Below are 57,671 nucleotides of genomic sequence, written 5' to 3'. Positions count from 1 at the left end.
GCGCGCCAAGCAGGCGGGGCGCTCGATCGCCTATGGCGAGGGCGAGGACGACCGCACGCTGCGCGCGGTGCAGACGGTGATCGACGAGGGGATCGGGCGGCCGGTGCTGATCGGGCGGCGCGAGGTGATCGCCGAGAAGATCCAGTCGAGCGGGTTGCGGATGGCGATCGGCACCGACGTCGAAGTGCTCGATCCGGGTACCGATCGCGAAGTGTTCGATCCGTTGCTGGCCGGGTACAACGCGCTGGTCGGGCGTCGCGGATCGCCGCCCGACAGCGCGGAGCGGGCGCTGCGGACTCGGCCGAGCGTGGCGGCGGCGATGCTGCTGCGCGAGGGTCGTGTCGATGCGGCCCTGTGTGGCGGCATCGGCGACTGGTGGACGCAGATGACCTACGTCATGCCGCTGATCCCGCGGATGCCGGGCGTTTCGCGGCTGTATGCGATGTCGGCGGTGATCCTGCGGACCGGCAGTCTTTTCTTCTGCGATACGCACGTGACGGTCGATCCGACCGCCGAGCAGATCGCCGAGATGACCTTGCTCGCGGCCGAAGCGGTGCGCGCGTTCGCGATCGAGCCGAAGGCGGCGTTGCTGTCGCATTCGAGCTTTGGCGCGTCGCGGTCGCCCTCGGCGCAGAAGATGCGCGCGGGGCATGCGTTGCTGAAGGCGGCGGCGCCGGAGTTCGAGTTCGACGGCGAGATGCACGGCGATGCGGCGCTGTCGGAGGCGTTACGGCGGCGGTTGGTCGCGGACAGTCCTTTGACCGGTTCGGCGAATTTGCTGGTGATGCCGAACATCGATGCGGCGAACATCGCGGTCTCGTTGCTGTCGGCGTCGACCGAGTCGTTGCCGTTGGGGCCGATGCTACTGGGGCTCGCCAAGCCGTTACAGATGATGGTGCCTAGCGTGACCGCGCGGGGGATCGTTAACTTGAGCGCGGTGGCCGTGGGCCATGCGGCGACGGTTAGCGAGACGGCGTAAGATCACCCGGCGGGGCCAGCATCAGGGTCGGCCCTATTCCAAGTTCAGTCATCCCCGCGCAGGCGGGGATCCATACGGGCTGGCGTTGCTGGTGACAGGCAACGTCCGAGTTTATGGGTCCCCGCCTCCGCGGGGATGACGACGAGCGTAACGGAATGCGCTCGCACAAGAGCTGCACGAGTTCGCCGTTCATCGATGTAAGAAAATGGTCGGAGCGACAGGATTCGAACCTGCGACCCCCACACCCCCAGTGTGGTGCGCTACCAGGCTGCGCTACGCTCCGACCGAACGGACCGCATAGCAGCCCGAGCCGCGCGCTCTACGCAGGGTCGGCGTGCGATGCAAGTCGCAACGCCGCCTGCCCGCAAGAATTGCCTCAGTCGCCCATGAGCGTGCGCCAGAAGCTGCCGTCATACGCCTTCACGCTGACCTGCTCGATGGTGTACGCGCGAAGGGCGCGACCGAAGGCCTTCTGGTGTTCGGCCTGGCCGTGCGCGGCGATCGCCTCGGGGCTCGCCCAGCGTTCGGAGATCCGGATCAGGTCGGGATCGACCAGGTCGAGCGCGAGATTGTAGAACTCGCAGCCGTCTTCCGCGGCGCAGGCGGCCATGTGCGCGATCAGCGTGTCCGCGATCTTCGCGCCTTCGCCGGTGGCCAGCTTGATATGTCCCATCACCAGAATCATCGCATCTCTCCTGTTTCGCGCCGGTTTCGTCGCAACTTCATCGTAGTCTCTACACGAACCGTCCGCGCCTGCGTCAGTTGCACGGGACACCAAGCGATGATAGCGGGCGGACCAATGCGACCGGCCGCGCGGCGCGCGAACCGAGCCACCCTTCACAGATACGGAACTCCATGTTCATCTCACCAGCATACGCCCAGGCCGCAGACGGCGCCGCCACGACGGCGGGAGGCGGGATCGCCTCGTTCCTGAGCCTCGCGCCGCTCTTCCTCGTGTTCGTCGTGTTCTATTTCCTGATGATCCGTCCGCAGCAAAAGCGGATGAAGGCGCTGCAGGCGTCGGTCGCCGCGGTGAAGAAGAACGACAGCGTCGTGACCTCGGGCGGGATCCTGGGCAAGGTGACCAAGGTCGAGGATAACGTCGTCGAGGTCGAGATCGCGCCGAACGTGCGCGTGCGCGTCGTCAAGGCGACGCTGACCGACATCACCAGCCCGAACACGAAGCCGGCGAACGACTGATGCTCGACTTCCCGCGCTGGAAAATCGGGTCGATCATCGGGTTGCTGGCGGCATTGTGCCTGCTGGCGATCCCGAGCTTCCTCCCCGAGAGCACCACGAGCCAATGGGGGCGGATCCCGCATCCGCACATCAACCTCGGGCTCGATCTCGCCGGCGGCAGCTATCTGCTGCTCGAGGCGGACACCGCCGACCTCGCCGCGACGCGGATCGAGGCGATGCGCGACAGCGTCGCGGGGACGATGCGCAACGGGACGCCGCGGATCGAGATCGGCGACATTTCGACGCGCGGCGGGCAGCTGAGCTTCCTGCTGCGTGATCCGAGCCAGGTCGATGCGGCGCGCGAGCGACTGCTGGCGATCACCGGCGGTGGCGCCGGGATGAGCGGCCAGCGCGAGTGGGACATCAACGTCGTCGACACGAGCCGGTTCGTGCTCAAGCCGACCCAGGCCGGCCTGACCCAGGCGATCGACACGGCGATGAAGGATGCGACCGAAGTCGTCCGTCGCCGTATCGACGCGCTCGGCACCAAGGAGCCGACGATCGTTCGCCAGGGCGCAACGCGGATCGTCGTCCAGGTGCCGGGGCTCAAGAACCCGCAGGCGCTGAAGGAGCTGATCGGCAAGACCGCCAAGCTCGAGTTCAAGCTGGTCGACGAGACCGCGAACCCGGCCGACCTGGTCAAGGGAATCGCCCCGGTCGGCAGCCAGGTACTGCCATATCCAGGCAATCCGCGCGGCGTGCCGTTCATCGCGGTCAAGCGATCGGTGATCATCTCGGGCGACCAGCTCGCCGATGCGCGCCAGGAGTTCGAGCCGCAGACCAACGCGCCGCAGGTGGCGATCACGTTCGACGCGGTCGGTGGCCGTCGCTTCGCCAAGGTGACAACCGAGAACACCAACAAGCCGTTCGCGATCATCCTCGACAATTCGGTGATCTCCGCGCCGAACATCAACGAGCCGATCCTCGGCGGTCGTGCGTCGATCTCGGGCAACTTCACCGTCGAGTCGGCAAACGCGCTGGCGATCTCGCTGCGGTCGGGCAAGCTGCCGGTCAATCTGAAGACGATCGCCGAGAGCACCGTCAGCCCCGATCTCGGCAAGGACTCGATCCGCGCCGGCGTGCTGGCGTCGATCGTCGCCGCGCTGCTCGTGATCGTGTTCATGTTCGTCACCTACGGACGGTTCGGCCTGTATGCGAACCTCGCGGTCGTCATCAATATCCTCGTGATCGTCGCGGTCATGGCGATGCTGAACGCGACGTTGACGCTGCCCGGTATCGCCGGTTTCGTGTTGACGATCGGGACCGCGGTGGATGCCAACGTGCTGATCAACGAGCGTATCCGCGAGGAGCGGCGACGCGGGCGTAGCGTCGTCCAGTCGGTCGAGCTCGGCTACAAGGAGGCGAGCCGGACGATCTTCGAGGCCAACGTGACGCACGCCATCACCGGCGTGATCATGCTGCTGCTCGGCTCGGGTCCGGTGAAGGGCTTCGCGGTCGTGCTGCTGATCGGGATCTGCACGTCGGTGTTCACCGCCGTCACGTTCACGCGGATGATGGTCGCGCTGTGGCTGCGGAAGAACCGCCCCACCACGATCAATATTTGAGGCGGGAGACAACAATGCGCCTGCTGAAACTCGTTCCCGACAACACGAACCTGAAGTTCGTCTCGCTCCGCAAATGGGCGTTCGGGCTGACCCTGATCCTCTCACTTCTCGCGGTAGGCCTTGTCGCATTCCGCGGCCTGAACATGGGCGTCGATTTCGTCGGCGGCGTCCTGATCGAACAGAACTTCGCGACGCCGCCTTCTATCGAGGCAGTCCGAACCGAGGTCGACCGGCTCGGCGTCGGCGAGGCATCGATCCAGTCGTTCAGTGATCCCAAGACGCTGTCGATCCGACTGCCATTGCCGGAAAGCGGTGACGAAGGCGCAACCAACCGACTGGTGAAGAAGGTTTCGGACGACATCGTCGCGAAATTCCCAGGCTCGACGTTCTCGAAATACGACACGATCTCGGGCAAGGTCTCCGACGAACTGATCACCAAGGGCTTGCTCGCGGTCGGCCTTTCGATCCTGGGCATTGCGCTTTTCGCAGTGGTGCGGTTCGAATGGCAGTTCGGCGTCTCGACCATCGTTGCGATCGTCCACGATCTGTTGATGACGCTCGGCTTTTTCGCGCTGATGCGGGATTATTTCGAGGTCGACCTGAACATCGTCGCCGCGGTGCTGACGATCATCTCGTACTCGATCAACGACAAGATCGTGATCGACGACCGTATCCGCGAGAATATGCGCCGGTATCGAAAGATGGACATGCGCGAGATCATCGACCTGTCGGTGAACGAGACGCTGCCGCGGACCGTGATGACCTCGGTGACGATCCTGCTCGCGCTGGTCGCGATGCTGGTGCTCGGCGGCCATGTGCTGCGCGGGTTCACCGCGGCGATGATCCTGGGTATCGTGGTCGGGACGTATTCGTCGATCTACGTGTCGTCGTCCCTGCTGATCACGCTGGGTCTGCGTGCCGATCCTGCTCCGCGCAAGGGCGGCGTGCAGGACGGCGCCGAGCGGGTTGGTCCCAAGGTCGAGCGTTGATCACGTCATGAGGATGGACCGCGAGAAGACCGATGGGCCGATGATCTCGGCGATCGGTCGGGCCGGGTTCAAGGTCGATGACGGGTATTATACCGCGCTGCTGATCAGTCCTGAGCGTGCGGATGGCTGGGAGCCGCCGGCGTTCGAGGCGCTTGGCGAGGCAGACGTGGCGGCGTTGCTGGCGCTTGATCCGCCGCCGGAGTTCCTGTTGCTGGGGACGGGTTCCGCGCTTCGTCAGCCGCCGCTTGCGTTCAAGAAGGCGGTCGAGGCTCGTGGGTTCGGGATCGAGGCTATGGACAGCCGTGCTGCCGCTCGGGCTTGGGCTGTGCTGCGCGGCGAGGGTCGCTGGATCGTGGCGGCGCTGTACCCTCTCGAGGGGTGATCTGAGACTGCTGATCCTCCCCCGCTAGGGGGAGGTGTCGCCGGAGGTGACGGAGGGAGGGGGAGGAAAGGTGAAACCGCCGTTCCGTGCCCTCCCCCTCCGTCACCTTCGGTGCCACCTCCCCCTGGCGGGGGAGGATTCTAGATCCGGCGATTCGCGGCCAGCGTTGCGAGGTGCTCGTAGAGAGCGGCGGTGTTGGTTTCCCAGGTGAAGCTGGCGACCGTGGCGCGCGTCGCTTGGGGCAACGGCGGATCGGCTAACAGGCCGCCGATCGCGGCGGCGAAGGCGAGCGGGTCGCCGATCGTGACGCGGCCTGCTTCTGGCGATGTCACCACGTCATGCGCGCCGCCGGCGTCGGTGATGACGATCGGCGTGCCGCAGGCGAGCGATTCGACCCAGGCGTTGGCGAGACCTTCGGACTCGGAGGCAAGCGCGCTGACATCGGCAGCGGCAATCAGCTTCGGGATTTCGGCGTGCGGCACGGCGCCCAGCAGGCGAACGCGGTTGGCTATGCCGAGTCGCGCGATCTGCGCTTCCAGTGTCGATCGCGCGGGGCCCTGCCCTGCGATCAGGAGCGTGACGCCGGGGAGTGCGGCGACCGCGTCGATGACGATGTCGTGGCCCTTGCGCGGGATCAGGGCGCCGACCGAGACGACCAGCGGGCCCGTGACGCCGAGCGCTGCCTTGGCGGCGGCGCGGTCGACGGGATGGAAGCGGTCCTGGTCGACGCCCGTGTGGTGGACGCGGATGCGGTCGGCGGGCAGTCCCATCGCAACCATGTCGGCCTTCATCGCGGCGCTGACCGCGAGCATGCCCGTGGCGTTGCGGCCCGCGGCGCGGACCTGCGCGGCGGTGGCGGGTGCGTTGCCCCAGATGTGGATGTCGGACCCGCGCGCCTTGATCGAGACGGGAACGCCGTAACGCTTGCCTAGCGCGACCGCGGCGGGACCGTCGGGGAAGAAGAACGACGCGTCGATGACGTCGAACGCGAACTTTTCGCGGATCGCGTCGAGGACGGGGATGAGCGCGCGCTGCAACGCTGCGGCGTGGTGACGGCCCTGAAGGAAGGGCCGGACGGTGAAGCGCGGGCGGTGGAGGTCGATGCCCTTCCAGCGTTCGTGTGTCGGGAGCGTGGCGAGGGCCGCGTAGTGACCGAGGCGGCGGAGCGGGCCCGGGGGAAGGCCTATCGGTGCTACCGCTTGCAGCGAGACGTCGGGGTGGGCGGCGAGACCGAGCGTCTGGCGTTCGACGAAGACGCCGAAATTGGGGCGGGTCGCATCCGGGAACAGGGTGGAGAGGGTTAGGATGCGGAGCATGGTCTGGGGGTTACAGGGGGCGGGTTAATGTGGGGTGAGTTTGGGGGCTCGATGTCGTGGAACGCGAACTTGCTCACAAGACGCCACCCCGGCGGAGGCCGGGACCCAATTGGGGGACGTTGATAACGAAGGACAGCCCGCCGTTATTGCCACCTTTCCAATTGGGCCCCGGCCTTCGCCGGGGTGGTGGTGGTTGGGGTGGCGTTTGCCTTCAATCACTATGTTTCCCCGCGAAGGCGGGGACCCAGACTGGGCTCGCGCCTTCGCGGGAGGACAAGGAGGCGGGAGGTGAAGGTGTTGCTCAGATTCGCTTGGCTAGCGGATACGCGAACAGCACGTCGGCATCCGCGCTCGTCGAGACCGTCTCGCTGCCGGTCATCGTCGCGCATTCGCCGGCCTTGAACGCGACGCCGGCGACATCGCCCGAGCCGGTGATCGGGATCACCCAGCCGGTCGTGCCCTCTGGCAGGTTGACGACGTGGTCGCCGCCCTTCCAGCGCTCGAGCACGAACTTGGGGCCCTCGACCATGATCGTGCGGCCGGTCTCGACTTCGATCGGCGGCGCGACGGGGACGTAGGGCGTGGGGTCGGCGACCTCGATGCCGTCCTTGAGGTGCAGCTCGCGGTCGCTGCCGTAATCGTAGAGGCGGTAGGTGGTCTCGGAGTTCTGCTGGACCTCGATCACCGTCAGGCCGCCACCGATCGCGTGGATCGTGTCCGACGCGCAATACATGAAGTCGCCCGGCTTGACCGGCTTCCAGTCGAGCTTGTCCTCGATCGTGCCGTCGATCGCCGACTGGCGGAGCTCGTCCTTCGAGATCGGCTGTTTCGTGCCGACCGCGATCGTCGAGGTCGGCTCGGCGGCGAGGACCGTCCAGCACTCGTCCTTGCCGCGCGGCAGGCCGCGAGCGTGCGCCTGTTCGTCGTTGGGATGGACCTGGACCGAGAGCTTCTCGCTGGTGAACAGATATTTGATCAGCAGGTCGGGCGTGGTGTTGCCCGGCTCCTGGAACCAGACTTCGCCGATCGGCGGCGTACCGGGTGCGGCATCCTCGAAACCGGGCCAGAGCGTGTCGCGACCCCAGGGCTTCTCGACGCGGTGGGTATGCAGCAGGGTGGCGGGCATGGGATATCCTCGACTGGAATGACGGGTCGGCAACGCACGACTATTGCCGTGTGATCCGGCTCACGGAAACCCCCCATGGTCGGCAACCGCGGAGCCGGTATTAAGGCGCCGAACGGGGGTGGCGAAAGGGATTGTTCGCGAAGCCCCGCATACGCTAAGGACAACGCCGATGCGTATCCCCCAGTCCCTTCCGAGCATGTCGCGTGCCTTTGCTGTCACGCTCATCGCAGCGCTTGCGCTCCCCATGGCCGGTTGTGCGGGTCGTTCCGCCAAGGGCGACCTTCCTTACGTCGCGCGCGACGTGGGAACGCTGTACTCGACCGCCAAGGCGCGGCTCGACCAGGGGCGCTACAAGGAGGCGGCGCAGCTGTTCGACGAGGTCGAGCGCCAGCATCCCTATTCGATCTGGGCGCGCCGTGCGCAGATCATGTCGGCGTTCAGCTATTACCTCGCCAAGGACTACACCGCGTCGATCAGCTCGGCGCAGCGTTTCCTCGCAGTGCATCCGGGTAACCGCGACGCGCCCTATGCCTATTACCTGATCGCGCTCGGCTATTACGAGCAGATCACCGACGTCACGCGCGATCAGAAGATCACGCGCCAGGCGCTCGATTCGCTCGGCGAGCTGATGCGCCGCTATCCGAACACGCGTTACGCATCGGATGCGCGGCTGAAGATCGATCTGGTCAACGACCATCTCGCCGGCAAGGAGATGGAGATCGGGCGGTTCTACGAGACGCGCGGCCAGTGGCTCGCGGCGAACGGCCGGTTCCGCACCGTGATCGACAAGTTCCAGCAGACCACGCACACGCCCGAGGCGCTGATGCGGCTGACCGAGACGTATCTGCAGCTCGGCGTGCCGATCGAGGCCGAGAAGGCCGCTGCGGTGCTGGGTCGCAACTATCCGGGCACCGACTGGTATGATCACGCCTACAAGCTGATGCAGGACCATCCGGTGAAGCCGATCGCACCGCTGGCACCGGGCGAGCCGGTCGTGCCGACGGGAACCGCAGGCACGCCGGGTACCGGGGCGCTGGAGCTTCCCAAGGCGAACGGCAACACCGGTGGTACGGGCGCGGGCAGCGTTTCCAGCCCCGCACCCGTCGGTCCGGGCAGCGCGACGCGGACCGGCCCCGGCAACTGATCACGGAATCCGCCATGAGAACATGGGCGTGAGAACAATGGGGGATCAACTTCGCGTGCGGATCGTCTAAGACGCGCGGGATGCTGACCGATCTTTCCATTCGCGACGTGGTGCTCATCGAGGCGCTGGATCTGGGATTCGGCGAAGGGCTAGGCGTGCTGACCGGCGAGACCGGCGCGGGCAAGTCGATCCTGCTCGACGCACTGGGGCTGGCGCTGGGTGGCCGCGGCGACAGCGGGCTGGTGCGGCATGGCGCTGCTCAGGCTGTTGTGACCGCGACGTTCGATGCCCCTGCCCCCGAGTCGCCACTCGCGATGTTGTTCGACGAGAACGGGCTGGAGATCGAGCAGGGCGAACCGCTGATCGTGAAGCGGATCGTCAAGGCGGACGGTGGCAGTCGTGGCTTCGTCAACGACCAGCCGGCGTCGGCGGGGCTGCTGCGCGAGATGGCGCCGCATCTGGTCGAGATCCACGGACAGCATGACGAGCGCGGGTTGCTGAATGCGCGCGGGCATCGGGCGCTGCTCGACATCTTCGGGCGGACCGAGCCCGGCGCGACGGCAAAGGCGTATGCGGGGTTTCGCGCGGCTGAGGCTGAGTTGGCGGCGGCGCGGGCGGATATCGAGACGGCGGCGCGGGATCGCGAGTGGCTTGAGCATACGGTTGCCGAACTGACCGCGCTGGCGCCTGTCGCGGGCGAGGAAGAGACGCTGGCGGATACGCGGCGGTCGATGCAGCGCGCGGAGAAGATCGCGGACGACCTCGCCGCGATCGACGATTTCCTCGAGGGCAAGGACGGCGGGATGGCGAAGCTTCGCCAGGCCGCGCGCGTGCTCGAGCGGATCGCGGAGGACCATGTTGCGCTCGGCAATGCGCTGGCGGCAGTCGATCGCGCGGTGATCGAGGCTTCGGTGGCGGAGGAGAGCCTGCGCGATGCGCGGGCCGAGATGGCGTATGATCCGCGCGCGCTGGAGGATGACGAGGCGCGGTTGTTCGAGCTTCGGGCGATGGCGCGCAAGCACCGCGTGCAGCCGGACGATCTGGCGGCGCTGGCGGACGAGATGCGCGCGCGTCTGGAGCGCCTCGATGCGGGCGAAGGCGGGATCGCGAAGATCGAGGCACGCGTGGCGTCGGCTCGGAAGGCTTTCGATGCGGCTTCGGATGCTTTGACGAAACGGCGGCTGGCGGCAGCGAAGCGGCTTGATGTGGCGGTTGCGGGCGAGTTGGCGCCGTTGAAGCTGGATGCGGCGCGGTTCCAGACGGTGGTGGCGCCGCTGGGTGAAGAGGGCTGGTCGGCGGCGGGCAAGGACCGGGTCGAGTTCGAGATCTCGACCAATCCCGGTGCGCCGTTCGCCGCGCTGACCAAGATCGCGTCGGGCGGCGAGTTGTCGCGCTTCATCCTCGCGCTGAAGGTGGCGCTGGCCGAGGAAGGCGGCGCGTCGACGATGGTTTTCGACGAGATCGACCGCGGCGTCGGCGGGGCGGTGGCGAGCGCGATCGGCGAACGACTCGCGCGGCTGGCGCTCAGCACGCAGCTGCTGGTGGTAACGCACAGCCCGCAGGTTGCGGCGCGCGGAGCGAAGCATCTGCTGATCGCGAAAAGCAGCGACGGCACGGTCACGCGGACCGGCGTGCGGGCCTTGTCCGAGGACGAGCGGCGGGAGGAGATCGCGCGGATGCTGTCGGGCGCGCAGATTACGGATGAAGCGCGGGCTCAGGCGGAGCGGTTGCTCGAGCGGGCCTGAGGTCGGGACGTTTTGCCTTCTGCTCCCCCCTCCCTAAAAGGGAGGGGTTGGGGGTGGGTCGGTTTCCGCATGATGGAACGTTGGCGGCACAATCGGGCCTACCCACCCCCAGCCCCTCCCTTTCAGGGAGGGGAGCCGACCGTTCCCGGGGGCCGAGTCGCCCGCATTTTCACACGCGTTCGTTTAGCTCTCCCGTCGATCATGGCATTGCCTGCCGCGGGTGCCCCAAGTGGATCTTCAGCACCGGAACGACGATGTAATCGCCGCCGACCTTCCGCAGGCCGTGGAGCGCCCGGCTGCCGAAATCGCCGTCTTCGTGAATCACTGCACGGACCGGCGCCTGTTCGGCATGGATCATGTCGTCGAGCCCGGCGGCACTGGCGTCAGAGCGCGGCCATAGCGATTGCTGGACGCGGTCGTCCGCGGACGAATCGTCGTTCCAGTCGTAGCCAATCGCCGCGGCCGGCTTAGGGGAGACGTGAGTCTGCTGGGCGGCGGCGGGGGCGGCAAAGACGATGGCGATGATCGTAACTGCTGTTTTCAATGCACCCCCGCTTTCATCCCGGCGAAGGCCGGGGTCCAGTTGGGAAAGTTTAGTTGGTGAACACGGTGCTCCCTTACGACGACCTTGCCAACTGGCCCCCGGCCTTCGCCGGGGTGATGGGCGAATTCAGGACGCGCCGGTTCCGCCGTTCGCGCCGAAGAAGCTGCCGGTGGTGTAGCTGTCGCTCGGGTCCGCCAGTGCAACGTAGAGACCCGCCAGTTCGGCCGGCTGACCGGCGCGACCGAGTGGCGTATCCTGGCCGAATTCGCCCATCTTGCCCGGCAATTGCCCGCCTGCGACCTGCAACGGCGTCCAGATCGGGCCCGGCCCTACCGCGTTGACGCGAATGCCCTGCTTGGCGAGTTGCTTCGCCAGCGCCTTGGTGAAGATCAGGATCGCGCCCTTGGTCGAGGCATAGTCGAGCAACTCCTTCTCCGGGCTGACCGAGTTGACCGACGCGGTGTTGATGATCGACGCGCCGGGCTTCATCAGCGGGATCGCCGCCTTGCAGAGGTGGAACATCGCGTAGACGTTGGTCTTCATGGTGCGATCGAACTGCTCGAAGCTGATCTCGGCGATCGAGTCCTTCGACTGCTGATAGGCTGCATTGTTGACGAGGATGTCGAGCCCGCCAAGTTCACGATTGGCGCGCGCGATCAGGTCGTTGCAGAATTTCGCATCGGTCAGGTCGCCGGGAATCAGCACGACCTTGCGCCCCTCGGCGCGGAGCAGCTTGGCGACGTCCTGCGCGTCGGGTTCCTCGGTCGGGTAATAGTTGATCGCGACGTCGGCGCCTTCGCGCGAGAATGCGATCACCGCCGCGCGGCCGATCCCCGAATCGCCGCCGGTGATCAGCGCCTTCCGCCCCGCGAGACGCCCCGAACCGCGATAGCTCGACTCGCCGCAATCGGGGACGGGGCGCATGTTGCGCTGGAGCGCGGGCCATTTCTGGCGCTGTTCGGGAAACGGCGTCGAGACGAAGCGCGTCTGCGGATCGGCCAGCGGCGTCTGCCCCTGCGCGAAGGCAGGCGCGGCGGCGGCGGCGAGGCCAGTGACGGCGGCGCCCTTGAACAGGTCTCGGCGGCTGGTGTCTGTCATGATGGCGCATCCTTGGGAAAAATTCTCTTGGGATGTCAGCGCGCAAGTCGAGCGAATGTTCACGCCATGTTGATCGAGGTCTTGTAGAAAGGTGGCACCCTCCCCTAACCCGGCGCGATGCCCGACCTTCCCGCGACCGAGACCGAAGCCGCCGCCGAGCTGGAGACGCTCGCCGCGCAGATCGCGTATCATAACGCGCGCTATCACACCGACGACGCGCCCGAGATCAGCGATGCCGAGTATGATGCGCTGGTGCGGCGCAATGCCGTGATCGAAGCAGCGTTTCCGGCTACGGTACGGAGCGATTCGCCGAGCCGGACGGTGGGTGCGGCGCCTGCTGGGCACCTTGCGAAGGTCGCGCATGCCAAGGCGATGATGAGCCTCGACAACGCGTTTGCGGACGAGGAAGTCGAGGAGTTCGTCGCGCGCGTGCGCCGGTTCCTGAAACTGGCGGACGACGCGCCCGTGGCGCTGACCGCGGAGCCGAAGATCGACGGGCTGTCGTGTTCGCTGCGGTATGAGGAGGGGCGGCTCGTGCAGGCACTCACGCGTGGCGACGGGCAGGTCGGCGAGGACGTGACGGCGAACGTCCGCACCATCGGCGACATCCCCCAACAGTTGAAGGGTAAAGCGCCCGCGATCTTCGAGGTTCGCGGAGAGGTGTATATGGCGAAGGACGACTTCGCCGCCTTGAACGCGCGCCTGCTCGCCGAAGCGGAGGAGACCGGCAAGGACGCGCGGCAGTTCGCCAATCCGCGCAACGCCGCCGCCGGGTCGCTGCGCCAGAAGGACGCGAGCGTCACCGCAAGCCGCACGCTCCGGTTCCTCACGCATGGCTGGGGCGAGGCGAGCGTCGTACCGGGCGAAACGCAGGCCGAAGTCGTCGACACGTTGCGCGGCTGGGGCTTCCCGATCGCCGACGGGTTCGCGCGGGTCGAGGGAACGGCCGCGGCGCTCGACGTATATCGAAAGATCGAAGCCGAGCGCGCCGACCTGCCGTTCGACATCGACGGCGTGGTCTACAAGGTCGACCGGCTCGACTGGCAGGCGCGACTCGGCCAGGTCGCGAAGGCACCACGCTGGGCAATCGCGCACAAATTCCCCGCCGAGCGTGCGCAGACACTGCTGGAACGGATCGACATCCAAGTCGGGCGGACCGGCGCGATGACCCCGGTCGCGCGGCTCTCGCCAGTGACCGTCGGTGGCGTGGTCGTGACCAACGCGACGCTGCACAATGCCGACGAGATCGAGCGCCTCGGCGTGCGGCCGGGCGACCGTGTCCTCGTCCAGCGCGCCGGCGACGTGATCCCGCAGATCGTCGAGAACCTGACGCCGGACGCCGAGCGCGGGGCGTATGTCTTTCCGCACACCTGCCCCGAATGCGGATCGGCCGCCGAGCGCGAGGAGGGCGAGGTCGTCTATCGCTGCACCGGCGGGCTGATCTGCCCGGCGCAGCGAGTCGAGCGGCTGATCCACTTCGCCTCGCGCCACGCATTCGACATCGGCGGCCTCGGCCAGACGCTGATCGAGGCATTCTTCCGCGACGGCCTGATCGAATCGCCCGCCGACATCTTCCGCCTGACCGAGGAGCAGCTCGCCGCCCGGAAGAAGGACGGGCGCGTCTGGGCGGCGAAGGTGATCGCGGCGATCGAGACCAAGCGGACGATCCCGCTCGACCGCTTCCTGTTCTCGCTCGGCATCCGCCACGTCGGCGAGATTACCGCGCGGGACCTCGCCCGACGCTATGTGTCCGCGCGCGCGCTTGGGTCCGTGTTGCGGCATGCGGTGTTCCTGCGCGGCCAGATCGAACCAGTCATCGGCGAACCCGAGCGCAAGTTCGTGCTCCGTCGCGACAAGCTGCTGGTCGGTGCGATCGAGACGGCCGGGATCGGCCCCGAGGTCGCCAGCGCGCTCGTCGGCTTCTGCGCCGAGCCGCACAACCGCCGAGTCGTGTTCGACCTGTTGCGTGAAGTGAAGCCCGCGGACGTCGTCCACGAAACCCGCGAGTCGCCCGTGACGGGCCAGATCCTGGTCTTCACCGGCAGCCTCGAAACGCTGAGCCGCGACGAGGCCAAGGCGCAGGCCGAAGCACTCGGCGCCCGCGTGGCCGCGTCGGTGTCGAGCAAGACCGGCCTCGTCATTGCCGGCCCCGGCGCAGGATCGAAGCTAAAGAAAGCCACCGACCTCGGCATCCGTGTGATCACCGAAGCCGAATGGGCCGAGATCGTCGCCGCCAGCTGAGGCGCGGACCACACTCCCCACAATGGTTCCGGCTACCCCGAAAGGGTTCGATTGCGTGGCTTTTTTGCAACGCACCATGACCGAGTGTGTCTGTGACACTTCCCGACTCGCCAATGTCACAGAACCGAAATATCCGGCGTGCAGGGGCGCGGCAGGCCGAACGAAAAGTCGCGGATCTCGAGCAGAAGCTCAAAGGGGAACTTCAATGCGTAACAACCTATTCCTGGGTGCGGCAGCGATTGCGCTGATCGCCCCGATGACTGCGTCCGCGCAGGAAACCACCTCCTCGATCCGCGGCACTGTAACCGCGAATGGCGCGCCGGTTAACGGCGCGACTGTCGAGATCACCAGCCCCTCGACCGGTTCGCGCTCGACCGCGACCACCGACACATCGGGCACGTTCAACGTCAACGGCCTCCGTCCCGGCGGCCCCTACACCGTTGCCGTCGCAGCAGCCGGCTATGGCAGCAAGCAGGTCACCGACGTCAACATCACCGTCGCGCAGGCGTTCGATCTGCCGATCGATCTGGCCACCGACGCTGCTGGTGGCGCCGACGAGATCGTCGTGACCGCCGCCAGCCTGCCCAACGCACGCTCTATCTCGCAGGGGCCGACGACCGTCCTCAACGCGCGCCAGATCGCCAACATCGCTTCGGTCAATCGCGACATCCGCGATCTCGAGCGTCGCGATCCGTTCGCCCGCCTCGACGACAGCCCCTCGGGCGGCCGTTCGGTGTCGTTCGCCGGCCAGAACGCGCGCTATAACCGCTTCACCGTCGACGGCGTGTCAGTCAGCGACAATTTCGGCCTGAACAGCGATGGCCTGCCCAGCCGCCGTTCGCCGATCCCGCTCGACGCGATCGGCCAGTTCCAGGCACAGGTCGCACCATATGACGTGCGCCAGGGCAACTTCCAGGGCGGCGCGATCAACATCGTGCTGAAGTCGGGCACCAACGACTTCCACGGCACCGGCTTCTACTCGCAGTCGCGCGACGAGTTCGTCGGCAAGCGCACCAAGGACCTGCGCGTCAGCGTTCCCAACTTCAAGACCGAGAACTACGGCGCCGAGCTGTCGGGCCCGATCATCAAGGACAAGCTGTTCTTCATGGTCGCCGGCGAGCGCCTTCGCGGTGGTCGTCCGATCGCCGAGGGTCCGACCGACAACAACGCCGGCACCAGCATCCTGGGCATCAGCCAGGCGCAGGTCGACCAGATCAGCGCGATCGCGAAGTCAGTCTACAATTACGACACCGGCGGCGTGCTGCGTAACCTCGGCGACAAGGACGACCGCGTCGTCGCCAAGATCGACGCGAACATCACCGACAAGCAGCGTCTGTCGTTAACCTACACCTACGCCAACGACGCCATCAACCTGCTGCAGAACACCTTCCCGACGGCACCGACCGGTCTGGGCCTGGCGTCGAACGCCTATATCCAGGGCAACCGCCTGCACACCGGCGTCGCGCAGCTGAACTCGGAATGGTCGGACAGCTTCTCGACCGAAGTCCGCGGCTTCTACAAGAACTACACGCGTATCCAGGATCCGTTGCTCGGCCGTGGTTTCGCGCAGTTCCGTGTTTGCACCAACCCGACGAGCACGGCCGCGACAGCGGGGCTGACTGTCTCGCCGACCGCCTGCGAGAACAACGCCGGCACCGTGTCGTTCGGTCCTGACAGCTCGCGCCAGACCAACGAACTGCGCACCGAGACATGGGGCGGCCTGGTCCAGGCGCGCCTGACCATGAACGACCATGACGTTCGCGTTTTCACGGAGGTATCGAGCGTATCGATCTTCAACTCGTTCCTGCAGAACAGCGCGGGCAGCTATTATTTCGACTCGATCGCGGACCTTCAGAACCGTAATGCAGGCTCGTTTGCGTACGGCAACGCGATCGTGGGCAATAACGGTCTGGCCGCACTCGATCCCAATGCCGCCGCAGCACAGTTCGGCTACCAAAGCTACACGTTCGGCGTGATGGACTCGTGGAAGGTTACGCCGACGCTGAACGTCAGCTTCGGCGCACGCTACGACCTGTATGCGATGGACGACAATCCGCCTCTTAGCGCCGCGTTCGCAGCGCGCTATGCCAATGGCGCGATCGTCAACGGCCAGCGCATCAACATCAACAACAACAGCGCGAACATCTCCGGTTTCAACCTGTTCCAGCCGCGCGCCGGCTTCGACTGGAAGCCATCGCAGCGTATCAGCATCCGCGGTGGCGGCGGCGTCTTCGGCGGCGGCACCCCCGACGTCTATGTGTCGAACAGCTTCTCGAACACCGGCGTGCTGACCAACTCGTTCAACGTCAGCCGCACGGCGACCGGGTTCAACGGCTTCCCGGCCGGCACCCCGGCTGCCACGCAGGCAGCCACCGCCTCGGCCCTTCTGACCGGCGTTACCGGTACGTCGGTTCCAGCCGCGGCTAACACGTTCCTGACGGGTGGTTCGGTTCCGGCCAACTCGACGGTCAATGCACTCGACCCGAACTTCAAGATCCCGTCGCAGTGGCGCGCCACGCTGACGGGCGAGTATAGTGCAAACCTCGGCCCGCTTGGCGACAACTGGGTGTTCGGTGCCGATCTGCTGTACTCGAAGGTTCGCAACCAGGTGTATTTCACCGACATCCGTTCGGTGCCGATCGCCGGTTCGCTCACCCCAGACGGCCGCCAGCGCTACCAGAACCTGATCGATGGCGGTGCGACGAGCACCAACACCAACACCGACATCCTGCTGACCAACACGAACAAGGGCCGCGCCTACATCGCGGTCGCGCGTCTCGACAAGGCATGGGATTCGGGGCTGAGCATCAATGGCAGCTTCACGTACCAGGACGTCAAGGACGCAGCGCCGGCCACGTCGTCGACCGCGGGTTCGAACTATTCGAACGGTGCGTTCGTCGATCCCAACAACGTTGCCTATGGCATCTCGAACGACCAGGTTAAGTACTTCTTCAAGTACGGCGTGAACTACGACCACGCCTTCTTCGGGGACTACAAGACCACGTTCGCGCTGTTCGGCGAATCGCGGATCGGTCATCCGTTCAGTTACACGTTCCAGGATTTCGGCAACAACGGCAGCGGCCGCGCGTCGGTATTCGGTACCACGGGCGTCAGCTCGAACTCGACCACAGGCGGCAACCGTTACCTGATGTACGTGCCGACACTGGACGATGCGAAGGTTTCGTACAGCAGCGCCGCAGTCCGCGATGCGGTCAACGCGTTCATCGACTCGTCGGGTCTCGGCAAGTATCGTGGCAAGACTGCGCCGCGCAACGGCTTCAACTCGAAGTGGTTCACGCGTCTCGACCTTCATGTCGCGCAGGAAATTCCGACCTTCGTCGGCGGCTCGCGCGTCACGCTGTTCGCGGACATCGAGAACTTCACGAACTTCCTCAACAAGAACTGGGGCCAGCAGCGCGAGTACGTCTTCCCGTACAACACGCCGGTTGTCCGCGTGCAGTGCTTGCAGACCGCGGTGCCGACCGGTATCGCGCCAGGTGCGGCCAATCCTGCCGGTGGCACCTATGGCGCCGTGGCGACCAATGCCGGACAGGCTTGCGCACAGTATCGCTACTCGCCAGTCGGCGGCAGCGCGAACTTCACGCCGCAGCCTGACCAGGTGTACGTGAACCAGTCGCTCTACTCGATCCGTATCGGTGCGCGCTTCACGTTCTAAAGCGCGTCCGACCTGATCGGTCGAATTGGCCGCCGCTTCCTTCGGGATGCGGCGGCCTTTTTCGCTTTGCGGCCTAGCGCCCGACCAGACCGTTCGGCTTTTGCGTGTGCCTTGCGCGGCGTGTAAGACGGTGGGCCAATGGCTAATTCTTCCGTCCCGCCCCCCGGCTCTTCCGCCTTGAACTCCACCCGGCGCCTGCCCTTCACCGCGCGACCGTTCTTCGAGAACAAGGCGCGGGCGTTCTGGATCCTGCAGGCGGTCGGGTGGAGCGGATACCTGCTGCTGCGCGGGGTGGTGTCGATCTCGAACGGGCTGTCGCTCGACGGGGTGATCCCGGTGATCGTCGAGGCCATCGTCGGATATTGCATCACGCTGCTGCTCTCGACGATGTACGGCCAGTATCGCCGGATGAACCGGCTGGTCGGCATCTTCCTGACGATCGCGACGCTGGCGGCGGCGACGTTCCTGTATGCGGTGCTCGACGCGTTCACCTTCTCGTTCATCGCGACCGCGACGCCGGGGGTGACGCTCACGCGGCTGCTGGGATCGGTGTATGTCACCTTCACGGTGCTGTTCGGGTGGTCGGCGCTGTATTTCGGGATCAACTTCTACCTGATCGTCGAGCAGCAGATCGACCAGATGGAGCATCTCGAGAACCAGGCGTCGTCGGCGCAGCTGGCGATGCTGCGCTATCAGCTCAACCCGCACTTCCTGTTCAACACGCTGAACTCGATCTCGACGCTGGTGCTGCTCAAGCAGACCGAGCGGGCGAATGCTATGCTCAGCCGGCTGTCGTCGTTCCTGCGCTATACACTGGCGAACGAGCCGACCGCGCACGTCACCGTCGCGCAGGAGGTCGACCAGCTGAAGCTGTATCTGGAGATCGAGAAGATGCGCTTCGAGGATCGGATGCGGCCGAAGTTCGACATCGATCCGCGTGCCGAACGCGCCCGGCTGCCGTCGCTGCTGCTGCAACCTTTGGTCGAAAACGCGATCAAATATGCCGTCACCCCGCAGGAGGAAGGCGCCGAAATCTGCGTCGAAGTGCGGCTCGCCGGGGAACGCGTGCAGATCGCCGTATCCGATACCGGTCCGGGCTTGATCGAGGGCCGGATCGGTTCAAGCCAATCCACAGGCGTGGGGCTCGCTAATATTAGAGACAGGTTGGCTCAGGCATATGGGCCCGACCACCGTTTCGAAACCCGCTCCACGCCCGCTGGCGGCTTCTCGGTCGAGATCGAGATTCCGTATCAGCTTGAAGACGTGAACAGAGAGGCCGCATGACCATCCGTACCATTCTCGTCGACGACGAGCCGCTGGCGATCCAGGGGCTGGAACTCCGACTCCAGGCCCATGAAGACGTCGAGATCATCGAAAAATGCTCGAACGGCCGCGAGGCCATCCGCGCGATCAAGACGCACAAGCCCGACTTGGTCTTTCTCGATATACAGATGCCGGGCTTCGACGGGTTCTCCGTCGTGCAGGGGCTGATGGAGGTCGAGCCGCCGCTGTTCGTGTTCGTCACCGCGTATTCGGACCATGCGTTGCGTGCGTTCGAGGCTCAAGCGGTCGATTACCTGATGAAGCCGGTCGAGGAATCGCGGCTGGCCGATACGATCGAGCGGGTTCGGCAGCGTTTGAGCGAGAAGCGCGGCGTCGAGGAGGTCGATCGGTTGCGCGAAGTGTTGGCCGACGTGGCGCCGGATGCGGCCGCGGACATGCCGGATGGGGACGCCGTGTCGGCGAACCGGTTCGAGAAGCTCATCAACATCAAGGATCGCGGGCAGATTTTCCGCGTCGATGTCGATACGATCGAGCGGATCGATGCGGCGGGCGATTACATGTGCATTTATACCGGCGATAATACGCTGATCTTGCGCGAGACTATGAAGGATCTGGAGAAGCGGTTGGATCCGCGGCGGTTCCAGCGGGTGCATCGGTCGACGATCGTGAATCTGGATCTGGTGAAGCAGGTTAAGCCGCATACTAACGGGGAATGTTTCCTGGTGTTGAATTCGGGGGCGAGCGTGAAGGTTTCGCGGTCGTATCGTGATGTGGTGGCGCGGTTCGTTCACTGAGGCGAGGCTGGGGGCGTGACCTTGCCCTTCACGTCCAGTCATCCTGCCCCCCCGTCATCCTGACGAAAGTCAGGATCCAGAGCCATTGAGGGCATCGCCCGTTACTCTGGATCCTGACTTTCGTCAGGATGACGGACGCCGGGGGTGTGGTCGGGGCGAGCTTTCGGGAGCGCGCCGTTCCACGTCCGTCCTTGCCGATCGAGGTCCCGACTTTCGTCGGGATGACGGGGATGCGCTCTCTTAGCGAGCGCACCTCATTAACCAGTCCCTAAACCCCGCGGCCTAGAGCGGGGGGATGAAGACGTCGGGTTACGGCCTTTATCCGCATGTGCTGATCAGCCTGCCCGCTCTGGTGATGGCGACGTCGTGCGTGCCGGCGGATCGGCCGGCGGCGATTGCTCGGGTCCAGCCGGAGCGTAATTCACGAGCATTGCTGAGTCGGATGGCGTTGCATGTGCCGGACGACATATCGGCGAAGATCGCGACGGCAGCGCCGGATGCATCGTTTGCCGCTGCGGCGCCGTTCGTGGCTCCGCCGTTTTTGACTTCGAACTCCGTTGATGATGCTAGCCGCGCCGCCGACTGCCTGACGGCGGCGGTGTATTACGAGGCGCGGTCGCAGTCGGAGGATGGTCAGCGGGCGGTGGCGCAGGTGGTGTTGAACCGGGTGCGCGACCGGGCTTTTCCGAACAGCGTGTGCGGGGTCGTGTACCAGGGGGCCGAGCGGCGGACCGGGTGCCAGTTCAGCTTTACCTGCGATGGCTCGATGAACCGTGCACGGGAGCCGGGGGCTTGGGACCGCGCGCGGGCGGTTGCGACGGCGGCGCTTGGGGGCAGTGTTTATGTGCCAGTCGGGGCGGCGACGTCGTTTCATACGACCAGCATCCTGCCTTGGTGGGCGTCGAGCTTGGCGCGGATCACGACGGTTGGGGCGCATGTGTTTTATCGCTGGCAGGGGGCGTTGGAGCGGGCGCTGACGTTTCGTCAGGCTTATGCTGGAGTCGAGCCTGGGGTTCGTGGCGGCGGCTTTTCCGATGGTGGTGTGACGGCGGTCGCGGCGCAGCTTGCTGGCGTTTCGGTGCATTATGGCAATCGGGACGACGTTGCGGACTCGAGTACGGAGCCGGCCGATGCGCTGCACGGGGTGACGGTGCACCGGGGGGTGTCGCGTTCTGGCTCGACGATAGCGGGTGCGGCGATCGTGCCTACGCGGCTGGTTTCTGGGGTGCGGGTTCATGTTGGCGGGCGAGCGGCTGCGATGATCGGCAGTGGTACCGGAGACGACGCGGTCGTGTCGGACGAAACCTAACCACCCCAACGGCACCACCCCGGCGAAGGCCGGGGTCCAATTGGGAAACGTTGCTAACGGCGGATGACGCTCCGATACGACGACCTTTCCAATTGGGCCCCGGCCTTCGCCGGGGTGGGAGTAATGCGGGATAGTTTTGGTGGCGTGAATCGCCTCTTCTTGTTCCCCCGCGGAGGCGGGGGCCCAGGGTCTCGGGCGGTGGCGTTTGTGATCCTGGGCCCCCGCCTTCGCGGGGGAACAGCTTGTTTCAATGGATCGCTCACCGCTCGATCGCCGCCCCGAACCCCTCCCCTCGCAAAACCATGCTGCATCTGCTAACGGCACGCGCATGCTGAACCTGAACAATATCACGGTGCGCCTGGGCGGACGCGTTATCCTCGATGGCGCCACCGCCGCGTTGCCGCCGGGCTCGCGCGTCGGGCTGATCGGGCGCAACGGCGCGGGCAAGTCGACGATGGTGCGCGTGATTGCAGGGCAGTTGGAGCCCGACGACGGTTCCGCCGACATGCCGAAGGGCGCGCGCATCGGCTACCTCGCGCAGGAAGCGCCGCACGGCGTGAAGACCCCGTTCGAGACCGTGCTCGAAGCCGATCTGGAGCGTGCTGCGCTGATGATCGAGAGCGAGACGAGCGAGGATCCCGACCGGCTCGGCGACGTGTACGAGCGGCTGATCGCGATCGACGCCTATACCGCGCCCGCGCGCGCCGCGCAGATCCTGCTCGGGCTCGGCTTCGACGAGGACATGCAGGCGCGCACGCTCGACAGTTTCTCGGGCGGCTGGAAGATGCGCGTGGCGCTCGCCGCGCTGCTGTTCTCGCAGCCGGACCTGCTGCTGCTCGACGAGCCTTCGAACCATCTCGATCTCGAGGCGGTGATGTGGCTGGAGGACTTCCTCAAGGGCTACAAGGCGACGATCGTGGTGGTCAGCCACGAGCGCGATTTCCTCAACAACGTGGTCGATCACATCCTGCATCTGCAGGGCGGCAAGATCACGCTGTATCCGGGCGGCTATGACGCGTTCGAGCGCCAGCGTGCCGAGCGCCTCGCGCAGATCGAGGCGGCGCGCGCCAACCAGGCGGTGCAGCGCGAGAAGCTGCAGGAATATATCGCTAAGAACTCCGCGCGTGCCTCGACCGCGAAGCAGGCGCAGTCGCGGCAGAAGATGCTGTCGAAGATGCAGCCGATCGCCGAGAGCTACAACGATCCGACGCTGTCGTTCGGCTTCCCCAACCCGACCGAATTGCGCCCGCCTTTGATCACGCTCGATATGGCGACCGTGGGCTATGCCGACGTGCCGATCCTGAAGCGGCTCAACATGCGGCTCGATCCCGACGACCGGGTCGCGCTGCTCGGGCGCAACGGCAACGGCAAGACCACGCTCGCGCGGCTGCTGGCGGCGCAGTTGACGCCGATGGACGGCGAGATGTCGTCGTCGGGCAAGATGAAGGTCGGGTATTTTACGCAGTATCAGGTCGAGGAACTCGATCCGACCGATTCGCCGATCGAGCATATGTCGCATCTGATGAAGGGCGCGACGCCGGCTGCCGTCCGCGCGCAGTTGGGGCGGTTCGGGTTCTCGGGCGACAAGGCGACGACCCGGGTCGGCAAGCTGTCGGGTGGCGAGCGGGCGCGTCTGGCGCTGGCGCTGATCACGCGCGATGCGCCGCATCTGCTGATCCTCGATGAGCCTACCAACCATTTGGACGTCGATGCGCGCGAGGCTCTGGTGCAGGCGCTCAACGCTTATACCGGCGCCGTGGTGCTGGTCAGCCATGACCGGCATATGCTCGAGCTGACCGCCGATCGCCTGGTGCTGGTCGACGACGGCACCGCGAAGGAATTCGACGGCAGCCTCGACGATTACATCGCGTTCGTCCTGAAGGGCGATGGCGGCAAGGGCGATGCGGCGTCGAAGGCGGACAAGAAGGCCGGCAAGAAGGCTGCGGCCGAGGCGAAGAGCAACGATGCGGCGCTTCGGAAGGCTCTGCGCGAGATCGAGGAGCAGACCGCGAAGTTCACCAAGGAGCGCAATGCCCTGGACCGCGCGATGGTCGATCCGGCAAACGCGGAGCCTCGGTTCTCGCGGATGTCGATGGGGGATTTGAGCAAGCGTCGCGCCGAGGTGCATGCGAAGCTCGAGGCTAGCGAGGCGAAGTGGATCGAGGCTAGCGAGGCGCTGGAGGGCGTGGAGGCCTAGGCTTCTCCTTACGCCCCCCCCTGGAAGGGAGGGGTTGGGGTGGGTCGGCCTGTTGGCGGGCTCGGGTGGATCCCAAGCAGCCTACCCACCCCCGGCCCCTCCCTTTCAGGGAGGGGGGAAGATTGGCTTAGCCCTCGTCGGTGTCCGCGCCTGCTGCCGGACGCTCGAACCAGGCCTCGACCGGGCCGACCAGCTTCAGCGTCAGTGCGTTGCCGTTGCGGTCGACCTTCTTGCCGAGCGCGACTCGGATCCAGCCTTCCGAGATGCAATATTCCTCGACGTCGTGGCGCACCTTGTCCTTGAAGCGGATGCCGATGCCGCGTTCGAGCAGGTCCTGTTGGAAGAACGGGCTGCGCTGGTTGATCGACAGGCGATCGGGGGGCGTGTCGCCGGTTGCGGCCGGGGTGGCGGCGGCTTCGGTCTCGGGGGTGTTTGGCGTGTCGGTCATGGTCGCGCGTCTAGCGGCAAGCACCGGGGACGCGCCAGAAAAAAGGCACCGGACGCAAAAGAGGCGCCGGGATTGCTCCCGACGCCTCCGTGCGACCTCATGATCGGATCAGCTGCAGACCTGCACCGATACCCGGTCGCCGTAATAGGGGTCGACGCGCCACTCGTTCCAGCACCGCGGGCGGTAATCCTCACGGTAGTAGGTCCGCACCGGCGGGTTGTAATAGGCCACTGGCGGCTGCGCGTAATAGCCGCCGTTGTAATACCCGCGGTCATAGTACCGATTGCGGTTGTTGCTGCTGGCAATCGCCGCACCGACACCCAGGCCGAGGATGCCGCCAAGCACTGCTGCGCCAGCCGCATTGCCGCCGCCACGATGGCCGTGCCAGCCGCCGCCGTAGCCGCGCCCATAGCCGCCGCGTCCCCAACGCTGCGCGTCGGCCGGTGCTGCTGCCGTCAGAGCCGTTGCGGCGAGTGCGACGCCGAGGCCTGCTTTCTTGAAAAATCCGTTCATCTCTTCCGAACTCCGTTACTAGTTACGCCCGGTCCGCTTGGGACAAACGCATAAGTGTCCGACCGTGTTTCAGGCTTTAGGTGATTCGGCCTGAACTGTGTCGGAACGGGTTGTTAACCCACGGTATAGCTGGCGGAGGTGGTCCCGTGCGGGGACACGGCTGGCGCTGCGCTTGCTGGGCAATGTTTACGAATATCGGATAGGGTGCGGCGATGCGCAGGATGATGACGACGCGAGCGATCGCCTTTGCCGTGCTCGGCGGGAGTGCGGTGCTGATCGGTGGGCTGGCCTTGTCGGGGTCTCCGGTGAAGGTACGGGCGGTCGAGGCGCCTGCGCGGGTGACCAAGGCTCCCGTTGCTATGCCGGTTGCTAAGGTGGCGCCGAAGCCCGTTGCCGTCGCTGCGGAGGATCCGGCCGACGCATATGTCGTGAAGCGGGTGCTGAACGTTCCCGAGCCTTTGCGACATGGCGCGTATTATTGGGATACGGCGGGCGTGCCGGAGGGGCCGATCGTCATCACCGTCGACCTGGTTGCGCAGACCTTGTCGATCTTCCGCAGCGGGTACGAGATCGGGACGGCGGCCGTGATCTATGGGGCGGACGAGAAGCCGACGCCGCTCGGCGTGTTCAAGATCACGCAGAAGGACGCGCATCATGTTTCGAACCTGTACGGGGCGCCGATGCCGTACATGATGCGGCTGACCAATGATGGGGTTTCGATCCATGGTAGCGCGTTGATGGATGGGAAGTACGCTACGCATGGGTGCGTCGGGGTGCCGACTGCGTTTGCGAAGTTGATTTTCCAGCAGGTTAAGCTTGGCGATCGGGTGATCGTTACGAGTGGGGAGATGTTGGCGCGGGGCGGGCGGATCACTGCTGCTTGAGGGCGGGCGAGCGACTGGCAATTGCCGCGGATCGTCCCCTCCGTCATCCTGACGAAAGTCAGGATCCAGAGTAACGGCTGACGACCTTCGTGGCTCTGGATCCTGACTTTCGTCAGGATGACGGTAGCGAGTATGATCGCGACCGCGTCGACTGCTGCTTTGTGCAGCCCCTACCCCCCCACCACCAACGTCCGTCATCCCCGCGTAAGCGGGGATCCATATCCTCTGACGTCTGCAATTGACTCGCTAGGCTAGCCAGTATGGGTTCCCGCCTCCGCGGGAATGACGGCGTGTGGCTGAGTGATCGGATCGGGCCAAGCAAACGAAAAAGGCCGGAGGTTTCCCCCCGGCCCTTCTGCATTTCCTGCCCAGCGCGACACGGCAAAGCCGCGTCGTCGGACCTCGCCTGAGCGAGGCCGGCCGAGCTTGTAAGCTTGGCCGGCTTCGCCGTGCCAGGCTTACGCGCTCTGCTTAGCGCGGCTAGCGCGCTTGCGCTCGTTCGCATCCAGGAAGCGCTTGCGCAGGCGGATCGACTTTGGCGTGACTTCGACCATCTCGTCGTCGTCGATGTACGCGATCGCCTGCTCCAGCGTCGCGCGCTTCGGCGGGGACAGGCGGACCTGGTCGTCCTTGCCGCCCGACGCGCGGAAGTTGGTCAGCGCCTTGGTCTTCATCGGGTTGACCTCGAGGTCATCCGGCTTCGCGTTCTCGCCGACGATCATGCCCTCATAGAGCGCCTCGCCGTGGCCCACGAACAGGATGCCGCGCTCTTCGAGCGGACCCAGTGCGTAGTTGTTCGCCTCGCCCGAACCGTTCGAGATCAGCACGCCGTTCTTGCGGCCCTCGATCGCGCCCTTGTGCGGACCATACTTCTCGAACAGCCGGTTCATGATGCCCGTGCCGCGCGTGTCGGACAGGAATTCGCCATGATAGCCGATCATCCCGCGCGACGGCGCCGAGAAGGTGATGCGGGTCTTGCCGCCGGTCGACGGACGCATGTCGGTCAGCTCGGCCTTACGCGTGTTCATCTTCTCGACGACGGTGCCCGAATGCTCCTCGTCGACGTCGATGATGACGGTCTCGTACGGCTCGGTCTTCTTGCCGTTCTCGTCCTCGCCGAACAGCACGCGCGGACGCGAGATGCCCAGTTCGAAGCCTTCGCGGCGCATCGTCTCGATCAGCACGCCCAGCTGAAGCTCACCGCGGCCGGCGACTTCGAAGCTGTCCTTGTCGGCCGCCTCGGTCACCTTGACGGCAACGTTCGACTCGGCTTCGCGGAACAGGCGCTCGCGGATCATGCGCGACGTCACCTTGCTGCCCTCACGGCCCGCCATCGGCGAATCGTTCACGGCAAAACGCATCGACAGCGTGGGGGGATCGATCGGCTGCGCGTGCAGCGGCTCGGTCACCGTGATGTCGGCGATCGTGTCGGCAACCGTAGCGACCGAGAGACCTGCCAGCGAGATGATGTCGCCGGCCTTGGCTTCGTCGACGGGAACGCGCTCAAGACCACGGAACGACATGATCTTGGACGCACGACCGGTCTCGATGATCTTGCCATCGTTATCGAGCGCGTGGATCGCCTGGTTGGTCTTCACGGTACCCGAATTGACGCGACCCGTGAGGACGCGGCCGAGGAACGGATCGCGGTCGAGCAGCGTGACGAGGAAGGTGAACGGCACGCCGGCGACTTCCACGGCGGGCGGCGGCACGTGCTTCACGATCGTCTCGAACATCGGGATCAGCGTGCCTTCGCGCGCGTCCATGTCGGTCGAGGCATAGCCGTTGCGACCCGATGCGTAGAGCACGGGGAAGTCAAGCTGGTCGTCGTTCGCGTCGAGCGACACGAACAGATCGAACACTTCGTCGAGCACTTCCTGGATGCGCGCGTCGTTGCGATCGACCTTGTTGACGACGACGATCGGCTTCAGGCCGAGTGCCAGCGCCTTGCCGGTGACGAACTTGGTCTGCGGCATCGCGCCTTCCGACGAATCGACCAGCAGGACGACCCCGTCGACCATCGACAGGATGCGCTCGACTTCGCCGCCGAAATCGGCGTGGCCGGGCGTGTCGACGATGTTGATGCGGATGCTCTCGGACTCACCGGGAGGGGTCCAGTCGACCGAGGTCGGCTTGGCGAGAATGGTGATGCCACGCTCTTTTTCGAGGTCGTTCGAATCCATTGCGCGCTCTTCGACGCGCTGGTTGTCGCGGAAGGTGCCGGACTGGCGGAAGAGCTGGTCGACCAGCGTCGTCTTGCCGTGATCGACGTGCGCAATGATCGCCACGTTGCGGAGGCTCATGAATGTATTCTCTTGATCGAGGAACGGGGTTGGCGCGCGCCATAGCGTAATTGTTGCGCCGCGGGAAGACGCAGCGGCATTTCGTCGCCTTTAGAGGGAACCTCCGCGGCGCTTGTATGTTCCGGCGGCGAGAATAGCACGAGGATCGCGGACCGCCAGCATTGCCCTTAGCGCGGCGTGTTTGTCGGGTGCGGCGGCGTAGTAACGCTGCCAGATCCGCAGCCCCATCCAATAGCCGAGTTCGGGCGGCCAGCCGGCGGGCGGCGTGGAGTAGTTGCCGATCCAGCGCGCATACGCCTTGGCTTCGGGCGAGCCTTCCTCGGGGTCGTCCTTGTCGGTGAGCGTGCGGGTGAGCGCGATGTCGGCCTGCATCTGGCGCCAGAGTTCGGCCTCGCGCGGCGTGGCCCAGGCGGCGCGCGTGGCGTCGGGCTCCTCGCCGGTGACGAGTTGCGCGATGAAGTCCGCCGCGCCCTCGACGAGGATCGCGGTGAGCAGGGAATCGCGGGCGAGCGTCATGCCGGCGTCCTGCTGGAACGAATGCACCGTCTCGTGCGCGAAGAAATGGCGGAGCGTCTGGCGGAGTTTCTCGGGCGTGGGTGACATGCGGCAGAGGACTTCGAGGCCGAGTACCTGGGCGCCCGGCTTCGCGGTGCCGCCCGAAGTGTTCGCGCCGAAGACTATATAGACTTGCGGGAGCTTCACGTCGGGGAGCGCGCCGTGGAGGCCGAGATAGATCGCGCGGAGATCGGCGGTGGCGGCCTTGGCGGCGGGGAGGCAGGTCTTGATCGCCTGCGCGTAGCGGGTGGGGTTGGCGGCGATGGCGCGCGCGAGATTGTCCGCGTCGACGATCCGGCCGGGGGTGAAGACGCCGATCCCGAAACTGCCCTTGTCGAGATACTCGCGTTTCAGTTGCGCGGCGGTGGGCTTGCCCTTGGTTTTGGCGAAGAGGGTCGCGAAGCGGTCGGCGTCTTCGGTGTGGATCGTGGCGGTGAGCGGGTCGGCTGGCGGGGGACGATTCGTGGCGGCCGCGGGGAGGAGCGCGAGCGCGAGGATCAACGGACGGAGCATGGTATGCAGCGTATCGTGTGTTTGCGCTGCCGCCAGTCTCATTCGGCGGGAGATGCCCCATCAGCCCAACGCGTTCCCCCGCGAAGGCGGGGGTCCAGGGTCACGAGCAGTAACGTCCCTGGCTCCTGGGCCCCCGCGTTCACGAGGGAACAAGAAGAAGCGCTCCGCCCTCCATTCTCTCCACCCCGGCGAAGGCCGGGGCCCAATTGGAAAGGTGGCGATAATGGAGCGTCGCCATCCGTTAGCAGCGTCCCCCAATTGGGCCCCGGCCTTCGCCGGGGTGGGGCTTGAACTTAGGTGGCGATCATCGCCGAAGGGAATGGCTCAGAATCCCTCCAGCACGATCTTCCCCTTGGCCGTGTGGCTCTCGATCCGCTCATGCGCCTTCCGCAAATTCGCAGCGTCGATTCGCCCGAAATTCTCCGCCAGCGTCGTCCGGATCGTCCCCGCATCCACCAGCCGCGCGACCTCGTCGAGCAACACCCCCTGCTCGCCCATGTCCGCGGTCTGGAACAGCGAGCGCGTGTACATCAGCTCCCAGTGCACCGAGATCGACTTCTGCTTGAGCGGCACGATGTCGAGCGTCTTCGGATCGTCGATCAGCGCCAGCCGACCCTGCGGCGCCAGCAGCTCGCCGATCTCGGCGATGTGCTCGTCGGTATGCGTCGTCGAGAAGACGAACCCCGGCGCCCCCAGCCCGAGCGCCTCGATCTGCGCGGCGAGCGGCTTGCGGTGGTCGATCACGTGATGCGCGCCGAGCCCCTCGATCCAGCCGCGCGTCTCGTCGCGCGAGGCGGTGGCGATCACGGTCAGGTCGGTGAGCTGCCGCGCGAGCTGGATCGTGATCGAGCCGACCCCGCCTGCCCCGCCGATGATCAGGATCGCGTTCGCCGCGCCGGGGACGGGCTTGCGCACGTCGAGGCGGTCGAACAGCGTCTCCCACGCGGTGACCGAGGTCAGCGGCAGCGCCGCCGCCTGCGCCCAGTCGAGCGACGCCGGCTTGTGGCCGACGATGCGCTCGTCGACGAGGTGATATTCGGAATTGGTACCGGGCCGGTCGATCGCGCCTGCGTAGAACACCTCGTCGCCGACCGCGAACCCGGTCACGTCCGGACCGACTGCGACGACGATGCCCGATGCGTCCCAGCCCAGCACCTGAGGCTTGCCGTCCGGATCTTCGCGACGCTGGCGGATCTTGGTGTCGACCGGGTTGACCGAAACCGCCTTCACCTCGACCAGCAGGTCGCGGCCAACAGCCTCGGGCTTGGGGAGGTCGAGGTCGACGAGCGACTGCGGATCGTCGATCGGGAGCGACTTGGTATAGCCGATGGCGCGCATGCTGGAACTCCTGTGATGTCGCGACCAAGCTGTCCACGCGACCTGCCGGTTTCAAGGAGAGCTGTTGGCAAGCCTGAGTGTATTATCTATATACGCCACTTGAACGCGGGGCGGGTTGCAGCCACGATGCCCCACCGAACGGAGAGACAAGCATGGCGACGACCCCGAACACGCTGACGGAAGAGCCGGGCCTGGTGCTGACCCCGCCCGATCCGGTGCCCACGGTTGCGGCTGCGAAGGCGTCCGGCCTCGTCCCCGTCGATGCCGGCGTGAAGTCGCAGCTGGAGGAGCGCGTGTCGGGCTTCGTCACCGATCTCGTCGCGCAGGACGTCAATTCGCCCGAATTCGGCAAGCGCGTCGATGCGATCACCGCGATGGGCGCCAAGGAAATCCGCGACGCCGCCGGCCAGTCGAACCGCTTCCTCGATCGCCCGGTCAAGGCGATGGATCAGGAGACCGGCGTCGGCAAGGATCTCGCCGAGCTGCGCCGCGTCGTCGAGGATCTCGATCCCGGCAAGAAGGGCAACCTGACCGCGCCGCAGAAGCTGTTCGGGATCATCCCGTTCGGTGGCAAGATGCGCAATTATTTCGACGGCTATAAGTCGTCGCAGACTCACATCGCGCAGATCCTGAAGAGCCTCGGTTCGGGCAAGGACGAGCTGTTGATGGACAATGCCGCGATCGATACCGAGCGCGCGAACCTGTGGGCGGCGATGGGTCGGCTCGAGCAGATGATCCATCTGTCGAAGACGATGGACGCCAAGCTGGAGGACGTCGCCAACGATCTCGATCACAGCGACCCCGCCAAGGCGAAGGCGATCCGCGAGACCGCGTTGTTCTATACGCGCCAGCGCACGCAGGACCTGCTGACTCAGATGGCGGTGACCGTACAGGGCTATCTCGCGCTCGATCTGGTCAAGAAGAACAATGTCGAGCTGGTGAAGGGCGTCGATCGCGCGTCGACCACGACCGTGTCCGCGCTGCGCACCGCGGTGACGGTGGCGCAGGCGCTGACCAACCAGAAGCTCGTGCTGGAGCAGATCACCGCGCTAAACACGACGACCGCGAACATCATCGATTCGACCGGCAAGCTGCTCAAATCGCAGACCGCGCAGATTCACGAACAGGCCGCGTCGGCGACGATCCCGCTGGAGACGCTGCAACGCGCGTTCCAGAATATCTACGACACGATGGACGCGATCGACGTGTTCAAGCTGAAGGCGCTCGATTCGATGAAGGTCACCGTCGGCGCGCTGTCGAACGAGGTCGATAAATCCCGTGGCTATATCGCGCGGGCTGAAGGCGCGACGCAGGGGCAGTTGGGCGGACCTTCCGCCAGCCCGTTCAAGCTGGAGGCGATGTAACCCTCGTGAGCGAAGTCGACGACGCCATCGCCAGTGCCCGCGCCTCATGGTCGCGCATTTCCGACGACCGGACGGGCACCGTCATCGCACGCTCGCCATCGCGAGGGCGGACTAGGCAAACACAGGCGATCGGCAAGCGGCTGACCCGGATCGCGGTCGCGGACGTGTCGATCCTGATCGCGGCGATGGTGATCGGCTGGATCGTTCCGCTCGGGATCGGCGGCGCGATGCTCGTGATGGCGCTGCTGGTCGCGGCCACCGTCCTGTTCGCGGTCTGGCCGGCGGAACGCGCGCCCACGCCCGAGCGACTCGCGGCGGTCGACATCCGTGCCCTCCCCGCACAGACGGAACGCTGGCTCGAAGCGCAACGCCCCGCCCTCCCCGCGCCGGCGATAACCTTGGTCGACCGGATCGGTCTGCGCCTCGAAACGCTGACCCCGCAGCTCGCGACGCTCGACGCGAACACGCAGGAAGCGGTCGATGTGCGCAAACTGATCGGCGAGCAATTGCCGGCGTTCGTCAAGGATTACGAGAAGGTCCCGGCGTCGCTCCGCACGACGCCGCGCAACGGTCGCTCGCCCGACGCCGAGCTGGTCGACGGGCTGAAGCTGATCGAACAGGAGATCGGCGAGATGACCGCCCGCCTCGCGCAAAGCGACCTCGACAATTTGTCGACCCGCGGTCGCTTCCTGGAGATGAAGTACAAGGATTGAGCAGCTGAAACGCACCCGGCTTAGCGTCTGCCGCCGCAAGGCGCGCTTCGTCTCCGAAGCTGACGCGCTCGTGGTGGCGGGAGCCGGGCGCGTGCCGATCAGGGCGTATCGGTGCGACCGCTGCCTGCAATTTCACCTGACCAGCCGCACGAAGGGCAAGCGCGTGCTCGGGTAGCTGGCAATTCGCGGATCGAGCGGTGTTTCAATGATAAGCGCTCGTCTGGCTTGCAGCGACCTCGACAATCTCGCGACGCGCGCGTTTCGGAAATAAGATCGAATACAAGAAAGACGGGGTGCAGTAGCGCAAGCGCGTGCCATGAACTGCAATCAGACCCGATGAATTTAGACTTTGATCGTTGATCCGAATCATGCACGATGTCGCCGGATAGATCCGGAGGCTGGACCATGATCGGGTTGCTTTTCGTGCTGGCGATGCAGGCCGCTACACCCGACATCATCGTGTCGGGCAAACGTCTGGACGAAGCATACCAGGCCTGCGTCGAGCAAGGTTGCCCGCCGCTTCGCGATGCGCAGGTCTCGATCGCGTTTGCCGAACAGCAATTCCGCCAAGGCGCCTATCAGCGGGCTAGGCGGACACTCGCTGCCGCAGTCGCACGCAACAAGCAGAATGCCGCGATCGCGCCAAAGCCGGTCGCGGCGCTATATGAAGCCTATGCGACGGTGTCGCTGCACGACGGCGAAATGGATGTCTTCAAGAAAGCAGTAGGTGGCCAAGTTCGCACGCTGCGCGAAAATTTACCGCGCGACGATCCCGCGGTGACTGCCGCCGCGTTCGCCACCGGCGACATGTGGCTGGCACTGCGCGACGGACGCACTGCGGAGCGTTCCTATCGCGCGGTCGAACGGCAGGCGCTTGCCGACGGCAACGCGACGTTGGCGATGCTGGCGACATTGCGTCGCGCCGAACTGGCCAACGCGCGGAACGATCCCGCCGGGGCCGCCCGCCTTCTGGCCGAAGCCGAGGCGAGACCCGCCGCGACCGACCCCGCGCTTCGATCGGTGTCGCAGGTGGTCCGCTTGCGACTGGCAGCGCAACGTGCCGATGATGGTCAAGTCGACCGGTTGGTGCGGGAGATCGGCCACGACACGACGACCCGACCGGTGCTGATCTGGGGCCCTCCCTATGAACCGACGGCAGAGGCGGCGGCACGGGACGCAGCCGCCAAATTCGACCTCAGGAACCCGGTGCCGGCCAGCTCGTCCGATGTCGGCTCGATCCAGTGGGTCGATATCGGGTTCTGGATCAAGCCCGATGGCAAGACCGACGATGCCGAGATCCTGCGCGGATCGCGGTCGACGGGGTGGGCGGGGTATCTGGTCAAGCAGGTATCCGCGCGCCGCTATACGGGTACGGACGGAGCGGCGGGCGCGCGCGGCGTCTACAGGGTCGAGCGGTTCTCGCTGCGCGGCACGTATCAAACGCCTACCGGCAGTCTGATCAATAGACGTGGTGGCCCCGGCGAACTGGAGGTGCTCGACCTGACGCTGCCGGATACGAAGATAACGGCAAGTCGCTGACCGGCACTAGCCGTTGATCGCGCGGGCCCGGTCCGCCAGGCGCGCGACCGCGGCTGGGTGTATCCCCGGCGTCGAGACGAGCACCCCAAATGCCTGCGGGCGCGGCTTGTTGAAGATCAGCGGCGCACCGAGTGCATCGGTCACCACCGCCCCCGCTTCGCTTGCGACAAGGATAGCCGCGGCGATGTCCCATTCGTTGCCCCAGCGGAGGGTGGCGACGAGGTCGGCTTCGTCGGCGGCGACCATCGCTATGCGTAGGGCGATCGAGTTGGGTTTGTGGACCATGACGAGGTCTCGGTCGGCTTTGGGGAGGGCGTCGACGGGGGTTCGGCTACCGGGGAAGTCGGTTCGGTTGCCGGCTTTCAGCGGGATGCCGTTGCGGGTGGCGCCCTGCCCCGCCACTGCATGCCAGCGTTCGTCGCGGGAGGGGGCTTCGAGGATGCCGATCACCGGCTTGCCGCGGTCGACCAAGGCGACCGAGACGCACCAGCCGGGACGTGCGCGGATATAGTCGCGCGTTCCGTCGATCGGGTCGACCACCCAAAGCAGGTCGTGCGCGAGGCGGTCGGCGTTGTCGGCGGTTTCCTCGGACAACCAGCCGGCTTCGGGGAGCAGGGTCGACAGCCTCGCCTTGAGCATGCGGTCGATCGCGATGTCGAGCTCGCAGACCGGGCTGCCGGGGGTCTTTTCCCAGCGTTGAAAGTCGGTGTCGAAGCGGTCGAGCGCCATCGCGCCGGCCTCTGCGGCGATACTCGCTACCGCGTCCGCCATAGCGCGCAGCCATGCCGGCGAGCGCTCGGGCCCGCGCCGCCGGTCAGCCACTCGCCACCGTCATCCCCTCCACGCGGAGGGTCGGCACATTGACGCCGTAGCGGAATTCGAGGTCGTTGGCGGGGGTCATGGCGAGAAACATGTCCTTGACGTTGCCCGCGATCGTGAATTCGGCGACCGGCGTGGTGATCTGGCCGTTCTCGATTCTGAAGCCCGCCGCGCCACGGCTGTAATCGCCGGTCACGCCGTTCGCGCCGCCGCCCATCAGTTCGGTGACATAGACGCCCGACTCTATGTCGGCGATCAACGTTTCGAGCGGTACGTGGCCCGGTTCCATGAACACGTTGCTGGTCGATACGCCGGGCCCGCCGCCGACACCGCGCGCGGCATGACCGGTGGGTTCGAGGCCGAGCTGGCGCGCCGAAGCTGAATCGAGCAACCAGCGTTCGAGCATGCCGTCCACGATGATGTCGCTCGGCGAGACGGGCAGGCCTTCGCCGTCGAATGGGCGCGAGCGCAGGCCGTGCGGGCGGTGCGGATCGTCGCGGATGGTGATGCCGTGCGCGAACACCTGGCTGCCGAGCGAGTCGAGCAGGAAGCTCGTTTTTCGCGTGATCGCCTGGCCGGAGATCGCGCCGAGCATGTGGCCAACCAGTGACCCGCCGACGCGGCGATCGTAGACGATCGTGGTGGGCCCGCTGACGAGACGGCCGGGGTTGAGGCGCGCGACGGCTTGTTCGCCGGCGCGGCGGCCGATCGCTTCGGGCGATTCGAGATGCGCGCGGAGGCGGGCGCTGCTGTGCGCGTAATCGCGCTGCATGCCGCCGCCTTCGCCTGCGAGCACGCTGGCCGACACGCCGTAGCCGGTCGCGGCATAGGCGCCGGCGAACCCGTGGCTGGTGGCCAAGGCCCAGACGCTGCGCGAGGCGCTGGCGCCGCCGCCTTCGCTGTTCGAGACGCCGGGGACGGCGCGGGCGGCGTCTTCGGCTTCGAGGGCTGCGTCGCGGAGTTGCTCGGGGCTGGCTTCGCCGCCGTCGTCGAGGCCGAGCATCGGGGTGACGCCGTGGAGGAGGCGGTCGGCGGGGGCGAGACCTGCCCAAGGGTCCTCGGGGGCTTCGCGCGCCATCGCGACCGCGCGGTCGACCAGCGCATCCATCGCGGCGGTCGACAGGTCGGAGGTGGAGACGCTGGCGGAACGCTGGCCGACGAACACGCGCAGGCCAAGATCCTCGCTTTCGGACCGGCCGATATCCTCGAGCTTGCCGAGGCGGATCGACACGTCGAGCGCGGCATCGGCGGCGAAGACCGCGTCGGCGGCGTCGGCGCCCGCCGCCCTCGCGCGCTGGACGATGTCGTGGGCGCGGTCGCGGGCTTGGTCTGGGGTCAGCATATCAGCGAGTTAGGGATGCAGGCTCGTGCCGACAACCACGCAGGCGAGGAACATCAGCAGTCCGGCAAAACGGTTCGCGCGGAACCGGGCGAGTGCGGCGGTACCCGCGCCCTCGTGCGTGTTCGGTTTGAGGGTACCGACCTGCCACGCGAGGTGGAGCGCGACGGGGACGAGCGCGGCGATCGCCAGCGGGTCGGGGCGGACTTGCCAGAACGCTGCGCCCCATAAAGCGAGGGCGGTGACGTAGAAGATCCCGACGCCGGCCTTTACGTGGGTGCCCATGCGGAGCGCGGAGGAGCGGATGCCGATCATCGCGTCGTCCTCGCGGTCCTGCAGCGCGTAGATCGTGTCGTAGCCGATCACCCATGCGATCGAGCCGGCGTAGAGCAGCCACATCGGTCTATCGAGCGCCCCCGCGATATCGCTCCAGCCGACCAGCAGTGCCCAGGAGAAGACGATGCCGAGCCATGCCTGCGGCCACCAGGTGATGCGCTTCATGAACGGGTAGGCGGCGACGGGGGCGAGGCTGGCGAGCGCGACGATCGCGGCGAAGAAGGTGAGTTGCAGGAGGATCGCAAAGCCGATCAGGCACAGCGCGACGAGCCAGACCCAGGCGAGCTTGATCGAGACGAGTCCGCTGGGGATCGGCCGGGCGCGGGTGCGCGCGACCTGCGCGTCGAGGTCGCGGTCGACGATGTCGTTGAACACGCAGCCGGCGCCGCGCATCGCGATGCTGCCGAGGAGGAGCCAGAGGATCAGGTCCCATCGCTGGACCGCGCCACCGGCGAGCGCGACGCCCCAGGCGCCTGGCCAGAACAGCAGCCACCAGCCGATCGGGCGGTCGAATCGCGCTAGCAGCGCGAGGCCGCGGAGGGTTGGCGGGAGGCGGCCGACCAACCCTCGGTGTTCGCTGTCGGGGACGATTTCAGCGTGGCTCGGCTTGGTCTGCATGATGGGGGCGTAGGAAGACGGGGTTTGGCGCGCAAGCCTTTGCCGGGTACCGGTGGGGCGTGACGCGTTGTGAGCCCCCTGTATGATCGGCCTTTCGGTCGCGGTCGGCCGCTTCGTCGAGGCGTTGTTCTGGGGGATCTTTCGCGTTGCCGGGGCCGTTGCGGGGGTGTTGATCCTTGGGGTTGTGATTCTGGTTGTGGCTTGGGTGATCGCGCGAAAAATGTGGGCGCGGCGGAAACGCTGAACTGAGTTTTTGTGTGGGCCGGAAGGGCTAATCTTCTCCCCTCCCTGGAAGGGAGGGGTCGGGGGTGGGTCGGCTGCTTGGCGGACGTGCCGGCAATTCCGAGCCAACCCACCCCCAGCCCCTCCCTTCCAGGGAGGGGGGCGAGAAGTGCCATCCTCCCCGGCACGGGGAGGGGGACCGTTCGCCATCGGCGAAGGGTGGAGGGGGATCGCCGCGAGCGTATTGCTGGCGGAATGCGCAACACGCGCCGCAACCCTGGTGGAAGACGCTGAACGCTAGCGTGACGCCTGTGGAAGCCCCCCTCCACCAGCTTCGCTGGTCCCCCTCCCCGTGCCGGGGAGGATTTGCTAGGACGCCCCCATGCCTGCAACCCCAGCCTGGCCGCCGCAGTCCACGCCGCGCCTCTTCATCGATACGCCGCTCGCGGCCGGTCCGCTCCAGGTCGATGGGCCGGCGGCGCATTACCTCGTCGGCGTGATGCGGATGAAGATCGGCGATCCCGTGAAGCTGTTCGACGATCGGACCGGAGAGTGGCTCGGGGTGGCGTCGAGCGTCGGCAAGCGCGATCTGGTGCTCGACGTGACCGAGTTGCTGCGGCCGCGCGAGGATGTGCCCGATCTGTGGCTGTGCGCCGCGCCGCTCAAGAAGGGTCGGGTCGACTGGATGGCGGAGAAGGCGTGCGAGCTTGGCGTTGCGCGGCTGGTCCCGGTCGTCACCCGGCGGACGATCGTCGACAAGCCCAATACCGAGCGCTTGCGTACGCAGATGATCGAGGCAGCCGAACAATGCGGGCGCACCGCGCTGCCCGAGGTCGCCGAACCGGTGAAGCTCGCCGCATTGCTCCGCGACTGGCCGGAGGATCGCGCGCTGTTCTTTGCCGACGAGACCGGCGGCGTGCCAGCGCTGGAGGCGATGCGGTCGCGGCCCGGTCCGGCGGCGATCCTAATCGGGCCCGAGGGCGGCTTCGATGCCGATGAACGCGAGGCGATTCGCGCGCATCCGAACGCGGTCGGCATCGGGCTGGGGCCGCGGATTCTTCGTGCCGAAACCGCGGCGGGGGCGGCCGTTGCCTTGTGGATGGCGGCGGCGGGAGATTGGCGCGGCGAATGATCGATACGACATTGCTACCGATTGGTCCGGATACCCTCTAGCACCCTCGTTCATCGACGCGTAAGGCGCGGCGATGACGACGATTCCCGCTCCGAAAAAGACCAGCCCGACGATCGAGTCGCGCGACCAGTTGATCGCCAGTTTCGCAGGCGGCGAAAAGCCGAAGGATGCGTGGCGGATCGGTACCGAGCACGAGAAATTCGTCTATGCGAACGGCGATCACCACGCGCCGTCCTACGACGAGCCGAGCGGCATCCGCGCGTTGCTCGGCGAGCTGGAGCAATATGGGTGGAAGCCGGTCATGGAGGGCGGAAACGCGATCGCCATGTCGGGGCCCGACGGCAGCATCAGCCTTGAACCCGCAGGCCAGTTCGAACTTTCCGGCGCGCCGCTCGACAGTTTGCACGAGACCTGCGCCGAGACCGGCCGCCATCTGGAACAGGTGAAGGCGGCGGGTGAAAAGCTCGGCATCGGCTTCCTTGGACTCGGCATGTGGCCGGACAAGACGCGCGCCGAACTACCTACGATGCCCAAGGGGCGCTATGCGATCATGTTGCGGCACATGCCGCGCGTCGGCGGCATGGGGCTCGACATGATGCTGCGGACCTGCACGATCCAGGTGAATTTGGACTACGCGTCCGAGGCAGACATGGTGAAGAAATTCCGCGTCGGTCTCGCGCTCCAGCCGCTGGCTACCGCGCTATTCGCGAACTCGCCGTTCACCGAAGGCAAGCCCAACGGCATGCTGTCGTATCGCAGCCATATCTGGTCCGACACCGATCCGCACCGCACCGGCATGCTGCCGTTCGTGTTCGAGGATGGCTTCGGGTATGAGCGCTACGCCGAGTATGCGCTCGATGTGCCGATGTACTTCGTCTACCGCGAGGGCAAGTATATCGACGCCGCCGGGCTGTCGTTCCGCGACTTCCTGAAGGGCGAATTGTCGGTGCTGCCGGGCGAGAAGCCGACGCTCGACGACTGGACCGATCATCTGTCGACCGCGTTCCCCGAGGTGCGACTGAAGACCTTCCTCGAGATGCGCGGTGCCGATGGCGGGCCTTGGAACCGGATCTGTGCGCTGCCGGCGCTGTGGGTTGGGTTGCTGTACGATCAGGGTGCGCTCGATGCGGCGTGGGACCTGGTCAAGGACTGGACGATCGACGAGCGCCAGGCGTTGCGCGATGCGGTGCCGAAGCTCGCGCTGAATGCGCCGATCGCGGGCGGCGGCAAGCTGCGTGATATCGCGGGTGAAGTGCTCGACATCGCCGGTGCGGGGTTGTCGGCGCGCGCGCGGTTCAACCGGGCGGGCGACAACGAGACCGGCTTCCTCGATCCGCTGCGCGAGATCGTGCGGAGCGGCAAGGTGCCCGCCGAAGTGCTGTTGGAGCGCTATAACGGTGCCTGGAATGGCGACGTCTCGAAGGTCTACGACGAGGCCAGCTTCTGACTGCTCCCCTCCCGTTTACGGGAGGGGCCGGGGGGAGGGCTTGGCTGCGGACGTTGCGCTAGATGCCCAGGTCAGCCCCTCCCCTAACCCCTCCCGCAAGCGGGAGGGGAATTAGCCGCGCAGCTTCGCGAACAACCGCGGTACCAGGCCGTTGCGCGTCATCCAGTCGAAATACACGCGATAGTCCGGGTCGAGCTTCAGATGCCGCTCCTCGGTCTTCGCGCGCCAGTAATACACGCCGCTGACCGCCGCCATCAGCAGCGTCGCACGTGCAGCGTCGACCATGCTGCCGAGCGTCAGCACCGGGATCGTCGAGATCCACCAGAAAAGGTTCTTCGACAGATACGCCGGATGCCGCGACACGGCATAGGGACCATGCGTCAGGATCCCCCGGTTGGTGAGGTTCGAGAAGCGAAAGCCGAACGCCATCGTCGCCCAGGCGTAGATCGCGGTCAGCCCGACCAGCACCGCGCCGATCAGCGCCAGCAGGACCGGGTGCCCCTGAAACCAGTAGGCCCAGTCCGACGTGCCCGGATGATAATCGAGCGGGCCGCCCGTCGTCATCAGGATGAACGGCGGATAGCACATGAGCGCCGGCATCCAGGCCGCGGCGAACGGATTTGCGCTGCGAATGTGCGAATCGAGCGGGCGGAACGTGAGCAGATAGCCGACCGTCGCGAATGCCACGTCGATCAGGAACATCAACGTCACCAGCCAGCCCGACAGCGCGACCGGATCACGCAGCACCGACGCGACGTCGCCGCGGACGAAGTTACCGAAGCCCGGCGGGACGATCGCGAGCATGAAGGCGAGGAAGAACGTCTTCACCCCCCAGGCGCGCAGATGGCCGTAGATCGCCTCGCGGTCGACACCCGCCTGCCCGGTCAGCCACGCGCCGAGATGCCATGCGCCATCACGCGGCTCGACGAGATAGCGGTCTATCCAAAGGACATACGGGATCGACGCGACGAACAGGATCGGTGCGGCATTGGTGAAGCACCACATCGCGAACGCGAAATTGCCTTCCCAGTAAAACCGCCCGGCGCCGTAGATTACCGCTATCCCCGCCCACGTCGCCCACAGCCCGGCGAGCTTCGTCAGGCTCAGGTCCAGCGTTTCGCGCCAGAGCTTGGCGGCCGACCAGTCGATCCCGGTACTGGGATTGCGATGAACCTTGTCGACCAGCAACGACCAGACGATCATCGACAGCCCGCAGGCGGCGACGTTGACGAGCGCCGAATATGGCCCGTCCATGCCGTAGTGTCGCGCGAACCCGATCCAGACAAGCACGCCGACGAGTCCCGACAACCCTGCGCCGTGACTGACCGCCGACTGCGGGCGAGGGTCGGTCTCGGCCGTATCGGCAAGCTGAGCGTCGTGATCCATGGTGGTGATCCGTAGCGCGGATTGGTAAGCAAGCCATGAAGCATGTTTGGCCGCCCAGTCAGAAGCTAGGTCATCCCCGTCGATTTGGGATGATCGGCAATGGCAGCATCGGATCCGAAATCAGAGAACGGAGCGCTCGGGGTGGGCCGGATGAGAGGAAAACTCGCTCGGTGATGGAATATGACGGGGCATCTGAGCTCGGCGGTTGCCTGTAGACCACGAGCGCGAATGTTCTATTTCGGGACCTGGATGACCGCGAATTTAATCGCGGGCGTCCCGTCGGGCGTTACGTTGCGATCAAGGAGATCGCGATGTTTCAGAGACTTATCGGACGTGCCAAATGCATGATCGGCATACATCGTCGGTCTCGCAGACACACCGTCTTCAAGGGTCGCGGCGCGGATACGAGCATCTGCCGCTACTGCAGGAAATCGATGCGGAGTACGCCGGCGGGCTGGGTCGTCGAACACTCGAACTGAGACGATCGTCTGAATGCGAGGCGGGGCCACAGGCTATGTGGTACTCGTCGCGCTACCGCCCGCGAGGTGGTGCGATGAACGAACTAAAGCCCGGTCCGACAGCGCGTCGTCGTCAGTGACGCCACAATTCGTAGATGTTGAGGATGACCTCGAACGCGATCAGCCCGATTACGGCAAGCTCGAGCCGCAACGAGCGCTTGTCCTGCACCAGGTCGAGCAGCCATTCGGCAGCGTCGCCGATGACCTCGAGCTTGCGTTCCATGGCGCGTGCGCGGTCGCCCAGTTCGAACTCGGCTTCGAGACGCCCGTAAAGCCGGTCGAGTTCGGGATGATCCCAGAGCAGGTCCGGCTTCTCGGAGATCTGCGCCCGGCCGACGACGCGGTGCTGCGCCGCGAGAACGTCACCGATGCTCTGCATGACGCGTCGGATCGGCATCACCGCACGACCGTGGATGCGCAGTTCGTTGATGAGCGGCTCCACGCGATCGAACGCTTCGGCAATACGGCCTTCATCCCGCGCAAGGACGACGCTTCGGGCGACGACGGTGGCCGTCAGCAACAAGCGTTCCCGTGACGCCTCCCTCAATCGTATGTGTCCGTCTGCACTGACCGTTTCCTCGCGGTCCGCGGAAATCTCGATCCACGCGGTTTCGGTTTCGGGCGTGGCCAAGGGATCGATGATGTGCTCGGACAGGGTTTCGATGAACCGACGCTCGGTTTCGACCGCCGCCCCGATCAGCACCAGGACACCGTAGCGAAAGACGAACGCGGCCCCGACCCCCGACAGGTTGAGGGTCTCGGGCTCCGCGAAGTCCTGCAAATTGCGGGTATCGATACGCGTACCCAGCAGAAGCGCTCTCACGTCGCCCCTGGCGGGTTCGCCAGGCAGGGGTGCACCCAGCACCTCCCTGATGCCGACGCTTATCGTTCGCAGCGATCCGCCCTCAACCATGTCGCGTCACAACCATGGGACCGGCCTTATCAGTTTCAGACACATCGGCTCACGGCCGATTTACCGGCTGCCGAGCTACACCGAAGCGTCACACGATTGTTGCCAGGCATGCAATCGATGAAAAGGACCGAGGCGACGCCAGTCCATTGCCTGTGTCGGCCGAGCCGTGCCAACACCATGCGATGTATCGCGCTTCACCCCTGGCGGTTTTGCCGCTGTTGCTGGCTGCCGCCCCCGCCTGGGCACAGCAACAGGATACGCAGGCGTGGGAGCAGCTCAACGTGGTCGTTCCCATCGCACCAAAATTGCGCGTGACGCTGGAAGAGATTGCGCGGACCAGCGACCGCCAGGACGGGATCTACACCACCGAATTCGGTGCGCTCCTCGGCTGGCAGTTGGCCAAGGGCGTAGAGCTCGGATTCGGATACCGCCATGTCGGCTTTCACAGTCGCAACCTCGCGCCGGACGAGGACCGGCTCCGCCAGCAGATCGTGGTCACCAGCGGGCGCTTCGCCGGGCGATTGCGACTCGACGAACGGTTCAACCCCGACGGCAGCGAGATCGGCTTCCGGATCCGGCCGTTGCTGCGGTACAATTTGCCGCTCGGACCCAAGCGTTTGGCCTTGTTCGTCAGCCACGAGAGCTTTTTCCTGCCGAACAGTACGACCTGGGGCCAGCGCGCCGGGTATGAGCGGATGCGCAACATCGTCGGGCTGGCCTTCCCGATCGGCAAGGCGGTGACGGCCGATGTCGGCTATCTCAACCAGTATCGGTTCGCGCGCGGTGGTGCACGCGCCCAGATGGACAATGCGCTGAACCTGCAGCTTACCTTGAACCTGGGGACACTTGGCGTGGCGGGCCTTCACGACTGAGGTCCTCGCGCTGGAATGCGGATCCCGAACTCGGATTGCCGCAAGCCCTGCTTCCGAACGTTCGCCCCAGTGTATCGGGACACCACTTGCGCGCGGTCCGCTTAGACGCAACGATAGGTCATGTCGTTTCTACTCTCGCTCCTGCTTCTCCAGGCCGCCGCCACCCAGACGCCGCCGCTTACGCCCGCGGTCAAAACCGCCCCGTCCACGTCGAAATGGCCGGCACGCGACGCGCAGTTCACGGTCCGCCGCTTTCGCTTCCGCTCGGGCGAGACCCTGCCGGAACTGCGCCTCAACTATACGATGCTGGGGCAGCCGCACCGGAATGCCCGGGGTGAAATCGACAACGCGGTGATGGTCCTGCACGGTACGGGTGGCACCGGCCGCCAGTTCCTCAGCCCGCAGTTCGCCGACGAACTCTACGGCCCGGGTCAGCCACTGGACATCACGCGCTACTGGATCATCCTTCCCGACGGGATCGGGCACGGCAAATCCTCGAAACCGTCCGACGGGCTGCACATGCGGTTCCCGCACTACGACTATGACGACATGGTCGAGGCGCAGTACCGGCTGCTCCACGACGGCCTGGGCATCCGCCGCATGCGGCTGATCATGGGAACGTCGATGGGCTGCATGCACAGCCTGGTCTGGGGCGAAACGTATCCCGAGTTCGCCCGCGCGCTCATGCCGCTCGCCTGCGAACCTGTCGAGATTGCGGGGCTGAACCGCATGTGGCGCAAGCTCGCGATCGACGGGATCAAGGCCGATCCGGCCTGGGCAGGCGGCGAGTACCGGACGCCACCGGTACAGGGCCTGCGCACCGCCGCCAGCCTGCTGTTCGTCGCCGGTGGTGCGCCGCTATTCTTCCAGCAACAATATCCCGGGCGCGATGCCGCCGAGGCCTTTGCCGAGCAACGGGTCGCAGCGTCGATCGACGGGACGGATGCCAATGACCTCGTGTATCAACTCGATGCCTCGCGGACCTATGCGCCCTGGTCGCGGCTGGAGGCGATCACCGCCCCGACGACCTGGATCAACTCGGCCGACGATTTCATCAACCCACGCAATCTCGATTACCCGCAACGCGCCGTCGCCCGCATGAAGAACGCGCGATTCCGCATGATTCCGGAGAGTACCGACACGCGCGGCCACGGCACCCACACTGCGGCCCGGTTCTGGAAGCAGGACCTGGCCGACCTGCTGCAACGCACCGAATAGATGTCGGAGGACGCAGAGACAAAAATTGCGTAGTTCAGCCGTGCGTTATCGCCTGCGTGGCAATCAAGCCGTCAGACGCAAGATGGGAAATGACATGCGATTTGTTCAGATCGAAATCCTGCCGCATGGCAAGGCGCTGGTAGATATCGACAAGCTAACCCACGCAGTACCCGAGGGCGATGGGTCACGCCTGTTCCTGGGGGCGCAACATATCGATGTGCCGCATTCACTCGCCGAACTCGAGAACGTCCTGGCTGGTCGCGAGCGAACCGACGATGGCGCGAACAGCACGGCGGGGTTCGGTGTCCGGTAGGCTGACGCGACGGCGTGCGCTGGTGCAGATTTGATCTGCCGGCGCGGTCGTCATGGGTCGCGTTACGACCAGATGGCTGCGTGTCAGGCCGTCGCCCGACGCATCAGGCCTCGTCGGTGGAGATCGGCTTCCTCGCCGCCATCTGGACCGGCTTGCCGATCACGGGGCGGCCAGATGGCCATCGCCGCGCGATGCAGCGGTCCTTGGCGATCCGGGCTACGCTGACGGTATCGCCCTGGTTGCCGCCGAGGACGTGATACGCGGTTGCGTCTTCGCCGACATAGAACCCGACATGCCCACCCCCCGGACGCTCGAACACCAGCACCGCGCCGGGAGCCAACCGCTCCGGCCGCAGTGCCGATCCCCATGTCGACCATGACGTTGCGCGCACCGCGATAGCGACCGGCTCGATACCGTCTTCCTGAAGACAATAGGCAACGAACACCCCGCACCACGGGACGCTGTCGGCATTATAGACCATTCCGAGGACCTTCGTCCCTAGCCGCTTCGCCCAACCCAAGATCGTCGCGCTGTTGGCCGATCCGGCGGCTTCCTTCGTGCCCAGCTTCGCGCGCGCGGCTTTCAACCATTTGGGCTCCGTCACCATGACTCACTCGGCCTCAAAGCTAAAATCAGGGAACGCCCGTGGTTGCGCTCGAACACGGGCATCACAGCATCCGCTCCACGGTCGGCAGCATTGCCGCGACTACCGCTGCGATCGCCGCGGCGTTGGGATGCACCCGATCCGCCAGTACCATATCGGAATGCCCCAACACGCCGGGCGGGAAGAACGGCCAGACGGTCGCGCCATGCTCGGCAGCCAACGCCGCGTGAATGCCAAGATACGCCGCAGCGCGGTCACGGATGAACGCCGGGGGGTCGACGGTGGTCAGCAACACGGGGATGCCGCAGCTACCCAGGCTCAGCAGGATCTGCTCGAGGTTCGCCCGCGTACGCGCGACCGGGATCTGCCGCAGGACATCGTTCGGTCCCACCTGAACGATCGCGAGTACGGGCCGCTCGTCGAGCGCGGACAACAAGCGGGGCAAACGCCGCAGCACGTCGGCAGTGGTATCGCCCGACACCCCGGCGTTCACCACGCAGGCGCCGGGACGTGCCGTCTGCAGCGATGCCTGCAACCGTGCGGGAAAACTATCGGCAGCCTGCAGGCCGTAACCGGCAATCAGGCTGTCACCTATTGCCAGGATCAAGGGTCGGCCGGTCGTCATGCGTTGCCGCGAGATAGTTCACGTTCGACGCATTGTAAGACGTTCGGGTAAAGGCGTCGGATTGCTATCGCGCCGAACCTTTGACGCTGATGCTCGTTCCTACGTGATGACAGACGAACGGACGTCGCGGCGCTCATGAGCGTATTCTTCACGGCCGACACGCATTTCGGCGACCATCGCACGATCAACATCTCGCGACGACCGTTTGCCAACACCGCCGAAATGGATGCGGCGCTGGTCGAGCGCTGGAACGCCGTCGTCGGCCCCGATGACGTGGTGTGGCACCTGGGCGACGTGGCACGTCGCCCGGCGGATGTCGCCGAACTGCTCGCCCGACTGAACGGGAAGAAGCACCTGCTGCGCGGCAATAACGATCCGGATGCGACGCTGTCGGCGCACGGATGGGCGAGCGTCGCCGACTATGCGGAAATCGAGCTGGATGGCCGACAGCTTGTCCTGTGCCATTATCCGTTCCGAAGCTGGAACGGGCAGCACCGTGGTGCGCTGAACCTGCACGGGCACAGCCACGGCCGGCTGAAACCGATGCCGCGCCAGTTCGACGTCGGCGTCGATGTTCACGACTTCGCGCCGGTCCTGCTCGACAGCCTGATTCAAGCACGCTGATACACCTGCATTCGACTATCCGTCGCTCCGCGAGCCAACCTCGGCGTGCATGCAATCAAGCGCGCATAGCCGTTACGAAGGCCTGGAAGGCGGCAGTGGGTTGGCGTCGGCTTGGATAATAGAGATGGTTCGGTGCCAGCGTGGGTGCCCAGCCGGTGAGCACCTCGGCCAGCGTGCCGTCGGCCAGCTGTAGCGCGGCGTGCGGCAGCGGCAGGCAGGTTACGCCTAGCCCCGACACCGCGGCGTCGCGCATCACGTCGATGTCGTTGGTCGTGAAGTGGCTGCGGACCGATCGCTCCAACGTCCGGCCATCCCGTTCGAATTCCCAGCGGTGGACCACGCCGGACGACGTGTACCTGTAACACAGGCAACGATGCGACGAGAGATCGTCGGGATCGACCGGCGCAGCACGCGCGGCAAGATAGGACGGTGCTGCAACGAAGACGAGCGGCACCGGCGCGCTGATCCGGACCGATATCATGTCGGCTTGCAAGCTTTGCGCATGCCGGACTCCGCAATCGAAGCGGTCGGCGACGATATCGACGAACCCGTCGTCGACCACCAGTTCGACGGCGATGTCGGGATAGGCGCGCGCAAAGTCGGTCAGCCGCGGCAGGATGGCGTAGATCGCCGCGACCCGGTGCGCGCTGACCCGGATCCGCCCCGCCGGTCGTTCCCGGGCATTGTCGAGATCGGCCAGCGCGCCCGCGACCGAAGCGATCGCCGGCCTCAACCGCGCCAGCAGTTCCTCGCCCGCGGGCGTCGGCGCCAGCGAACGGGTGGTACGGTCGAGCAGTCGAACGCCCAGTTTCGTCTCCAGCGACCGCATCGCATGGCTGAGCGCAGAGGCGGACAACCCCAGCCGCGTCGCCGCCCGTGCGAAACTGCCAGCCTCGACGATCGTCTCGAACACCGCGAGACCGGACCAGAGATCGCGATCCATTCGTGAACATCCTTCAGCAACCCATGCGCCGCAGACGATCTAATCCTCGGGCGGTCCGGCGTCCATCTCGGGGCGACACACTGCAGGATGCCACCATGACCCTCGACACCTATCGCCCGCTCGGCCGCTCCGGCCTGCTCGTCAGCCCGCTGGCGCTCGGCACGATGACCTTCGGCACGCCGCGCTGGGGGTTGGACGAGCGCGGCAGCCGCGCGGTGTTCGATCGCTACACCGATCTCGGCGGCAATTTCGTGGATACCGCCGACGTCTATGCGGGAGGACGATCCGAAGAGATGGTCGGTGCGTTCGTCGCGGCGCAATCGTCGCGCGACCGGATCGTCATCGCGACGAAATCCGGGTTCGCTACCGGCCGCGGCTATCATGCGGGCGGCAATGGTGCACGCCACGTAGTGGCCTCGGTCGAGGGTTCGCTCCGCCGGCTCAAGACGGACTTCATCGACCTGTACTGGGTGCATGTCTGGGACGGCGTCACCCCCGCCGAAGAACTGCTGCGGACGATGACCGCGCTCGTCGCAGCGGGCAAGATCCGCTATTGGGGCATATCCAATACGCCTGCGTGGTATGTCGCCGAACTCGCCACCCTGGCACGCGTCCAAGGTCATCCGGCGCCGATCGGCCTGCAATATTTCTACTCGCTGGTCGAACGTGGGGTCGAGGCCGAGCACCTGCCGCTCGCGCGGTCGGCGGGCATGGGCCTCGTCCCCTGGAGCCCCCTCGCCTATGGCCTGCTGACCGGTAAGTACGACCGCGCCACCGTCGAGGCGGGTCCGAAGCGGGCGGGTGGCGTTCCCAACCAGGCCGGGACGGACGATACCGCGCGCCCCGCGGACGACAAGCGGCTCGATGGCGACAATCCGTTCGGCGACACGCTGTTCACCGACCGCAACTGGCAGATTCTCGAAATACTCAAGCGCATCGCAGGCGAAATCGGCGAAACGCCGGCACGCGTCGCGCTGTCCTGGGTGGTCGGGCAGCCGGGGGTCGCATCGACGTTGATGGGCGTGAGCCGGCCCGAACAGGTGACCGACAATGTCGCCGCACTCGGCCTTCGCCTGCCGCCGGAACACCGTGCCGCGCTCGATGCGGCGAGCGGCGGCAACCTGCCGTTTCTCTACGGCCTGTTCCAACCTGCCGTGCGCAACCAGGTCGTCTTCGGCGGCGGAGATGTCCGAAGCTGAAGCTTCATCCTGGAGCCGGCAACCTGGGACGAAATCTGCGCCCGTCCGGCTCCAATCGACAATCTTCGCGTTTGAGGATGTCCGGTCCGCTGCACGCTTGGATGTTGCGCGCCGGCACGGGGGTATCATGCGGATTGGGATCATCGGCGCGGGAATGGCGGGCCTGTCTTGTGCGCATGCACTACGCGACCAGGGTCATCACCCGGTCCTGTTCGACAAGGGTCGCGGGCCCGGCGGCAGGATGTCGACGCGCCGGATCGACACGCCGCTGGGCGAGGCTGCGTTCGATCGCGGCGCGCAATATCTCACGGCGCGCGATCCCGCCTTCGTCGCGCAGGTCGATCGCTGGGCGCAGGCGGGCCACGTCGCGCGCTGGTCGCCTGCGGGGCCCGATGCCTGGGTCGGGACGCCAGCGATGAACGCGCCGGTCCGCGCGATGGCGAGCGACCTGGATGTTCGATGGAACACGGCGATCGACAGCGTCTCGCATGACGGCGACTGGCGGATCGGCGACGAACGGTTCGATGCGGCGATCGTCGCGGTACCTGCAGAACAGGTCGCGCCCCTGATCGCGGCGCATGACAATGCGCTCGCCGATGCGGCCCGCTCCGCGGTGTCCGATCCGTGTTGGACCGTCATGGCGGCGTTCGATGGTCCGGTGCCGCTCGAATACGACCGGGTGACGAATTTGGGAGCGATCGGGTCCGCCGTCCGCAACTCGGCCAAGCCCGGGCGGACCGGACCGGAGGCGTGGGTACTTCAGGCCAGTGCCGACTGGTCGCGCGCGCATCTCGAAGATACGCCGGACATGGTTGAACAGGCATTGCTCGCAGCCTTCGCCGAGCACATCGGCGTCGTGTCGCCTGCCATCATCGCGACCAGCGCCCATCGCTGGCGGTATGCAAAGACCAACGCACTGGACCGCGGTGCGTTCTGGAACCCGGACATCCAACTGGGCGCATGCGGCGACTGGCTCCTCGGCCCCCGGATCGAAGCCGCTTGGCTATCCGGGCATCGGCTCGCGTCGCTCGTTGGTCGAACCGGATCAATTGCCGCTGAAGGAGGTCACTGAGACCTACCTGCCGCTGTTGAAGCGCCCTTCCCCGCCTGAAACATGTCGATCGGTGCGGGCTGGAGAAGCCGATCGAGATTGCGACACTGCCGCCACTATCGGTGTTCACGAACTACGGCCTGTAATCTTCATCTCGGTATGCCGGGTATTGGATCCGGGTCGCCGCAGCTATGCCGCAACCGCAGATTGGTCACATGCGCGAGCGCTACGAGGATGCCGCCAGTCACCGTGACGGCAATTTCGACGCCGCCTTCCCGCAGTGCGAAGGCTCCTATCGTCATCAGACCCAACCCGACGCCGCCAAGGAACAGCGGCCACGACGCCGCGTGACGCGCGCGTCCGCCGACCAGTGCGATCACCGCCATCGGTGCCGCGAACAACAGCACCCAGCGGTGGAAGCTCTCGGGTATGACGATGAACGCGGACACGGCCGGTAGTGCTGCCAACAGGAGCGGCAACGCGAGGCAGTGAACCATGCACGCCGCCGATCCCGCCATGGCTGCACGATCGAGCCAATCCATTCCGTACGTCCGCATCGTTCTCATCTTGCCACAACCACCATCACCATAGTAATGATACATCATATCATAGCGTATGAGGTTGGTCGATGGTGCAAGATGCAAAGCCGCTGTTACCCGTGACGGTCCTGTCCGGGTTCCTGGGTGCCGGAAAGACGACGCTCCTCAATCACATCCTCGCCAACCGGGAAGGCCGGCGCGTGGCGGTGATCGTCAACGACATGTCGGAGGTGAACATCGACGCCGACCTGGTACGCAGCGGCGATACGGCCTTGTCGCGCGGCGAGGACACGCTGGTCGAGATGACCAATGGCTGCATCTGCTGCACGCTGCGCGAGGATCTGCTGGTCGAGGTGCGCGCGCTGGCCGATGCCGGGCGGTTCGACTGCCTGGTGATCGAAAGCACCGGCATCTCCGAGCCGCTGCCGGTCGCCGCGACCTTCTCGTTCGAGGACGAGCAGGGCGACAGCCTGTCGGATGTCGCGCGGCTCGACACGATGGTGACGGTGGTCGACGCCGCCAATTTGCTGCGCGACTATGCCAGCACCGACTTCCTCGCCGATCGAGGCGAGGCGCTCGGCGACGACGATCGCCGCAGCTTGGTCGGGCTGCTCGTCGAGCAGATCGAGTTCGCGGACGTGATCGTCATCACCAAGGCCGATCTCGTCGACGCCGCGCAACTGGCGACCGTCCGCAAGCTGGTGGCGTCGCTCAACGCCGATGCGCGCATCGTCGAGGCACGCCACGGACACGTACCGCTCGACTCGGTGATCGAGACCGGACTGTTCGACGACGAGAAGGCGGAACTGCACCCGCTCTGGGCCAAGGAACTCTACGGTCATGCCGATCATCGTCCCGAGAGCGAGGAATACGGCGTCGAAAGCTTCGTCTACCGCGCTCGCGCGCCATTTGACCCGGTCAAGTTCAACGCCTTTGCACGCGGCGGCTGGCCGGGTGTGGTCCGCGCCAAGGGGCATTTCTGGCTGGCGACCCGTCCAGACTGGTGCGGCGAACTCGCGCAGGCCGGAGCGCAGTCGGTGACGGAGGCGCTGGGCCGCTGGTGGGCGTGCGTACCGGAAACGAAGCGCCCGAGCGGCGACGCGTGGGACCGGATGATGGCGGCGAAATGGTCGCCGATCTGGGGCGACCGACGGCAGGAACTGGTCTTCATCGGCATCGACATGGACGAGGCCGAGATCAGGCGTCGCCTCGATGCGTGCCTCGTGCCCGCCGCCGCGTTCACGCCTCGGCTGTGGGAGGGGTTGCCCGATCCGTTCCCCGCCTGGGGCGTGCGGGAGATGGCGTGATGAACAGCGCAACGATACTCGCGCCAGTCCGATCGCACGTTCACCGCGCGCGGACCGTCGAGGCTTTCGCTGCGATCCTCGATCCCGACGTGAATCTCGCGATCTGGGAGCGTCCTTCGATGCCCTCGGTCGGATCGCTGGACGGTTTCGGCACGATCCAGATGACGGCACCGGTCGATCGCGCGCATGCCGCACTGATCGATGCGTTCGCGCAGCAGCCGCCCGCCGCCTGGCATGCGGACATCGCCGCGGACATGGCCGCGCTGGCTCAGTCCTTCGCGGCGATCATGAACCTGTCGCACGTCGTGATCCGGCTGGAGTGCGTGGTGGGCAACGCCTGCAAACGCTGGCATGCGGATTACGTGTCCGTCCGGCTGATCTGCACCTATCGCGGGTCGGGGACGCAGTGGATCAAACGATCGGTAGAGACCGCCGATGCGCCGGCTGTCGAGACACAGCGATCGCTCGCTCTCGGTGCGGTCGGCCTGTTCAAGGGCCGTATCCTCGCCGGCCAACAGGCGATCGTCCACCGTTCGCCGCCGATCGCGGGCACTGGCGAGGAGCGGTTGCTGCTCGTGATCGACGGTCCGCCGCCAGAGGAGACCGCTGCGCTGTGGGAGCGGGCGATGCAACGTGGCTGACATATTCGCGGCCCATCATCGTCACGCGATCGGTGGGCGCCTTCTCACGTCTCCCATGATCCAAGCCATCAGGATGCCGACCGCATGACCCGTTTGCCGCTTATCCTCGCCGTCACGCTTGCAAGCCTCGGTGCGGTCGCCGGTGCACAGCAGGCGCCAATCCTCGCCGATGCGCCGGTGGGATATCTCAGGCCGGACGCGTTCGATGTGCTGGCCGTCCTGCCGCCTGCGCCGAAGTCGACCGATCCTCGCGGTCTCGCCGACCGCGCGATTTTCAAGGCGACGCGGGCTTTGCAAGGCAGTCCGCGCTGGGCGATGGCCACCAGCGACGTGAAGTCCGCGCCCGCCGACCTGTTTCACGACTTCAGTTGCGCCATGGGGATCGCGATGACGCCTGAAAATGCGCCGCGGACCGCCGCGCTGCTGCGGCGCGCCATGTTCGACACTGGGCGCCAGACCGGCATCGCCAAGACCTTCTACAAGCGGCAGCGGCCGTTCCTGATCGACCGCGGACCGATCTGCCAGCCCGCGGCCGAAGTTGCGGACAGCTATGATTATCCGTCGGGCCATACGACCGCCGGCTGGACGATGGCGACGGTGCTCGCGCAAATCGCGCCCGATCGTGCAACCGCGCTTCTCGCGCGCGGTCGGGCGTACGGCGAAAGCCGGATCGTGTGCGGCGTCCACAATGCCAGCGCGGTCGATGCGGGGCGACTGTCGGCGTCGTCGACGCTGACCGCGATGCAGGGCGACCCGGCCTTCACCGCCGATCTCGCCGCAGCCGGACAGGAGATCGCGGCGCTCCGACAGTCCGGCGCCGCAGCAAAACCCGATACCGCCCAGTGCACACGCGAAGCGGCACTCGTCGCCCAGCCCCTCTACTGACGAGACACTCATGACCGACACGACCGGCTCGCGCCTGCTGCTCAATCGCCGCACCATGATCGGTGCCACTGCCGCCATGATCGGCGCCCCCGCGATCCTGCGCGCGCAGCAACTCTTTGCCGCCTACCCGTTTCGCCTCGGTATCGCGGCGGGCGATCCGGCTGCGGACGGCTTCGTCATCTGGACCCGGCTCGCCCCCGATCCGCTGGCCGAGCATGGCGGCATGCCGATGCAGCCGGTCGAGGTGGAGTGGCAGGTTGCGACCGATCCGCGCTTTGCGACCCCGGTGGCCGGCGGCAAAGCGCTGGCGCGTCCCGAACTCGCGCACTCGGTCCATGTCGAGGTTGCCGGACTGCAGCCGGATCGCCCTTATTGGTACCGTTTCACGGTCGGCAGCGAGCGTTCGACCACGGGATGCGCGCGCACCCTGCCGATCGCCGGCGCGTCGCTCGACCGGCTGCGTTTCGCGGTCGCCGGCTGCCAGAACTACGAAGACGGGCTCTACACCGCCTATCGCCACCTCGCGACGGAAGAGCCGGCGTTCGTCTTCCACTATGGCGACTATATCTACGAGGGCCGGAGCGCGCCGATGCCGGTCGGCTATGACGGCAAGCCGCGTACCTTCGTCCGCGAGCATGCCGGGCAAAAGTTGTTCGACCTCGCCGATTATCGCCGCCGCTACGCCCAGTACAAGACCGACCCCGACTTGCAGACCGCGCATGCCGCAGCCGCATGGTTCGTGACGTTCGACGATCACGAGATCGAGAACAACTGGGTCGGCGAGATCGACCAGGAGAAGGACCCGCCCGAAGTGTTCGCGCTGCGCCGGGCCGCCGCGTTCCAGGCCTATTACGAGCATATGCCGCTGCGCCGCTCGGCCTTTCCGGGCCCCGCCGGCATGCAGATCTATCGCCGGGCGACGATCGGCAATCTGCTCAACCTGCATCTGCTCGACACGCGGCAGTTCCGGACCGATCAGCCGTGCGACGACGGCTTCAAGACCCGCTGTGCCGGCTGGGCCGACCCCGCCGCCCAGGTGATGGGACGGACCCAGGAGGCGTGGCTCGGCACCGCCCTGAAGCAGAAGAAGGCCCGCTGGAACGCGCTGGCGCAACAGGTGATGATGATGCCGCTCGACCGGCGGACCGGCGACGAACCCGCACCGATCCGCAACATGGACAGCTGGGGCGGCTACGACGCGCCGCGCGAACGCGTGCTGAAGATGGTCGAAGGGCTCGGCAACACGGTCGTGCTGACCGGCGACGAGCATCAGAATTATGCAGGCGTGCTGCGTACCGAAGGCGGCCAGGGGGATGCCGTCGCGGTCGAGTTCGTCGGCACGTCGATCACCTCAGGCGGCGACGGCGCGGATCGCCGGGTTGGCGAAGACCGTATCCGCGCCCGCAACCCGTTCCTCGCCTGGACCAACGACCGGCGCGGATATCTGCTGTGCGATGTGAATGCCGAGCAGTGGAAAACCGAGTTCCGCACCGTCGATACGGTCACGCGGCCCGACGGCGTGATCAAGACGTCCGGTACGGCGATCGTCGAGCACGGCCGTGCTGCGCTGACGATGAGCTGAGCGCACCTCGATAGGATAACCTGAACTTCGGTCCGCGGCGCCGACTGGGGCAAAGATGTCGCGGTGTCCGGCAAAAACGCATCGGGCTTAATCCCGCCTATTGCCGCGCGTTACAGCGGTGTTACCGGTCGGTGACGGATCCGGGTCACACGGATCGACGCAGGAGGATGTTCGAAACCCAAGGGGGGACCATCCATGATTCGCTTGCCCGTTCGTACGTCTGCCATCGCCCGCCTGCTCGCCGCCAGCGCGCCGCTGCTCGTTTTCGCCGTGCCCGCTATCGCACAGGAACAAGTGCCGGCTGCACAAGCCGTGAGCGATCCGGCGAGCGACCAAGGCGTCGGTGAGATCGTCGTCACCGCGACCCGCCGCCGGGAATCGTCGAAAGACGTGCCGCTCGCGGTCACCGCGATCAGCGGCGAGAAGCTCGACGTGCTCAATTCGAGCGGCCTCGACATCCGGTTCCTTGCCGGCCGCACGCCGAGCCTCCAGGTCGAGTCGTCGTTCGGTCGCACCTTCCCGCGCTTCTACATCCGCGGTCTCGGCAATACCGATTTCGATCCCAATGCCGCGCAGCCGGTGTCGGTGGTGTATGACGACGTCGCGCTCGAGAACCCGATGTTGAAGTCGTTCCCGGTCTTCGATCTGCAAAGCGTCGAAGTGCTGCGCGGTCCGCAGGGCACTCTGTTCGGGCGCAACACGCCGGCCGGCGTCGTGAAGATCGATTCTGCCAAGCCGAACCCGGACAAGGTCTCGGGCTATGCGACCGGATCCTGGGCGACCTACAACACGATCAACGGCGAGGCGGCACTGAACCTGCCGATCGGCAACGGCTTCGCGTTCCGCGCGTCGGGCATCATCCAGTCGCGCGACGATTGGGTTAAGAACGACTCCACGACGGGCAATGCGGATCGCAAGCTCGAAGGCTATCGCGACGTCGCCGGCCGCTTCCAGCTCGGCTATACCAGCAGCGACTTCAACGCCTTGCTGAACGTCCATGTCCGCGACCTCACCGGCTCGCCACGCATCTTCCGCGCCGGGCTGTTCAAGCCGGGCACCAACGACTTCAACACCGGGTTCGACCCCAAGCACGTCACGCTCGACGGTTACACCAGCCAGAGCCTGACGCAGTGGGGCACGAACCTGCGGCTCGACTATCACCTCGATGGCATCGGCACCTTCTATTCGGTTACCGGCTACGAGCAGGCCAAGGTCGAGAGCACGGGCGATGTCGACGGCGGCAACAACTACACGTTCCTCGGCGGCACGATCGGCGCGATCGGCGTCGGACTGTTCCCGTCGAACACCGGCGGCCTGACCAAGCCCAAGGAGTTCAGCCAGGAACTCCGGTATGCGAGCGAGGACATGAACGGCATCCGCCTGCAGGGCGGGCTGTATTATTTCCACCAGACGCTGCGCTATCACCAGTACGACTATGCGTTCGGCGGTACCGGATCGCGCGCGACCGACCTCGATCAGGATATCTACCACGACAACCGCAACGAGAATTACGGTGCGTTCGCCTCGATCGAGGCCAAGCCCGTCGACCTGCTGACGTTGCGCGCGGGCGTTCGCTATTCGCACGACTATCGCAACGACCTCGTCACCGCGCCGATCCCCGGCACCGGGATCAGCGATACGCTGCCCGCGCGCGCGGTCGTCCGCGGTTCGAACGTCACTTGGGATGCGAGTGCCACCTACGAACTGACGCCCGCGATCAACGTCTATTCGCGGCTCGCGACGGGCTATCAGGGCCCCGCGATCCAGGACCGCGTGACCTTTGGCAGCGTCCAGAGCACCGCGCCGAAGCAGACGACCTTCTCGGGCGAGAGCGGTTTCAAGGGCACGCTGCTCGACCGGAAGGTGAACTTCTCGCTCGACGCCTATTGGTACAGCACCAAGGATCTGCAGATCACCGCGGTCGGCGGCAGCAGCAATTCGGCACGCCTGATCAGTGCGAACAAGGCGATCGGCTACGGCGTCGAGGGCGAATTTGAGGCGCGTCCGTTTCCCGAGCTGACATTGACCGCGAGTGGCAGCTACAACTTCACCGAGATCCGCGACCGGGGCATCGGCGTCGGGGTATGCGCGACCTGCACCGTGCTGGATCCGATCGTGAACGGGTTCGCGGTGATCGACGGTAACGATCTTCCCCAGGCGCCGCGCTGGATCGCCAACTGGACGGCGCGCTACGGCATCCCGCTCGCGAACGGGGGCGAGGTCTACGCGTACACCGACTGGGTCTATCGCAGCCGTATCAACTTCTTCCTGTACGAAGCGGTCGAGTTCACCGGCAAGTCTTCGCTCGAGGGCGGGCTCAAGGTCGGCTATAAATCGCCCCAGGGGTATGAGGTCGGCGCGTTCGTCCGCAACATCACCAACCAGTATCGCAGCATCAGCGCGATCGACTTCAACAACCTGACGGGCATGATCAACGAACCGCGGATCATCGGCGGCCAGTTCAAGGTCGCATTTTGAGATAAGACGCCGAACTGAGCGCTTTACTGGCAATTTCGGTGCGCAAGCGAGCCAGGGCGCCGTCGCCTGACGTACCATTGCGGTGGGCCGGTGCTTTGCCTCGCGGAGCGCTTTCGGAGCTTGCTGCGCTGAGCAAGCCGGTCGTCGTCGCATAGGGCCCAGTAGATGGTGTATCGCGGCGGCTGCATTTTGACAGCAGATGAGATTTGCAGCCCCTTCACGTACGATGCCTGGATCGGGGTCGACCTGACCTCGTGCATCG

At 65.9% G+C, this 57,671-nt stretch carries 50 protein-coding genes and 1 tRNA gene (1 of these 51 running past the window's edge); 31 read left to right on the top strand and 20 right to left on the bottom strand.

What is annotated here, in order from left to right:
- A protein-coding gene (locus ASE82_RS18175; RefSeq protein ID WP_056066752.1) for an NADP-dependent malic enzyme crosses the window boundary here: on the top strand, positions 1-979 show its 3' portion. It extends 1,304 nt beyond the left edge of the window; the window shows 979 of its 2,283 coding nt (coding positions 1,305-2,283); the start codon falls outside the window, past its left edge; its stop codon occupies positions 977-979.
- A 206-nt stretch (positions 980-1,185) separates the two neighbouring features.
- On the opposite strand, the gene ASE82_RS18170 is transcribed toward ASE82_RS18175, so the two are convergent.
- A tRNA-Pro gene (locus ASE82_RS18170) sits at positions 1,186-1,262 on the bottom strand.
- 93 nt (positions 1,263-1,355) lie between these two features.
- On the bottom strand, positions 1,356-1,664 hold the full coding sequence (locus ASE82_RS18165) for a putative quinol monooxygenase (protein WP_056066750.1): 309 nt from the start codon (positions 1,662-1,664) through the stop codon (positions 1,356-1,358).
- A 170-nt stretch (positions 1,665-1,834) separates the two neighbouring features.
- Between ASE82_RS18165 and yajC the strand changes: the two genes are divergently transcribed.
- Genes yajC through ASE82_RS18145 form a run of 4 tightly spaced genes read left to right on the top strand, consistent with a single transcriptional unit; the run spans position 1,835 to position 5,154 of the window.
- The gene (gene yajC, locus ASE82_RS18160) at positions 1,835-2,179 is read left to right on the top strand and encodes a preprotein translocase subunit YajC (RefSeq protein ID WP_056066746.1); all 345 of its coding nucleotides are present in this window, start codon (positions 1,835-1,837) and stop codon (positions 2,177-2,179) included.
- Complete coding sequence (secD, locus tag ASE82_RS18155; protein ID WP_056066742.1) at positions 2,179-3,783, top strand: protein translocase subunit SecD; 1,605 nt, start codon at positions 2,179-2,181, stop codon at positions 3,781-3,783. The genes yajC and secD overlap by 1 nt, the downstream gene beginning before the upstream one ends.
- Positions 3,784-3,797: 14 nt before the next feature.
- Entirely contained in the window at positions 3,798-4,772 is a 975-nt protein-coding gene (gene secF / locus ASE82_RS18150) for a protein translocase subunit SecF (protein ID WP_056066739.1), read from the top strand.
- 7 nt (positions 4,773-4,779) lie between these two features.
- On the top strand, positions 4,780-5,154 hold the full coding sequence (locus tag ASE82_RS18145) for an Mth938-like domain-containing protein (protein ID WP_056066734.1): 375 nt from the start codon (positions 4,780-4,782) through the stop codon (positions 5,152-5,154).
- 140 nt (positions 5,155-5,294) lie between these two features.
- On the opposite strand, the gene ASE82_RS18140 is transcribed toward ASE82_RS18145, so the two are convergent.
- Entirely contained in the window at positions 5,295-6,470 is a 1,176-nt protein-coding gene (locus ASE82_RS18140; protein ID WP_056066731.1) for a glycosyltransferase, read from the bottom strand.
- A 301-nt stretch (positions 6,471-6,771) separates the two neighbouring features.
- A complete protein-coding gene (locus tag ASE82_RS18135; protein ID WP_056066728.1) occupies positions 6,772-7,596 on the bottom strand; it encodes a class I mannose-6-phosphate isomerase in 825 nt (274 codons plus the stop codon).
- Between the two features lie 244 nt (positions 7,597-7,840).
- Here ASE82_RS18135 and ASE82_RS18130 point away from each other — a divergent pair, with 244 nt between their 5' ends.
- Complete coding sequence (locus tag ASE82_RS18130; protein WP_435368546.1) at positions 7,841-8,740, top strand: outer membrane protein assembly factor BamD; 900 nt, start codon at positions 7,841-7,843, stop codon at positions 8,738-8,740.
- A gap of 80 nt (positions 8,741-8,820) precedes the next feature.
- Positions 8,821-10,485 (top strand): DNA repair protein RecN, encoded by a 1,665-nt coding sequence (gene recN / locus ASE82_RS18125; RefSeq protein ID WP_056066720.1) that lies wholly within the window; start codon positions 8,821-8,823, stop codon positions 10,483-10,485.
- Between the two features lie 199 nt (positions 10,486-10,684).
- Here the strand turns inward: recN and ASE82_RS18120 are convergent, their stop codons facing one another.
- Together ASE82_RS18120 and ASE82_RS18115 are read right to left on the bottom strand one after the other, a co-directional pair.
- Positions 10,685-11,029, bottom strand: a complete 345-nt coding sequence (locus tag ASE82_RS18120; RefSeq protein WP_056066717.1) for a hypothetical protein — start codon at positions 11,027-11,029, stop codon at positions 10,685-10,687.
- 126 nt (positions 11,030-11,155) lie between these two features.
- Entirely contained in the window at positions 11,156-12,127 is a 972-nt protein-coding gene (locus ASE82_RS18115) for an SDR family oxidoreductase (RefSeq protein ID WP_056066714.1), read from the bottom strand.
- 117 nt (positions 12,128-12,244) lie between these two features.
- Between ASE82_RS18115 and ligA the strand changes: the two genes are divergently transcribed.
- The 6 genes from ligA (at position 12,245) to ASE82_RS18085 (ending at position 23,628) form a co-directional block, all read left to right on the top strand.
- On the top strand, positions 12,245-14,368 hold the full coding sequence (gene ligA, locus ASE82_RS18110) for an NAD-dependent DNA ligase LigA (protein WP_056066712.1): 2,124 nt from the start codon (positions 12,245-12,247) through the stop codon (positions 14,366-14,368).
- A 205-nt stretch (positions 14,369-14,573) separates the two neighbouring features.
- Complete coding sequence (locus ASE82_RS18105; protein ID WP_056066709.1) at positions 14,574-18,044, top strand: TonB-dependent receptor; 3,471 nt, start codon at positions 14,574-14,576, stop codon at positions 18,042-18,044.
- Positions 18,045-18,182: 138 nt separating this feature from the next.
- Positions 18,183-19,328, top strand: coding sequence for a sensor histidine kinase (locus ASE82_RS18100; protein ID WP_082441718.1), 1,146 nt, complete (start codon positions 18,183-18,185; stop codon positions 19,326-19,328).
- Positions 19,325-20,122, top strand: a complete 798-nt coding sequence (locus tag ASE82_RS18095; RefSeq protein ID WP_031393111.1) for a LytR/AlgR family response regulator transcription factor — start codon at positions 19,325-19,327, stop codon at positions 20,120-20,122. The genes ASE82_RS18100 and ASE82_RS18095 overlap by 4 nt, the downstream gene beginning before the upstream one ends.
- Positions 20,123-20,417: 295 nt before the next feature.
- Positions 20,418-21,431: a cell wall hydrolase gene (locus ASE82_RS18090; protein WP_056066706.1), complete on the top strand. Its 1,014-nt coding sequence runs from the start codon at positions 20,418-20,420 to the stop codon at positions 21,429-21,431.
- Positions 21,432-21,759: 328 nt separating this feature from the next.
- Positions 21,760-23,628: an ABC-F family ATP-binding cassette domain-containing protein gene (locus tag ASE82_RS18085; protein WP_056066702.1), complete on the top strand. Its 1,869-nt coding sequence runs from the start codon at positions 21,760-21,762 to the stop codon at positions 23,626-23,628.
- A gap of 127 nt (positions 23,629-23,755) precedes the next feature.
- Here ASE82_RS18085 and ASE82_RS18080 read toward each other — a convergent pair whose 3' ends face one another.
- Together ASE82_RS18080 and ASE82_RS18075 are read right to left on the bottom strand one after the other, a co-directional pair.
- On the bottom strand, positions 23,756-24,076 hold the full coding sequence (locus ASE82_RS18080; protein WP_056066699.1) for a DUF3297 family protein: 321 nt from the start codon (positions 24,074-24,076) through the stop codon (positions 23,756-23,758).
- 108 nt (positions 24,077-24,184) lie between these two features.
- On the bottom strand, positions 24,185-24,589 hold the full coding sequence (locus tag ASE82_RS18075; RefSeq protein ID WP_056066696.1) for a hypothetical protein: 405 nt from the start codon (positions 24,587-24,589) through the stop codon (positions 24,185-24,187).
- A 212-nt stretch (positions 24,590-24,801) separates the two neighbouring features.
- On the opposite strand from ASE82_RS18075, the gene ASE82_RS18070 reads away from it, so the two are divergent.
- Positions 24,802-25,473 (top strand): L,D-transpeptidase family protein, encoded by a 672-nt coding sequence (locus ASE82_RS18070; RefSeq protein ID WP_056066693.1) that lies wholly within the window; start codon positions 24,802-24,804, stop codon positions 25,471-25,473.
- 458 nt (positions 25,474-25,931) lie between these two features.
- Here ASE82_RS18070 and typA read toward each other — a convergent pair whose 3' ends face one another.
- The 3 genes from typA to ASE82_RS18055 form a co-directional block, all read right to left on the bottom strand.
- Complete coding sequence (typA, locus tag ASE82_RS18065) at positions 25,932-27,776, bottom strand: translational GTPase TypA (protein ID WP_056051990.1); 1,845 nt, start codon at positions 27,774-27,776, stop codon at positions 25,932-25,934.
- 90 nt (positions 27,777-27,866) lie between these two features.
- Entirely contained in the window at positions 27,867-28,844 is a 978-nt protein-coding gene (locus ASE82_RS18060; protein WP_235524793.1) for a DUF2268 domain-containing putative Zn-dependent protease, read from the bottom strand.
- Between the two features lie 324 nt (positions 28,845-29,168).
- Positions 29,169-30,182, bottom strand: a complete 1,014-nt coding sequence (locus tag ASE82_RS18055) for a zinc-binding alcohol dehydrogenase family protein (RefSeq protein WP_056066687.1) — start codon at positions 30,180-30,182, stop codon at positions 29,169-29,171.
- 152 nt (positions 30,183-30,334) lie between these two features.
- On the opposite strand from ASE82_RS18055, the gene ASE82_RS18050 reads away from it, so the two are divergent.
- The 3 genes from ASE82_RS18050 (at position 30,335) to ASE82_RS18040 (ending at position 33,798) form a co-directional block, all read left to right on the top strand.
- Entirely contained in the window at positions 30,335-31,546 is a 1,212-nt protein-coding gene (locus ASE82_RS18050; RefSeq protein ID WP_056066683.1) for a toxic anion resistance protein, read from the top strand.
- Between the two features lie 5 nt (positions 31,547-31,551).
- Entirely contained in the window at positions 31,552-32,259 is a 708-nt protein-coding gene (locus ASE82_RS18045; protein WP_235524792.1) for a hypothetical protein, read from the top strand.
- 405 nt (positions 32,260-32,664) lie between these two features.
- Positions 32,665-33,798, top strand: a complete 1,134-nt coding sequence (locus tag ASE82_RS18040) for a hypothetical protein (protein ID WP_056066679.1) — start codon at positions 32,665-32,667, stop codon at positions 33,796-33,798.
- Positions 33,799-33,804: 6 nt separating this feature from the next.
- Here the strand turns inward: ASE82_RS18040 and ASE82_RS18035 are convergent, their stop codons facing one another.
- The 3 genes from ASE82_RS18035 to ubiA are packed head-to-tail and all read right to left on the bottom strand — an operon-like array spanning position 33,805 to position 36,910.
- Complete coding sequence (locus ASE82_RS18035) at positions 33,805-34,569, bottom strand: 3'(2'),5'-bisphosphate nucleotidase CysQ (RefSeq protein WP_056066675.1); 765 nt, start codon at positions 34,567-34,569, stop codon at positions 33,805-33,807.
- 43 nt (positions 34,570-34,612) lie between these two features.
- A complete protein-coding gene (locus ASE82_RS18030; protein WP_056066672.1) occupies positions 34,613-35,959 on the bottom strand; it encodes a TldD/PmbA family protein in 1,347 nt (448 codons plus the stop codon).
- A 9-nt stretch (positions 35,960-35,968) separates the two neighbouring features.
- Positions 35,969-36,910 (bottom strand): 4-hydroxybenzoate octaprenyltransferase, encoded by a 942-nt coding sequence (gene ubiA, locus ASE82_RS18025; RefSeq protein ID WP_056066670.1) that lies wholly within the window; start codon positions 36,908-36,910, stop codon positions 35,969-35,971.
- 82 nt (positions 36,911-36,992) lie between these two features.
- Here ubiA and ASE82_RS19905 point away from each other — a divergent pair, with 82 nt between their 5' ends.
- From ASE82_RS19905 to ASE82_RS18015, 3 genes are all read left to right on the top strand, one after another.
- Positions 36,993-37,154: a hypothetical protein gene (locus ASE82_RS19905; RefSeq protein WP_200910752.1), complete on the top strand. Its 162-nt coding sequence runs from the start codon at positions 36,993-36,995 to the stop codon at positions 37,152-37,154.
- A 360-nt stretch (positions 37,155-37,514) separates the two neighbouring features.
- Positions 37,515-38,264 carry a 16S rRNA (uracil(1498)-N(3))-methyltransferase gene (locus ASE82_RS18020; RefSeq protein WP_056066667.1) on the top strand — a complete coding sequence of 250 codons (750 nt, stop codon included), beginning with the start codon at positions 37,515-37,517 and terminating at the stop codon, positions 38,262-38,264.
- 73 nt (positions 38,265-38,337) lie between these two features.
- Entirely contained in the window at positions 38,338-39,711 is a 1,374-nt protein-coding gene (locus ASE82_RS18015; protein WP_056066665.1) for a glutamate--cysteine ligase, read from the top strand.
- A gap of 111 nt (positions 39,712-39,822) precedes the next feature.
- Here ASE82_RS18015 and ASE82_RS18010 read toward each other — a convergent pair whose 3' ends face one another.
- Positions 39,823-41,097: a methyltransferase family protein gene (locus tag ASE82_RS18010; RefSeq protein WP_056066662.1), complete on the bottom strand. Its 1,275-nt coding sequence runs from the start codon at positions 41,095-41,097 to the stop codon at positions 39,823-39,825.
- A gap of 591 nt (positions 41,098-41,688) precedes the next feature.
- The gene (locus ASE82_RS18005; protein ID WP_235524791.1) at positions 41,689-42,438 is read right to left on the bottom strand and encodes an RMD1 family protein; all 750 of its coding nucleotides are present in this window, start codon (positions 42,436-42,438) and stop codon (positions 41,689-41,691) included.
- Positions 42,439-42,710: 272 nt separating this feature from the next.
- Here ASE82_RS18005 and ASE82_RS18000 point away from each other — a divergent pair, with 272 nt between their 5' ends.
- The 3 genes from ASE82_RS18000 to ASE82_RS17990 all read left to right on the top strand — a co-directional run bounded on the left by ASE82_RS18000 (position 42,711) and on the right by ASE82_RS17990 (position 44,931).
- Complete coding sequence (locus tag ASE82_RS18000; RefSeq protein ID WP_056066656.1) at positions 42,711-43,400, top strand: DUF2490 domain-containing protein; 690 nt, start codon at positions 42,711-42,713, stop codon at positions 43,398-43,400.
- A gap of 120 nt (positions 43,401-43,520) precedes the next feature.
- Positions 43,521-44,618, top strand: a complete 1,098-nt coding sequence (locus ASE82_RS17995) for an alpha/beta fold hydrolase (protein WP_056066653.1) — start codon at positions 43,521-43,523, stop codon at positions 44,616-44,618.
- A gap of 94 nt (positions 44,619-44,712) precedes the next feature.
- A complete protein-coding gene (locus ASE82_RS17990; protein ID WP_056066651.1) occupies positions 44,713-44,931 on the top strand; it encodes a hypothetical protein in 219 nt (72 codons plus the stop codon).
- A gap of 103 nt (positions 44,932-45,034) precedes the next feature.
- On the opposite strand, the gene ASE82_RS17985 is transcribed toward ASE82_RS17990, so the two are convergent.
- Together ASE82_RS17985 and ASE82_RS17980 are read right to left on the bottom strand one after the other, a co-directional pair.
- Positions 45,035-45,538 carry a TIGR02594 family protein gene (locus ASE82_RS17985; protein ID WP_056066648.1) on the bottom strand — a complete coding sequence of 168 codons (504 nt, stop codon included), beginning with the start codon at positions 45,536-45,538 and terminating at the stop codon, positions 45,035-45,037.
- Between the two features lie 61 nt (positions 45,539-45,599).
- Positions 45,600-46,160, bottom strand: a complete 561-nt coding sequence (locus ASE82_RS17980) for a GDSL-type esterase/lipase family protein (RefSeq protein ID WP_056066645.1) — start codon at positions 46,158-46,160, stop codon at positions 45,600-45,602.
- 135 nt (positions 46,161-46,295) lie between these two features.
- On the opposite strand from ASE82_RS17980, the gene ASE82_RS17975 reads away from it, so the two are divergent.
- Entirely contained in the window at positions 46,296-46,784 is a 489-nt protein-coding gene (locus ASE82_RS17975; RefSeq protein WP_056066642.1) for a metallophosphoesterase family protein, read from the top strand.
- Between the two features lie 55 nt (positions 46,785-46,839).
- Here the strand turns inward: ASE82_RS17975 and ASE82_RS17970 are convergent, their stop codons facing one another.
- Positions 46,840-47,727: a LysR family transcriptional regulator gene (locus tag ASE82_RS17970; RefSeq protein ID WP_056066640.1), complete on the bottom strand. Its 888-nt coding sequence runs from the start codon at positions 47,725-47,727 to the stop codon at positions 46,840-46,842.
- 95 nt (positions 47,728-47,822) lie between these two features.
- Here ASE82_RS17970 and ASE82_RS17965 point away from each other — a divergent pair, with 95 nt between their 5' ends.
- Entirely contained in the window at positions 47,823-48,926 is a 1,104-nt protein-coding gene (locus ASE82_RS17965) for an aldo/keto reductase (protein WP_056066638.1), read from the top strand.
- A 127-nt stretch (positions 48,927-49,053) separates the two neighbouring features.
- Positions 49,054-49,998, top strand: coding sequence for an NAD(P)/FAD-dependent oxidoreductase (locus ASE82_RS17960; RefSeq protein ID WP_056066635.1), 945 nt, complete (start codon positions 49,054-49,056; stop codon positions 49,996-49,998).
- Positions 49,999-50,126: 128 nt separating this feature from the next.
- Here the strand turns inward: ASE82_RS17960 and ASE82_RS17955 are convergent, their stop codons facing one another.
- Positions 50,127-50,534 (bottom strand): MerC domain-containing protein, encoded by a 408-nt coding sequence (locus tag ASE82_RS17955; protein WP_082441722.1) that lies wholly within the window; start codon positions 50,532-50,534, stop codon positions 50,127-50,129.
- Positions 50,535-50,605: 71 nt separating this feature from the next.
- Here ASE82_RS17955 and ASE82_RS17950 point away from each other — a divergent pair, with 71 nt between their 5' ends.
- From ASE82_RS17950 to ASE82_RS17930, 5 genes are all read left to right on the top strand, one after another.
- A complete protein-coding gene (locus ASE82_RS17950) occupies positions 50,606-51,823 on the top strand; it encodes a GTP-binding protein (protein ID WP_200910750.1) in 1,218 nt (405 codons plus the stop codon).
- The gene (locus tag ASE82_RS17945; RefSeq protein WP_056066630.1) at positions 51,823-52,464 is read left to right on the top strand and encodes a DUF1826 domain-containing protein; all 642 of its coding nucleotides are present in this window, start codon (positions 51,823-51,825) and stop codon (positions 52,462-52,464) included. The genes ASE82_RS17950 and ASE82_RS17945 overlap by 1 nt, the downstream gene beginning before the upstream one ends.
- 84 nt (positions 52,465-52,548) lie before the next feature.
- On the top strand, positions 52,549-53,349 hold the full coding sequence (locus ASE82_RS17940) for an acid phosphatase (RefSeq protein WP_056066627.1): 801 nt from the start codon (positions 52,549-52,551) through the stop codon (positions 53,347-53,349).
- 10 nt (positions 53,350-53,359) lie between these two features.
- Complete coding sequence (locus ASE82_RS17935) at positions 53,360-54,931, top strand: alkaline phosphatase D family protein (protein WP_056066624.1); 1,572 nt, start codon at positions 53,360-53,362, stop codon at positions 54,929-54,931.
- 195 nt (positions 54,932-55,126) lie between these two features.
- Positions 55,127-57,409 (top strand): TonB-dependent receptor, encoded by a 2,283-nt coding sequence (locus tag ASE82_RS17930; protein WP_056066621.1) that lies wholly within the window; start codon positions 55,127-55,129, stop codon positions 57,407-57,409.
- Positions 57,410-57,671 lie beyond the last annotated feature (262 nt).

The sequence above is a fragment of the Sphingomonas sp. Leaf230 genome, from assembly GCF_001421745.1.
Taxonomy (GTDB): domain Bacteria; phylum Pseudomonadota; class Alphaproteobacteria; order Sphingomonadales; family Sphingomonadaceae; genus Sphingomonas.
This window is presented reverse-complemented; position numbering and strand designations above follow the sequence as displayed.

Coding starts and splice junctions, on each gene's coding strand:
- ASE82_RS18165 (WP_056066750.1), bottom strand. CDS start 1,664: ATGATTCTGGTGATGGGACATATCAAGCTGGCCACCGGCGAAGGCGCG.
- yajC (WP_056066746.1), top strand. CDS start 1,835: ATGTTCATCTCACCAGCATACGCCCAGGCCGCAGACGGCGCCGCCACG.
- secD (WP_056066742.1), top strand. CDS start 2,179: ATGCTCGACTTCCCGCGCTGGAAAATCGGGTCGATCATCGGGTTGCTG.
- secF (WP_056066739.1), top strand. CDS start 3,798: ATGCGCCTGCTGAAACTCGTTCCCGACAACACGAACCTGAAGTTCGTC.
- ASE82_RS18145 (WP_056066734.1), top strand. CDS start 4,780: ATGAGGATGGACCGCGAGAAGACCGATGGGCCGATGATCTCGGCGATC.
- ASE82_RS18140 (WP_056066731.1), bottom strand. CDS start 6,470: ATGCTCCGCATCCTAACCCTCTCCACCCTGTTCCCGGATGCGACCCGC.
- ASE82_RS18135 (WP_056066728.1), bottom strand. CDS start 7,596: ATGCCCGCCACCCTGCTGCATACCCACCGCGTCGAGAAGCCCTGGGGT.
- ASE82_RS18130 (WP_435368546.1), top strand. CDS start 7,841: ATGGCCGGTTGTGCGGGTCGTTCCGCCAAGGGCGACCTTCCTTACGTC.
- recN (WP_056066720.1), top strand. CDS start 8,821: ATGCTGACCGATCTTTCCATTCGCGACGTGGTGCTCATCGAGGCGCTG.
- ASE82_RS18115 (WP_056066714.1), bottom strand. CDS start 12,127: ATGACAGACACCAGCCGCCGAGACCTGTTCAAGGGCGCCGCCGTCACT.
- ligA (WP_056066712.1), top strand. CDS start 12,245: ATGCCCGACCTTCCCGCGACCGAGACCGAAGCCGCCGCCGAGCTGGAG.
- ASE82_RS18105 (WP_056066709.1), top strand. CDS start 14,574: ATGCGTAACAACCTATTCCTGGGTGCGGCAGCGATTGCGCTGATCGCC.
- ASE82_RS18100 (WP_082441718.1), top strand. CDS start 18,183: ATGGCTAATTCTTCCGTCCCGCCCCCCGGCTCTTCCGCCTTGAACTCC.
- ASE82_RS18095 (WP_031393111.1), top strand. CDS start 19,325: ATGACCATCCGTACCATTCTCGTCGACGACGAGCCGCTGGCGATCCAG.
- ASE82_RS18090 (WP_056066706.1), top strand. CDS start 20,418: ATGAAGACGTCGGGTTACGGCCTTTATCCGCATGTGCTGATCAGCCTG.
- ASE82_RS18085 (WP_056066702.1), top strand. CDS start 21,760: ATGCTGAACCTGAACAATATCACGGTGCGCCTGGGCGGACGCGTTATC.
- ASE82_RS18080 (WP_056066699.1), bottom strand. CDS start 24,076: ATGACCGACACGCCAAACACCCCCGAGACCGAAGCCGCCGCCACCCCG.
- ASE82_RS18075 (WP_056066696.1), bottom strand. CDS start 24,589: ATGAACGGATTTTTCAAGAAAGCAGGCCTCGGCGTCGCACTCGCCGCA.
- ASE82_RS18070 (WP_056066693.1), top strand. CDS start 24,802: ATGCGCAGGATGATGACGACGCGAGCGATCGCCTTTGCCGTGCTCGGC.
- typA (WP_056051990.1), bottom strand. CDS start 27,776: ATGAGCCTCCGCAACGTGGCGATCATTGCGCACGTCGATCACGGCAAG.
- ASE82_RS18060 (WP_235524793.1), bottom strand. CDS start 28,844: ATGCTCCGTCCGTTGATCCTCGCGCTCGCGCTCCTCCCCGCGGCCGCC.
- ASE82_RS18055 (WP_056066687.1), bottom strand. CDS start 30,182: ATGCGCGCCATCGGCTATACCAAGTCGCTCCCGATCGACGATCCGCAG.
- ASE82_RS18050 (WP_056066683.1), top strand. CDS start 30,335: ATGGCGACGACCCCGAACACGCTGACGGAAGAGCCGGGCCTGGTGCTG.
- ASE82_RS18040 (WP_056066679.1), top strand. CDS start 32,665: ATGATCGGGTTGCTTTTCGTGCTGGCGATGCAGGCCGCTACACCCGAC.
- ASE82_RS18035 (WP_056066675.1), bottom strand. CDS start 34,569: ATGGCGGACGCGGTAGCGAGTATCGCCGCAGAGGCCGGCGCGATGGCG.
- ASE82_RS18030 (WP_056066672.1), bottom strand. CDS start 35,959: ATGCTGACCCCAGACCAAGCCCGCGACCGCGCCCACGACATCGTCCAG.
- ubiA (WP_056066670.1), bottom strand. CDS start 36,910: ATGCAGACCAAGCCGAGCCACGCTGAAATCGTCCCCGACAGCGAACAC.
- ASE82_RS19905 (WP_200910752.1), top strand. CDS start 36,993: ATGATCGGCCTTTCGGTCGCGGTCGGCCGCTTCGTCGAGGCGTTGTTC.
- ASE82_RS18020 (WP_056066667.1), top strand. CDS start 37,515: ATGCCTGCAACCCCAGCCTGGCCGCCGCAGTCCACGCCGCGCCTCTTC.
- ASE82_RS18015 (WP_056066665.1), top strand. CDS start 38,338: ATGACGACGATTCCCGCTCCGAAAAAGACCAGCCCGACGATCGAGTCG.
- ASE82_RS18010 (WP_056066662.1), bottom strand. CDS start 41,097: ATGGATCACGACGCTCAGCTTGCCGATACGGCCGAGACCGACCCTCGC.
- ASE82_RS18000 (WP_056066656.1), top strand. CDS start 42,711: ATGTATCGCGCTTCACCCCTGGCGGTTTTGCCGCTGTTGCTGGCTGCC.
- ASE82_RS17995 (WP_056066653.1), top strand. CDS start 43,521: ATGTCGTTTCTACTCTCGCTCCTGCTTCTCCAGGCCGCCGCCACCCAG.
- ASE82_RS17990 (WP_056066651.1), top strand. CDS start 44,713: ATGCGATTTGTTCAGATCGAAATCCTGCCGCATGGCAAGGCGCTGGTA.
- ASE82_RS17985 (WP_056066648.1), bottom strand. CDS start 45,538: ATGGTGACGGAGCCCAAATGGTTGAAAGCCGCGCGCGCGAAGCTGGGC.
- ASE82_RS17980 (WP_056066645.1), bottom strand. CDS start 46,160: ATGACGACCGGCCGACCCTTGATCCTGGCAATAGGTGACAGCCTGATT.
- ASE82_RS17975 (WP_056066642.1), top strand. CDS start 46,296: ATGAGCGTATTCTTCACGGCCGACACGCATTTCGGCGACCATCGCACG.
- ASE82_RS17970 (WP_056066640.1), bottom strand. CDS start 47,727: ATGGATCGCGATCTCTGGTCCGGTCTCGCGGTGTTCGAGACGATCGTC.
- ASE82_RS17965 (WP_056066638.1), top strand. CDS start 47,823: ATGACCCTCGACACCTATCGCCCGCTCGGCCGCTCCGGCCTGCTCGTC.
- ASE82_RS17960 (WP_056066635.1), top strand. CDS start 49,054: ATGCGGATTGGGATCATCGGCGCGGGAATGGCGGGCCTGTCTTGTGCG.
- ASE82_RS17955 (WP_082441722.1), bottom strand. CDS start 50,534: ATGCGGACGTACGGAATGGATTGGCTCGATCGTGCAGCCATGGCGGGA.
- ASE82_RS17950 (WP_200910750.1), top strand. CDS start 50,606: ATGGTGCAAGATGCAAAGCCGCTGTTACCCGTGACGGTCCTGTCCGGG.
- ASE82_RS17945 (WP_056066630.1), top strand. CDS start 51,823: ATGAACAGCGCAACGATACTCGCGCCAGTCCGATCGCACGTTCACCGC.
- ASE82_RS17940 (WP_056066627.1), top strand. CDS start 52,549: ATGACCCGTTTGCCGCTTATCCTCGCCGTCACGCTTGCAAGCCTCGGT.
- ASE82_RS17935 (WP_056066624.1), top strand. CDS start 53,360: ATGACCGACACGACCGGCTCGCGCCTGCTGCTCAATCGCCGCACCATG.
- ASE82_RS17930 (WP_056066621.1), top strand. CDS start 55,127: ATGATTCGCTTGCCCGTTCGTACGTCTGCCATCGCCCGCCTGCTCGCC.